We start from the raw sequence: 56086 nt of genomic DNA on the forward strand, positions 1-56086 counted from the left end.
GTCGTGATCAGCATCGCCGCCTGCAACACCGATCCCGCGATCCGCGCCGGACAATTCGCGGGCAATCGTGCCCACCTCGCGTTCGGCGGGGGTCCGCACGCGTGTCCGGCGAATTCCCTGGCCTATCTGATCGCCCAGGACGCGATCGATCAACTGCTCGACGCCTTGCCGGAGATCCGCCTCGCGGTAGAGCCCGGTGCACTGACCTGGCGGCCGGGCCCGTTCCACCGAGCGCTGACCGCTCTGCCGATTGTCTTCCCGGAGTCTCCGCCGTTGCCGCTGCTGTGAGCCGTGGGCAACCACCGGACGCGACGAGCGCGAGGTGTTTCATTCACTCGAACTTGTAAGTTAGGCTTGCCGAACTTATCATCTCTGTGCATGAAGGTTCGGCTCCGCCGCGTGCTCGCTCGGTCTCCGCGTCGATGGGTGGCGGCAATGGCGGTGGGCGCCATGGCATGCGCCCTCACCGCCTGCGCCGCGACGGAGGCGGGCGCCGACGACCGGCCGGTGGTGCTCACCACGTTCACGGTGCTCGCGGACATCGCCAGGAACGTGGCGGGTGAGCACTTGACCGTGGAATCGATCACCAAGCCGGGTGCGGAGATCCACGGCTACGAGCCGACACCGGGCGACATCAAGAAGGCGTCCAAAGCGGATCTCATCCTGGACAACGGGCTGAATCTGGAGGCGTGGTTCGCCCAGTTCGTCTCCGACCTGCGGGTGAAGCACGTCGTGGTGAGCGAGGGCGTCGCCGCGCTGCCGATCCGCGAGGACGCCTACCAGGGCAAACCGAACCCGCACGCGTGGATGTCGCCGCACAACGCCCAGATCTACGTCGACAACATGGTGCGCGCGTTCGGTGAACTCGCACCGGCCCACGCGGCCGATTTCCGCGCCAACGCGGAGCGGTACAAGTCCGAGCTGCGCAAGGTGCACGACGAATTGACCGGCACCTTGAACGCCCTACCGCCGAACGAGCGCGCTCTGGTCACGTGCGAGGGCGCCTTCTCCTACCTGGCCCGCGACGCCGGACTCACCGAGAAGTACATCTGGGCGGTCAATGCCGAGCAGCAGGCCACGCCCCAGCAGATCGCGTCGGCCATCGACTTCGTCCGAGGGCAGCGGGTGCCTGCGGTGTTCTGTGAGTCCACGGTGTCGGACGCGCCGATGCGCCGGGTGGTCGAAGCCACCGGCGCGGCGTTCGGGGGCGTGCTGTACGTCGATTCCCTGTCGGAGGCAGACGGGCCCGTGCCGACCTATCTGGCGCTGCTCAGGCACGACGCGCAGACGATCGGTTCCGCGCTGACGGGTCACCGCCCATGAGCACGCCCGCGATCGAGGTGCGCGGCGTCACCGTCCGCTACGGCGAGGTCCCCGCGCTCGAGAATGTGGACTTGACCGTCCACGCGGGGCGGGTGTGCGGTCTCATCGGGATGAACGGTTCCGGCAAATCCACCTTGTTCAAGACGATCATGGGTCTCGCCCGGCCCGACCGGGGGACGGTGCGGATCGACGGCGGCGCCCCCGTGACGGCGCGCCGGGCGGGGATCCTCGGTTATGTCCCGCAGAGCGAGGACGTCGATTGGACTTTCCCGCTTTCGGTGCGGGATGTGGTGATGACCGGGCGATACGGGCGCCTCGGCATCACCCGTCGAGCGCGCAAGGCCGATCGGGAGGCCGTCGCGCGGGCGCTGGAGCGGGTGGAACTGACCGATCTCGCCGACCGGCAGATCGGCCGGTTGTCCGGCGGGCAGCGCAAGCGCGCCTTCGTCGCGCGCGGGCTGGCGCAGGGCGCGACCGTTCTGCTGCTCGACGAGCCGTTCGCGGGCGTCGACAAGCGTTCGGAGGCCACGATCACCGCGCTGCTGCGCGAGCTCGCCGCCGACGGCGCCACCATCCTGGTGTCGACGCACGATCTGCACGCCCTGCCCGGCCTCGCCGACGAGGCGGTGCTGCTGATGCGGACGGTGCTCGCCCAGGGCAGCCCTGACGCGGTGCTGCGCCCGGAGAACCTGGCCAGGGCGTTCGGCCTGGATGTGATGAACCGGGTGTGAGCCCGGCCGAGTGTGGGACGGACGCATGAGCTTCACCGAAATCTTCACCGACCCCTTGCGTTACGAGTTCATGGTGCGCGCGCTGGCCACCACCGTGACCGCGGCGCTGGTGTGCGCGGTGCTGTCCTGCTGGCTGGTGCTGATCGGGTGGTCGCTGATGGGGGACGCCGTCTCGCACGCCGTGCTGCCCGGCGTGGTGCTGGCCTACATCCTCGGGCTGCCGTTCGCGGTGGGCGCGATCGTGTTCGGGTTCCTGGCGGTGGCGTTGATCGGCGTGGTGCGCGACACCAGCCGGATCAAGGAGGACGCCGCCATCGGCATCGTCTTCACGACGCTGTTCGCGTTCGGCCTGGTGCTCGTCTCGGTGACGCCGAGCCAGACCGACCTGAACCACATCGTGTTCGGCAATCTGCTGGGTGTGAGCCGCGCCGAGCTGATCCAGGTGGTGATCCTGGCCGCGATCACCCTCGCCGCGCTCGTCCTCAAACGTCGGGACTTCACCCTGTACGCCTTCGACCCCACGCACGCGCACGCCATCGGCCTCAGCCCCCGGTTGCTCGGCACGGCACTGCTCGGCCTGCTGGCCCTCACCGCCGTGGTCGCCCTGCAAGCGGTCGGCGTCGTTCTCGTGGTCGCCATGCTCATCATCCCGGGCGCGACGGCCTACCTGCTCACCGATCGATTCGGCCGGATGCTGGTCATCGCCCCCACTGTCTCGGTGACCTGTGCGGTGGCGGGTCTGTACCTGAGCTATCACCTGGATACGGCTCCCGGCGGCATGGTCGTGGTGGTCCAGGGATTGTTCTTCACGGCCGTGTACCTGTTCGCACCCCGGCAAGGCGTGCTCGGACGGCGGATCTTCGCGGCACGTCGCGCGGATTCGATGAGCGCTCGAGCATAAGCCGCACCGCTGCGACGATCGAGCTACCCGATCGGAGCCGGGATCGACTGTCCAGCCCGTCCGCGCCTTCGCCCAGCGCCGATCCGGCACCGGACGGACATATGGGCCCGCACCGTGGTGGTGGGCCGCGCTCCGCATGCGCGAAGATGATGTCTCGTGGTGGATTACACGACGATCTTCGATCGGGTTCGCGGCTCCCTGCTGGGCGGAGCGGTGGGGGACGCGCTGGGGTGGCCCATCGAATTCCTGCGGCTGGAGCAGATTCGGCAGCGCTACGGCGACGACGGGGTGACGGGCTTCCTGCCGCAGCACGCCGTGGACGCACCGCAGCAGATCACCGACGACACCCAGATGACGCTGTTCACCGCGGAGGGATTGCTGCGTTCGCAGCCGGGCGCCGATCCGGTGCCCGCGCTGCGCCGAGCGTATCTGCGCTGGTTGCAGACCCAGCGTCAAGAGGAGCCCGCGCCGCACGTCGACGGGTGGCTGGCGAGTCTGCCCTTCCTGTACGCGACGCGCGCACCGGGGAACGCGTGTATGTCCGGCCTGAACCAGCAAGCGCGGGGATACCTCGCGCCGGCGCCGCTGGGCGAACCCGGTCCGGTGAACGCGCATTCGAAAGGTTGCGGCACGGTGATGCGGTCCGCGCCGTTCGGGCTGGCCGGTGTGGGGCCGGACCAGGCGTTCACCACAGCGGCACGGGCCGCGCAGCTGACCCACGGACATCCCACCGGATATCTGGCCGCGGGCGCGTTCGCCGCGCTGATCGATCGCGTGGTGACCGGTATCGAGTTGCCGATCGCGGTGCGCGAGACGGTCGACCAGGTTCGGGCCCATCCCGCGAGCGCGGAAACCGTGGAGGCACTGACCCGGGCGGTCGAGTTGTCCGAGGGGGCGGTCTCCGCCGAACGGGTGGAGCAGGTCGGCGAGGGCTGGATCGCGGAGGAGTGCCTGGCCATCGCGGTGTATTGCGCTCTGCACGCGGCCAGGACCGGCGATGTGCGCGCGGCACTGCTGCTGTCGGTGAACCACTCCGGCGACTCCGATTCCACCGGTGCCGTGGCGGGCAATCTGATCGGCGCGGTGCACGGCGTCTCGGGACTGCCGATGGAGTGGGCGGCCGCGGTCGAGGGGCGCGATGTGCTGGTCCGGGTCGCCGACGATCTCGTGATGAACTTCGGTCTCGGCGACCGGGCCGCGCTCGCCCCGCGATACCCCCGCGACGAAGGTCTGTGACGTCGATCAGGACGAGGATTCCTCGCGCACCGCGTTCTCCGCTCCGGTGCCGTCCGGTCGCCTGCACACCTCGAGCACACGGCCGCGCAGCCAGCGGTGCGCCGCGTCCGCCTCGAACCGGACGTGCCACAGCAGCGACACCGTCACCTCGGGAGCGCGGAAGGGCAGGGCGAACGAGTGCATCCCGCGCCGCAGGACCGTGGTGTGGCGCTCCGGAACCGTCGCGACCAGATCCGAGGATCTCGCCAGCGCCAAGGCGGCGCCGAAACCGTCCACGACCGTCACGACCTCCCGCCGGTGGCCGGTGGGGTGCAGAGCCTCGTCGACCAAGCCCTCGTCCAGGCCGCGCCGTGAGACGTGCACGTGCCGCGCGGAGGCATAGCGGGCCGTCGTGATCATCCCGGTGCGCAGCGGATGCTCGCTGCGCACCACCCCGATGAACCGGTCGGCGAACAGGGACGTGCTCGCGATATCCGGAGGCAGCGCGCGCTCGATCACTCCGACCTCCAGGTCGACGCTGCCGTCGCGCAAGGGACCGGTGTCCTTCTTCGTCTTCTGCACGAAGCGCAGCCGAACGCCCGGGGCGGCGTGGCCTACCGCGGCCACCAATTCGGGGCCGAACCGCTCCACGAAGCCGTCGCTGCTGCGCACCGTGAAGGTCCTGGCCAGCCCGGCCAGGTCCAGCGTGCCGGCCGGTCGCAGCACCTCTTCGGCCTCCCGGACCAGGTCGCGTACGCGGTCGCGCAGTTCCACCGCGCGCGGTGTGGGCGTGAGCCCGCGGCCCGACCGCACGAGCAGCGGGTCACCGGTGGCCCGGCGCAACCGCGCGAGCTGGCGGCTCATCGCCGACGGGCTGAGCGCGAGCCGTTCGCCGGCCCGGGTAACGCTGCCCTCTTCGAGCAGGACATCCAGAGTGATCAGCAAGTTCAGATCGGGCCGGGCCATGCGCACACGATCGCACATGCTCGTTCGTGACATGGCGTTCGGTGCACAATCGACTTTCCATTTGTGCGCCTTCCGCCAGGTGAGGGCGGGATCTAGCGTCCATCGGGACACCCCCGATCGAAGAGGTCATCGTCGTGAAACCAGCGCAACCACCCGCGCGGACATCGCCCGTTCACCCTGCGCCCTCGGCCCGGCCGCTGCTCGCGCTTTCGCTGTCGATGCTGCTGCCGTCGCTGAGCATCAGCATCGCCAATGTCGCGCTGCCCGCCATGGCGGTGGCGTTCGGCGCTTCCTTCCACCAGGTGCAGTGGGTGGTGATCGCCTATCTGCTGGCCACCACGTCGCTGATCGTCGGCGCGGGCAGGCTCGGTGACGTCACAGGTAGACGACGGCTGCTGCTCGTCGGCATCGGCGTGTTCACCGGCGCGACGCTGCTGTGTGGTCTCGCCCCGAACCTGGCCGTGCTGGTCGCCGCTCGGGCGCTGCAAGGAGCCGGCGCCGCGTGCATGATGGCGCTGACGATGGCCCTCGTCGGCGAAACCGTCCCGAAGGACCGCACCGGCAGCGCCATGGGTCTGCTCGGGACGATGTCGGCGGTGGGCACCGCGCTGGGGCCCTCGCTCGGCGGAGTCCTCGTCGCCGCCTTCGGCTGGCGCGCCATCTTCCTGGTCATCGTGCCGATCGGGCTGCTCACGATCACCCTGTCGAACCGCGCGCTGCCCGTGTCCGCGCCGGAGCGGAAACCCGGGCGGTCGCGTTTCGACATCGTGGGCACGTTGTTGCTGGCTTTCACCCTGGGCGCCTACGCCACGGCCATGACGATCGAGGGGAGGTTCGGCCCGCTCGGTATCGGGCTGCTCGGTGCGTGCGCGGTGTGCCTCGGTCTGTTCGTCGTGGCCGACCACCGGGTCGACGCCCCGCTGCTCACCTTCGGCATGTTCCGCGACCCCGTCCTCGCCGCCGGTCTGGCGACGAGCGCCTTGGTCTCGACCGTCGTCATGACCACCCTTGTCGTCGGCCCCTTCCATCTCGCCCGTGCCCTGCATCTCGCTCCCGCCGTTGTCGGGTTGGTGATGTCGGCCGGTCCGGCGGTGTCCGCCCTCACCGGTGTGCCCGCGGGGCGCGCCACCGATCGCTTCGGCGCCGGGCCGATGATGGTGGTCGGGCTCGGCGCCGTGATCGGCGGCACGACCTCGCTCGCGATGCTGCCCACCACCGCCGGGGTCATCGGATACGTGCTGCCGCTGATGATCACGACCTGCGGCTACGCGCTGTTCCAGGCGGCCAACAACACGATGGTCATGAACGACGTCGCACCACACCAGCGCGGGCTGGTGTCGGGCATGCTGAACCTATCCCGCAACCTGGGCCTCATCACCGGAGCCTCGGTCATGGGAGCGGTCTTCGCCTTCGCGGTCGGCGCGAGCGATGTCACCGTCGCCGCGCCGGAGCAGGTGGCGCGTGGTACGCAGTGGACCTTCGCCGTCGCAGCGCTTCTCGTCACCTGCGGTCTGGCGCTGGTTCTGGCGGTCCGGACGCGCGGCTCTCGTCCGCGTCGGCCCTCGGACGCCGGAAAGCTCGACGGCGGGCCGACGGCTTGAAAGAAACCCTATGCGCCCAGTGCGGGGGCCAGGTGCGGCCAGGAGTCGTGCAGGTCGGTCTCGAATTGCCCCCACGTGTGCGAGCCCTCCGAGCGATTGACGTGAATCGCCGGTAGCCCGAGTTCCTCGAGACGGTCGGCGAAGGCCGCCGTGCAGGAACTCGCGATCGCCTCGATCGGCGGGAAGGGCAGGCCGCGATCTATCGCGCCCGGAGTGCCCGAAGCGGCAGACAAGAAGATGGTTTTTCCGGCCAGCGCACTCGCATTGGCGAAAGCGTCGTGTGCCCGCCAGAGCGCGTCACCCGGCGATCCCCACATGTTGCCCGGGTTGCCCCCGCCACGGATGACCTGCGCGGTGACCATCGCCGCGCCTGCGGCGTCCGCGGCCCACGGGCACCCGCTGTAGGCCGCCACGGCGTCGTACACCTCGGGCGCCTGGATCGCGAGGTCGATCGCGGAGCCCGCGCTCATCGACACCCCCGCGATCGCGTGGCGTCCGGTCGTCCCGAGTTCGGCGTCGAGGGTCGGCGGAAGTTCCCGTGTCAGATAGGTCTGCCACCGGTTTCGTCCGACCGCCGGATCGTCGGCGCGCCAGTCGGTGTACATGCTGAACGCGCCACCGACCGGCATCACCACGTTGACTCGCTTGTCGGCGAAGAACTCACGCACGTCCGTGTCGTCCCACCACGAGATCCCGTCCACCCCACCGCCGATACCGGTGAGCAGATACAGCGTGGGCGCCGGACCGCCCCCCGCCGCACGGATCACCCGATTGGTGACCACCCGATCCATGGACGGCGAATAGACATCGATCTGCGATACCGACCCGCCGAGCGGAACCTGCCCGACCACGTGCGCGCGCGCCGCCTCCGCTGCGGCGGGTTGTACGGCGAAGACGGACACTGCGACAGCGGTCGCCAGCGCGCTGACGAGCACGCCCAAATACCTAGAAGCACTCACTGTTCCGGTGTACCCATCCGCCGCCACGGCACTCATTGCGCCGTAACGTCTCTCGGCGATCGGCGAGTCGAAATACCACGAAGGCAACCCTTTTCGATGACGCGTCAATCGATTGCGGATTCGGTATGGCACTGTGCCGTCAGGCCACCGTGTTCTCCGGAGCGCTCTCTGCTGAAAGGCCGTGGTCGCGGTCACCTCGCCGGGTGGACCGCAGGACACCGGCCGCCCACAGCGCCGCGCCGATGTACAGCGCCTGCTCCGGAACACGTGCCCACAGCGGTGTCGCGGGCGCGCCGTTGAACGGGATGTCGGAGACGGCCGCGTAGATGTTGGCGGGCAGCATCACGATGAACAGGGCGGTGAGCCCGAGCCCCGCGGCCCGGCGGGTGCGGGTGCGGAACAGGCCCGCCGCGCCGAGCAGTTCCAGGACGCCGGTCAGGTACACCATCGCGCCGGGGAACGGGACGAACGGCGGCACCATCGGGAGCAGGTCGCTGTGGGTGGGAACGGGGGAGTCGGCGAACGCCTCCGGCAGGAAATGCGTTGTGCCGGTCATGATCAGCATTACGCCGAGGGCGTAGGCGGCGCAGGTGGGCCAGGCGGCGAACCGGCGAGCGCCGAGGGCCCCCGCCGTGCGCAGCGCGAGCAGGGTGGTCAGCAGAACGATGAGGGTTTCCATCATGCCTCCGTGGGGACGGTCCGGGCGGGCGCCGGGGTCGTGGTGAATCGGATGAGCAGGTAGAGCAGGACGCCGAGCGGCGCGAAGAGGATGGTGAGCACGAGCAGCGGGCTGATCAGCAGCGATGGCAGGCCGCGGGCGCGGCTGTCGGAGAAGATCCAGCGCCCGAGGAACAGGTCGAAGGCCACGAAGTGCGCCCATGCCGCCGCTGCCCCGGAACTTTCCCCGAGTACCGCCCGCAGGCCGGACAACTCGGGACGGATCAGCGCCGCTGCGAACGCGCCGAACTCGGGTGCGACCAGGGCCGCGTAGATGATCAGGGGCGGGAGGCAGATGAGCGGTGAGGCGACGAGCGCGGCGGTCCTCCGCCATGCCGGCGCGAGGATCATCAGTGCCCAGAACGGTGCCGCGAACCAGAAGGTAACGTCGAAGAGTAGTTCCGTCATCGGTTCGCGCCTGCCGGGAAGCGCTGCGCCGCAATGTGTTTCGGTCGCAGCGCGGTGGCCGTGCACGCCGTCGCACCGAGAGCGGTCGCGGCGAAAGCCGCCAGGGTGGCCGCGTCGGGATGGACCACCGACTGCCCGCGCAGCGCCTGCCAGGTCAGCACCGTGAGCACCGCCGCGTAGGTCGCCGCGGCGGTCACGACGAGTGTTCGCCTGGTCTGCGCCGGGCGCAAGGCCGGGATCCGCCGCGAACCGTACTCGAGAGCGAGCAGCGCCAGCGGAATCACCTGCAAGGCGTGCATTCCGAGAAAATGGGGGACGCGCAGATCGCCGCCCGCTGTGCTCCAGCCGAGCAGGGGCAGTCCGGGGCCGCCGTCGGCAAGCCCGACGGTGTGGGCGCCGCTGATCGAACCGCCCGCCGCTCGCTGCTCGGGCGTTGCCCGCACCATCAGCATCCCCAGTGCGGCGCCCACGAGCGAGAGCGCGGCGCCGTACCGGATCGCCGCATTGCGGGCCGGATCGGCCGACGGGTCGGCGAACAAGGCCGCCGACGCGATGAGGGTGGCGGTCCAGACCACCACGATGGACGAACCCATGACGTTCCACAGCGCCGCGTTCAACGGCGTCGTGAAATTGAAGTGGCTGGTCGTCCCCCGCACGATCTGGGTGGTGATGACGATCAGTTCCACGGCCAGGCCGAGCGCCGCCACCGTGCCCGCCCACCAGGCGATGCGCCGCCATCGAGTGAGCTGGGCGAACAACCAGGCCCAGGTCACGGCGTAGATCAGCACCGAAAGAGCGAACTTGGCGGATTTGGCCCAGATCGGCAACCCGGTCAGGATGCGGTCGTCGATGATCATCCCCCCGATCGACCAGACGACCAACAGCGCCATCGCCACGGCGAGCAGCATCAGCGGCCGATGCCAGGAGAGTGCGGGGAAACGCTGGAAGAGGGCGGTCACGACACGTAGACCTTTCGGGAACTCGAACTATCGATAGTGTCACTATCAGTGTCGATTATGGATAGCTGTACTATCGGCTGTCAAGAAGCCGACCCAGCCCGAGGAGTCCGATGCGGATCGCCGAGCTCAGCCGCGCCAGCGGCGTCCCCTCCGCGACGATCAAGTACTACGTGCGCGAGGGACTGTTGCCCTCCGGTGTGCGAACCCATCGCAATCAGGCCGAATACAGCGATGCCCACGTCAGCAGGCTGCGGCTGATCCGGGCGCTGGTGGACGTCGGCGGGGTGTCCATCGAAGCGGCGAAGGAACTGCTCGCGGCGCTCGACAGCGGCAGCCTGTCGGCGCGGGAGTCGCTCGGCCATGTGCAGTACGCGCTGGGCGGGCGGAGGTCGCAGGTCGGTGACGAGCAGCGGGAGGCCGCCGCGGAGGACGTCGCGGCACTGCTGGACCGGCGCGGTTGGCGGATCCACGACGACAGCCCGGCGCGCGGCACGCTCGTGGACGTCTGCGCCGCCCTGCGCATGCTCGGCCACGACGACGTGGTCGCCGCGATGGACGACTACGCGGGCGCGGGCGAAGCCATCGCCGCCACCGACATCGCCCTGGTCCGCAACCAACCCGGCCTGGAACGGATGACCGAAACCGCCATCGTCGGAACGATTCTGGGCGACACCCTGCTCGCCGCGCTGCGCAGGCTGGCGCAGGAGCATCTCTCCAGCACGCTGTTGCCGCCGGAAGACGACGCGCACCGCGCCGCAGGCGAGGTTTAGCCCGGCCTTCGCGCGGCATGCCGGAAAGAGGGCCAACCCGAGGCGAAAGGAGAGTCGCAATGACCGATCAGTTGGATGGAACGCGCGTGCTGATCATCACCTCGAACACGGGGGTGGAGCGGGACGAGCTGTTGGTGCCGCGCGACGAACTGCGCAAGCGCGGCGCGCGGGTCACCCATGCCGCGCCGAAGCGGGAAGAGGTGCAGACGTATCAGCACGACACGGAGAAAGACGCCGTCGTGCGACCGGATACGTCGTTGCACGAAGTGTCGGTGGACGATTTCGACGTCCTCGTCGTGCCCGGCGGCACGGTGAACGCGGACAAGTTGCGGGTCACCGACCGGGCGATCGAATTGGCCAAGGAGTTCGCGGGCGCGGGCAAGCCGATCGCCGCGATCTGTCACGGCCCGTGGCTGCTGGTGAACGCCGAGCTGGTGGCGGGTAAGACGCTGACCTCGTACTTCTCGCTTCGTGCCGACATCGTCAACGCGGGCGGCGACTGGGTCGACGAAGCGGCGGTGCGCTCCACCGAGGGCGGGTGGACGCTGCTCACCTCGCGCAACCCCGGTGATCTCCCCGATTTCGTGCACGCCATCACGCGCGAAGTGGTCCCTGCCGCCCGGTGACCGGGCGATCTCGCGCGACGTGCCGGTTCAGTTGCCCGGCAGTGGTTTTCGCGGGTCGATCGCGATGCCGAGGTCGCGCAGGCGGTTGTCGATGAGCAACCAGCACTCTGTGGTCAGACGGTCGACGAGGGCGGTCTCGGTGGTGTCGTGGTGCTCCAGCCACCAGCGCACCGAGGCGTCGACCAAGCCGAGCAGTGCGACCACCACCCGGTCCGCGGCCAGTGGGTCGGCCCCGAAATCCGGCAGGTAGCGTGCCGCCGCCGCGGAGATCTCGGCGGCGAAAGCGCTTCCGCCGACGCGCGGCTCGTTGCGGCCGCGCCGGTAGTCGCGTCCGACCAGGAAGCGATAGAGATTGGGATGCTCGGCGGCCCAGCGCACGTGCTGGGCCAAAGGCGCGCGGATGATGTCCAGCGGTGTGCCGTCCACGGCCAGCTGCGCGCGAATCCGTTCGGTGAGATCCCGGTGCGCGTGCCGGGCGACCGCGAGGTCGAGTTCCTCTTTGCTGGCGAAGTGCCGGTAGACGTGCGTGCGGGCCAGTCCGGCCCGATCGGCGATCCGGCCTGTGAGCGCGTGCGGGCCGTCCTCCTCGATCGCCGCGATCGCGGCTTGCACGATGGCGCGGCGACGCTCGTCCCGGCCCGGCCGGTTGCTGGTGGACCGTCGCGCGTCGGCGGTGTCCACCCAGGGTTGTCGTGCCACGCGGCTCAGCGTATCCGTCGGCCGATCGAGTGGTACACCTTGTACCCGGCAGGCGATTGGTACACACTGTACCCGTAACTGTCGGTATCAGACTTTCGCGAGGACACACCCGATGACGACCTACCGGTCCGCCTGGCTCGACGACGACCTGGACGCCCTGCGCGAGCTCGCCCGCTCGTTCTTCGCGAAGGAGTTGACGCCGAACATCGACAAGTTCATCGAGCAGCACCACGTCGACCGTGACTTCTGGACCAAGGCGGGCGCGCTCGGCCTGCTGTGCGCGTCGATCCCGGAGGAGTACGGCGGGGGCGGCGGCACCTTCGCGCACGAGGCGGTGCTCATCGAAGAGCAGGCCAAGGCGTTCGACACCTCGTGGGGCGCCACGTTGCACAGCGGCATCGTCGCGCACTACCTGCTGCACTACGGCACCGAAGAGCAGAAGCGGCAGTGGCTGCCGAAGATGGCCGGCGGTGAGGTCGTCGGCGCGATCGCCATGACCGAGCCCGGCACCGGGTCGGACCTGCAGAACGTGAAGACCAAGGCGATCCGCGATGGCGACGAGTACGTGGTGAACGGCTCCAAGACCTTCATCACCAACGGCAGCCAGGCCGACCTCATCATCGTGGTCGCCAAGACCGACACCAGCGAGGGCGCGGGCGGCATCTCGCTGGTTCTGGTCGAGGCCGACCGGCCGGGCTTCCGGCGCGGCCGGGTGCTGGACAAGGTCGGTCAGAAGGGGCAGGACACCTCCGAGCTGTTCTTCGAGGACGTCCGGGTCCCGGTGTCGAACCTGCTCGGCACGCAGGAAGGCCAGGGCTTCGTCCAGCTGATGCAGCAGCTCCCGCAGGAGCGGCTGATCATCGCCGTCGGGTCGGTGGCCGGGATGGAGGCCGCGCTGGAGGTGACGCTGCGCTACACGAAGGAGCGGCACGCCTTCGGCAAGCCGCTGTTCGCGTTCCAGAACACCAAGTTCACCCTCGCCGAGGCGGCCACAGAGACCCGGGTGGCCCGCGTCTTCCTGGACGACTGCATCGCGCGGCATCTGCGCGGGGAACTGGACATCCCGACCGTCGCGATGGCCAAGTGGTGGACCACCGACCGCGCCATGTCGGTGGCCGACGACTGCCTCCAGCTGCACGGCGGCTACGGCTACATGACCGAATATCCGATCTCCCGGATGTGGACCGACAGCCGGGTGCAGAAGATCTACGGTGGCACCAACGAGATCATGAAGGAGATCATCGCCCGCAGCCTCTGATCGGAGGTGGCCGTGGCAGAGACAACGAGGTGCTGGCCACCTCCGGCGTGAAGGGACGATTGCGATGAGCGACGTCGAAACTCCTCCGTTCAAGGACATCGTCAACGGGGCATTGGAATTCACCATCCCGATCGCGCACAAGATGGGCGTGCAAGCGGTGGAGGTGCGCCGCGGTTTCGCGGCGACCTCGGTGCCCGCCGAGGGCAACGGCAACCACTTCGGCGTGATGTACGCCGGTGTGCTGTTCACCGTCGCCGAGATCCTCGGCGGCGCGATCGCGATCGCGACCTTCGACAACTCGGCGTTCTATCCGCTGGTGAAGGACCTGCGCATCTTCTTCCGCAAGCCGGCCAAGACCGACGTGCGCGCGGAGGCGACGCTGTCGGAGGAGGAGATCGCGCGCATCGGCGAAGAGGCGGCCGCGAACGGCAAGTCCGACTTCATATTGCGTGCGGTGGTGACCGACGCCGACGGTGTGGTCGTCGCGGAGACCGAGGGGCTCTACCAGTTGCGGACGCACGGGAAGTAGTCCGAGTCGTTACCTACGGCAGTGGTTCCGGCCGCTGTCGTGCCCGCGGTGGCGAGCCGCCGGTGTGTCGTTGGGCGGGGGCCGAGGAGGCGAGACGCGCTCGTCTCCGCGGCCCACGGCTATAACGCCTGGTACGCGCCGTTTCAGCTAGGTCGGCGTGAGCGCGCCTGGGATCGTGCGACGCATGCGCGGAGGTCTCGTATCCAGGTCACGGATCGCTTCCGCGCCGCGCCGTCGTCGCATCGGCGCGAGGCGGGGAAAGTGGTCGATATTGAGATAACGAGTCGGTCGCTGGAGCCGCCCGAGCGGCCCGCGGGACGGTTGCCGACCTACTACCGCAAGTCGTGGACCTGGGAAAATGCGACTCGTTTCACGATCTAATCGTGATCTCGAACACATAACGTAAGCATTACGCACGTTCGATATAGCGGATTTTCCGCCGATCGACCTGCGGGAATGACGGGGAGTCTCGACCAGGGGTCAAACGTCGCGGCACGTTATTCGAACGTGATCTGCCGCGACATCTCCGCTAACGTCGGTGACGGCTCGGGGCAACACCGAGATCGAGCTCGAATCGCAGAACGCCGGAAACCCTGTCCCGCGGTTCGAGTGTCCACAACCTTTCCTGGGGACAGGGGCGCGGCGATATTCGCCGAGCCGGTGGGCGCAGGCGGGAAATCTCATGTCGCATAACCGTAAATTCACCACTCGTGTTCTCGGCTTCACCGCGGCCATCGGCGCTTTCGTCGCCGTGCCGTTCGGTCTCTCGACCGCCACCGCGTCGGCCCACAACTGGGACGCCGTCGCGCAGTGCGAGAGCAGTGGCAACTGGTCGACCAACACCGGTAACGGCTTCGCAGGCGGCCTGCAGTTCACCCAGAGCACCTGGGAGGCCAACGGCGGCTCCGGCAGCCCCTCCGGCGCCAGCCGCGAAGAGCAGATCCGCGTCGCCGAGAACGTGCTCGCGACCCAGGGGCCGGGCGCCTGGCCCGTGTGCGGCGCCTACCTCTGATGCGCCACCGGCGCCTACCGCTGGGTTTCGGTAGGCGCCGGGCTAATTCTCGGCGGTAAATGCCGAGCGGCGATTACGCGTAATCGCCACAATCGCGCCGGGCAATTCAGTGTCGAATTGTCCGGCCCGATTCGGAATTCACCGAACGCGGATTCGCGCGCTACTTCCGGCGCCGGACCCGCCCTTCGGTCGCTGTCCGGTAACAGTGCTCAAGCGCGCCACAGCTGGTCACCGGCGCGGGACAGCACGATGTTCGGCACCACCGCGTTGCGGGACAACCGGGTGATCGCCAGCACCATCTCGGCGATGTCACCGGTGGTGAGCATGGCGGACCGGTCGAGCACCTCCCGCTTCCACGCGGTCATATCGGTGTCGACGTAACCGGGAGACACCGCCGTCGCACTGACGCCGTTCCCGGACTCCTCCAGCGAAACCGTCTCGCACAGCGAGATGAGCGCCGACTTTGTCGCGCCGTACGCGGCGAGGCCCGCTTCCCCGGCGACGCCGGTGATCGACGCGAGCGCGACGATCTTCGCGCCGCGCTCGCGGTCGATGCTCGCGCTCTTGCGCAGCAGCGGGAGCGCCGCCTGGATCAGGGTCAGCGGCGCGCGGAAATTCACGTCTAGCATGCGCTCGTACGCCTTCGCAGGCAGGTCGGCCACGGCGCCCGCCGTGCCGGTGCCCGCGCTCAGGACCAGCGCATTCATCCCACCGAAGCGTTCCTCGTGTGCCTGCGCCAGAGCGCGCACCTGATCGAGGTCGGTCATCTGCGCGACCACGGTGTGCACCTCGGCGCCCGTCTCCTCGCGCAGGCGGGCCGCGGTCTGCTCCAGGGTTTCGGGCGTGCGCGCGGCCAGCGTCAGGTGATAACCCTCGCCCGCCAGGCGGCGCGCCACCTCCGCGCCGATACCGCGCGACCCGCCGGTGACCAGTGCCGTGCGGGCGCTCATCCGAGGCGTTCGATGATCGTCGCGTTGGCCAGACCACCCGCCTCGCACATCGTCTGCAGGCCGAAGCGACCACCGGTCTGCTCCAGGTGGTTGACCAGCGTCGACAGGATGCGGGTGCCGGAGGCGCCGAGCGGGTGGCCGAGGGCGATCGCGCCGCCACGGGGGTTCAGCTTGTCCGGATCGGCGTTCACCTCTTGCCGCCAGACCAGCGGCACGGGCGCGAACGCTTCGTTCACCTCGTAGGCGTCGATGTCATCGATGCTCAGTCCGGCGCGATCCAGCACCTTGTGCGTGGCCGGGATGACGGCCGTGAGCATGAGCAGCGGATCGTCGCCCACCACGGCGAACGAGTGGAAGCGGGCGCGCGGGCGCAAACCGAGCTTCGCCGCCGCCTCCTCGCTCATGATCAGCGCGGCGGAGGCGCCGTCGGTCAGCGGCGAGGAGTTGCCCGGTGTGATCGACCACTCGATCTCGGGGAAGCGCGCCGTGTACTGATCGTCGACGAAGGCGGGTCGCAGCTTCGCGAGACTTTCGCCGGTGGTGGCGGGCCGGATGGTCTCGTCGGCCGTCAGCGTGCCCGCGGCGACCAATTCGTTGTCGAAACCGCCCGCCGCCGCGGTCTCGGCCGCCAGCCGATGTGAGCGGGCCGCGAACTCGTCGAGCGCGGCGCGATCGAACTTCCACCGGGCGCTGATCACCTCGGCCGCGATGCCCTGCTGAATCAGGCCCTCCGGGTACCGGTGCGCGAGCGGACCGCGGTTGGCGTCCTTGCCCTGGCCGTTGGAGAACATCGGCGCGCGGCTCATCGACTCCACACCGCAGGCGATCGCGATGTCGTAGGCGCCCGCGATGACACCCTGCGCCGCGAAGTGCGCCGCCTGCTGGCTGGACCCGCACTGCCGGTCCACCGTGGTGGCGGGCACCGACTCCGGGAACCCGGCGGCCAGCGCGGCGGTCCTGCTGATGTTGAACGCCTGCTCCCCGCTCTGCGTGACGCATCCGCCGACCACGTCGTCCACCAGCGCGGGATCGAGGTCGTTGCGGGCGACGAGTTCGGCGAGCACGCCCGCCAGCAGGGTCGCCGGATGCACTTCCGACAGGCCGCCGCCTGCCTTGCCCTTACCGGACGGTGTACGGACGACATCGACGATGACGGCGGACCTCATAGCCCTCTCCGATCAGTTAAGTTAACTGCCATTCACAGTGAAGTTAACACAGGTTCGCTCTCTCGGGCCAGGTCGGGTGGTGCTCGGGTGGGATCGTGAACACGGCGACGACGCGGCCACGCGGATTGAGCCCGGCGCGGGTGAGGACTGCGACGGCGGCGCCGCGGCCGACGCCCGCGAGTGCGTCGGGGACCCTGGTGTGCTCGGGCCCTGTCAGGTCGCGGTCAATCGCAGCATCGAGCGCGCCCCGCGCTGGAACTCGTAGTCCACTTCGGTGATATCCGTTCGAATTCCACCGGCGTGCAACGCCTTTCGCAGGCGATCGAGCAGGTCGTCCAGCGGCCCGCCCGCGTGGTCGACGAGTGGGAACACCCGGACCTCGCCACGGCTCGATCGCGCCAGTTCCCGCAGCGCCGCCAAGTGGAAGTCGAAATCGAGGCGGTCGGCGTAGGTGAACAGCAGATGCGAACTCAGCACCAGGTCGAAGGCGCGATCGGGAAGATCGAGCGCGGGCAGGAGGCCGAAGCGGTAGCGCCCCGGGTTGACGCGCAGATCCTCGGCGAACCGGGCCGCGGCGGCTTCCCGCACGAGCCGATGGCCGTCCGGATCCCCGTAGAAATCCCAGACGTAGCGGTCGGCGGCGGCTGCCGTGTGGGACGTGCTGTGCTCGAGTTCCTCGGCCGCCAGCGCGGTCAGCTCCGCGGCGGGCAGCCGGTAGACCGGATCCACCGCGACCACCCGCGCGCCGAGCGCGGCCGCCTCCACGGCGAAGCTCGCGGCGCCCCCCGGACAGTCGAGGATCTCGCCACGCAGGTCGTCGCCGGTGAGCGCGAACATGGCCCGGTATTCGCTCAGCGATCGACCGGTCAGCAGATAGCCGCCCCCCTCGATCGACCCCTGCTCGTCTCCCATGGGTCGGACGGTAGCCACGACCGGCGCGCGGCGCGAGCGAGTTTCCGGCTAGGACCTGCCCTCACCGGCCGGCCGGACGGGATACAGGCGCTGAATCGTCAGCGCGGCCGCCAGTAACCGCGAGTCGTGCGGATCGGTGGGATCGACGCCGGTGAGTTCGGCGACGCGGCGCAAGCGATAGCTGAAGGTGTTGGGGTGCACGTGGATCTCGGCCGCCGCGGCTTTGCGGTCGGAGCCGTGGCGCAGGTGCGCGTCGAGCGCCTCGAGCAGGTGCGGACTGTCCAGAATGGGGGAGATGCGCTCGGCCAGCCGTGCGCGCGCGGTACCCGGTCTGGTGAGCTGGTATTCCAGCAGCAGGTCGTCGAGCCGGTAGACGCCCGCGGGCTTGCCGAGCAGCCGTGCGAGTTCGGCGAGGTCGGTGGCTTCCTTCGCGGTCCGGGCGATGGCGTCCCGCGGCACGGACGCGTATTCGGCGAGGAACACCGGCGCCCCGAAGTGTTCGGTCAGTTCCTCGGCCAGCCGGTGGTAGCGGGTGTCGTCGAGCTCGGCGTCGGAAGCGCTGGGCAGCAACGCGATTCCGGTCCAGCCGTCGAAAGTGGCCAGTGTGGTGGTGCCCGCGAGAGCGTCCAAGGCGCGGTGCAGCAGCCGGATGCGCCGCCGCCCGACGAGCGTGGCGACCGTGCTCGGCTGGTCGTGGTGGCGGATGTGGATCGCGAGCACCGTGTATTGCTCGGCGAGTGCGGTGTCCGCCCGCGCCGCCAGCTCGGCGGCGGGCAACCCGTGCAGCAGCGCCGAGCACAGCGCGCGACGCGCCTCTCGTTCGGCGTTGTAGATGGACTGCTCGACCTCGGTGTAGGCCTCGACGACGGTGATGTTGATCCGCATGAGCAGTTCGAGCAGCCTGCTGACGACCAGGACGAGTTCGTCGAGTTCTTCGCTGGAGGCCAGCGCGGCCGCCTCGTGGAGCACCGACTGCGCGGACCCGTGCATGGCCTCGATCAGCACGGGCAACGGGAGCCGGTCCTCGGCGTGCCGCTCGGCCACCGGAGCGACGAACGTCGCGACCTCGGCCTGGGTGAAGCCGCGCTGTTCGCCGATCGCCTGGAGCACCGCACGGCCGCAGGCGTAGATCGCCGGAAGCACCTCGGCGGTGAAGTGACCCTCCGGCAGGTCGGCGGCCGGAGGGGTGGTGCCGAGACCTGCGGCGAGCATGCGCTCGGCGATCTGGGGCCAGCGAGCCAGCAACCGGGCGACGAGCGGGGCGTCTCCGGCCACCGGGGACAACACGACGGACATGGGCCGATTGTTTCCGACCACACAAACGGCGGCAAGGCTACGGGCGCGGTCGCCCGAATTTTGGCTCCCGCGCCAATATTCCGGATGGAATGTTCTCCTCGAGGTGCAGTGACACCGGCCCGGAGAGCGCCCTACATTCGAAAAGCGGCTCATGAATATGGCCCCGATCACATCTCCCTCCGAATGTGGCGCGGGATACATTCGGAGGCGGTGCTCGACGCACCGCCGAGTCGCGTTCGTTCGGTGCGAATGGAAGTGAACTCGATGTTGGCAATGATGCACAACGCTCGGCAGGCAATCCTCGGGGCCGCGGTGATCGCGGGGGTGACAATGGCGACCGCGCTCGGCGGCGGGATCGCGCACGCACAAGGGGAGATCGAACCGACCCAGCAGGCCCTCGCCGATTACATCAGCGCGGGCCTGAACCCGGCCCCGGACGGCAGGCAGCCGCGCGCGATCGTGGACGCGGGCAGTTCGTCGGGATGGGCGACCAGCGTCGCATCCGACGCGTCCGGCGAAGGCCCCGAGCTGTCGGCGTATCTGGCCGCTTTCGGCTACGGGCTGACTCATCCCGACGCGGCTCCGCCCGGCGCCAACCGCTGGAACTGCGCGCCGTCCGCCGAACACCCGAGGCCGGTGGTGTTGCTGCACGGCACCTGGCTGAACGCCTACGACACCTTCGCCTCCCTGTCGCCGCGGCTGGCGCGCGCCGGATTCTGTGTGTTCGCCTTCAACTTCGGACGATCCGGCCTGATGCAGGGTGGCGGGCTCGGACCGGTCCTGCCCGGGCGCTTCGGTGTGGGGCGGATGGAGGATTCGGCCGTGCAATTGCGGGACTTCATCGATCGTGTGCTCGGCGCGACCGGCGCGCAGGCCGTCGACATCATCGGGCATTCCCAGGGTGGCACGGTCGCCAACCATTATCTGAAATTCGAAGGCGGTCAGGGCAAAGTGGGCAAGCTGGTGAGCTTGGGCGCCACCCACCACGGCACCTCCCTCATGGGCATGGCGACGCTGGGCCGGATCATCAACAACCTGGGCGTCGATATCCTCGGGTTCTACGAGCCGCTGGTCGGCATCGCCAATATCCAGCAGGCGGTGGGCTCGTCGTTCTACGCCGGCCTGAACGCGCAGGGCGACACCGTGCCCGGCGTCGCGTACACGGCGATCGGCTCCCGGCACGACGAGGTCACCAACCCTTATCAATGGACATTCCTGCAGGCCGGTCCGGACGCGACGGTGGACAACGTCACACTGCAAGACGGGTGCGAGCAGGATATGTCCGACCACCTGACGATGATGTATTCCCCGCGGGCGGCCTCGATCGTGCTGCACGCGCTGGATCCGGTCGCGCACCCGTCTTTGGAATGCACCTTCAACCCGTGGATGATCGGCGGCAACGGCAGCTTGTGAGCCACGCTGTCACTGCACCCGCGCGAGAATTCGCGAGCGCTTGATTGGCGTGCGAGCCAATTCTTTTCCGGCCGCCGCATTGGTTGGGTGGAATACGGGCCACCCCGCTGTCGTCGGCACGGCGGCGCCCGCGATCACGGCCGTGCCGTCGGAAAGGAAAACCGGATGAGTGTGGAGCTCGAATGGGACGGCGGCCCGGTGCCGCCGGAGCCTGCGGCGTTCTCGGAGCGGCCGATGTTGCCCGAAGACGATCCGTTCTACGTCCCACCGCCCGCGGTCGGGCGCCTGCGCCCCGGCGCGATCGTCCGCACGCGCGTGGTGGAGATCGGATTCTTCGGTCTTGTGCCGCAGCGTATCTCGGCATGGCAGTTGCTCTATCGCACCTGTGATCTGCATGGTGTCCCGGAGGTCGCGGTGACCACCGTGCTGCTGCCGTGGGGCGCGGATCCGGCCGAGCCGCGCCCGCTGGTCTCCTTCCAGTGCGCGATCGACGCGGTCGCCTCGAAATGCCTACCCTCGTATTCGCTTCGGCGCGGAGCGCGGGCGGCCGGTTCGATTCCGCAGCTCGAGCTGCCGCTGATCGTCAGCGCGCTGGCGCGGGGCTGGGCGGTGTCGGTTCCGGATCACGGCGGAACGGCAGGCCGGTTCGGGGTGGCCAGGGAGCCGGGATATCGCGCGCTGGACGCGGTCCGCGCCGCCCTCGCCTTCCTGCCGTTGGGTCTGGATCCGGCTACACCCATTGCGCTGTGGGGATATTCGGGCGGGGGATTGGCCACCGCCTGGGCCGCGGAGTCGGCCGCCGAGTACGCGCCCGAGTTGAATGTCGTCGGCGCGGTGGCCGGGTCGCCGGTGGGTGATCCGGCGGCCGCGTTCGTCCGGCTCAACGGCACGCTCTTCGCGGGATTCGCGGCCGTCTTCACCGCCGGACTGCGCCGCGGGTACCCCGAATTGGACCGCATGCTGCGCGCCCACCTGGACGCGCGGTATCTGGGCTGGCTGGCCGAGACCGAGACCATCGCGACGTTCCCGCTGCTGTATCGCTTCGCCCGGCGCGACATCGACAAACACAGTGACGCGGGGCTGGCCGCCATGATCGAGCAGGACGGGTTGCGGCGGATCCTCGACGACATCCACCCCGGCCGCCGGGCGCCCGCCATGCCCATGCTCGTGCTGCAAGGTGTGTACGACGAGGTGATCGCGGCCGCCGACGTCGACGGCCACGTCGCGCGCTACGTCGAAGCGGGCGTCCACGTGCGCTACCTGCGCGATCGGCTCAGTACCCATCTGTTGTTGCAGTTCCTTGCGCTGCCGGTGATGGTCGACTGGCTCGCCGGTCGCTTCACCGGCCGCGAGCTGCCCGCGGCCGGTACGTGGACCCGGTGGTCGCTTGCCTTCGCCGGTCCGGCGCTGAGCGGTCACCTGAGTTTCGCGGCCCTGCTCGCCCGCATGTGGCTGGGACGGCCGATCCGTGGAGCGCGCCCGCCGGTGATGGCGCGCCCCCGATCGCGCCGCCCGTCCCTCCTCTCCGCCGCCCTCCGCAATCCGTTGTCCTGACCTCTGCTCGCGCCGGCGAGTGCCGCTGAGCTGGCCTGATCCCGCACCGGCACGCCGTGCGGACGAGATTCGGGTGTCGCCTCACAAAGGTGTCCGTTTTGCTCTAGCGTGAGCACGGTTGGTGCCGAGAGGGGTCGTGGATGCGTAGCGGGATGCTGAGTGTGGCGCAATTGCGGGACCGGGTCGACACCGGCGAGATCGACACGGTGCTGGTCGCCATGACCGATATGCAGGGGCGACTGCAAGGAAAGCGCTGCGCGGCACGTTATTTCCTGGACGAGGTGGTCGAGCACGCCACCGAGGCGTGCGGGTACCTGCTCGCGGTGGACGTCGACATGACGACCGTCGACGGGTACGCGCTGTCGTCCTGGGAGACCGGGTACGGGGACGTCGTGCTGCGACCGGATCTGCGGACGCTGCGGACGACGCCGTGGTGGCCGGGCACGGCGCTGGTGCTGTGCGACGTCGAGCACGTGGTGCCGCAGGGACGGCCCGTGCCCGCCTCGCCGCGTCAGGTGCTGCGCAAGCAGCTGGACCGGCTGGCCGAGCGCGGCCTGCACGCGTTCGTCGGGACCGAACTCGAGTTCCTGGTGTTCGACGACAGCTACGAGGCGGCCTGGAACGCCGGGTATCGCGGGCTGACGCCGGCCAACCAGTACAACGTGGACTACTCGATGCTGGGCACCGGGCGGATCGAACCGTTGCTGCGCCGCATCCGCAAGGAGATGGACGGCGCCGGAATGTATGTCGAGTCGGCCAAGGGCGAATGCAACCCCGGCCAGCACGAGATCGCCTTCCGATTCGACGAAGCCCTGGTCACCTGCGACAACCACAGCATCTACAAGACCGGCGCGAAGGAGATCGCGGCCCAGGAGCGGCGCAGCTTGACGTTCATGGCGAAATACAATGAGCGCGAGGGCAATTCCTGTCACATCCACCTCAGCCTGCGCGACGACGCGAGCAAGCCGGTGTTCGCGGGTGACGGGGCGGAGGGCATGTCGCCGCTGATGCGGAATTTCATCGCGGGCCAGCTGGACTGCCTGCGCGAGTTCACCTACCTGCTGGCGCCGAACATCAACTCCTACAAGCGGTTCGCCGCCGGTAGCTTCGCGCCCACCGCGATCGCGTGGGGGCGGGACAATCGCACCTGTGCGATCCGCGTGGTGGGCGAGGACCATTCGCTGCGGTTCGAGAACCGGGTGCCCGGCGGCGACGTGAACCCGTACCTGGCCGTGGCCGCCCTGATCGCGGCGGGACTGCACGGCATCGATCGCCGGCTGCCGCTGGAGCCGGAGTTCCGCGGCAACGCCTACCACTCCGAACGCCCCCGGGTGCCGCGGACGCTGCGCGAAGCGGCCCAGCTGTTCTCCGGCAGTACGGTGGCCCGCGCGGCCTTCGGTGATGATGTAGTGGAGCACTACCGCAACGCGGCGCGGGTCGAGCTGGACGCCTACGACGCCGCGGTCACCGACTGGGAGCGTATCCGTGGTTTCGAACGACTCTGAGGTCGCGGGAGCCCGTCCCGTGATCGGCCTGCCCACCTATGTGGAGCGGACCCGGTTCAACGCGTGGGATCTGCCGGGCGCGGTCCTGCCGCACGCCTACGTCGAGATGGTGGCGGCCGCGGGCGGTATCCCGGTGTTGCTGCCGCCCGCGGGCGTCGCGCGTCCCGAGCTGGTGCGGCGGCTCGACGGATTGGTGCTGACCGGCGGCGCGGACGTGGATCCCGCTCGCTACGGTGTCTCTTCGGCGGGGATACCCGGCTACACCAGGCCCGACCGCGACGAGTCGGAGTTCGGCCTGTTCGAGCTGGCCAGGGCCGCCGGCCTGCCGATTCTCGCGGTGTGCCGCGGCCTGCAACTGGCGAATGTCGCGCTCGGCGGCACGTTGATCCCGCATCTGCCCGATGTCGTCGGTCACGAGGAGCACTCCGGCGTCGAGGGCGGGTTCACCGCCACCCGGGTGCTGACGATCGCGGGCAGCCGCGTCGCCCGCCTGGCCGGTCCGGAGCTGAAGGTGCACTGCCACCATCACCAGGCCGTCGACCGGCTGGCCGAGGGCCTGACCGCCACCGCGTACGCCGCCGACGGCACGATCGAGGCCGTGGAATCCACCGACGGGGCGTTCCTGGTCGGTGTGCAGTGGCACCCGGAGGCCGACGTCACCGATCGCCGGTTGGTCCGGGCACTGGTGGCAGCGGCGGAGACCTATGGAAGGGAGCGCGACCGGTGACGACAGCGCAGGTGGTCAACCCGGCGACCGAGCAGGTGGTCACCACCGTGGAACTCGCAGGGGAAGCGGAGACCGACGCCGCCATCGCCCGCGCCCAGCACGCCGCGACCGCGTGGCGGGAGGTGTCGCCGGGGGACCGGGCGCGATTGCTGCGCCGGTTCGCCGAGGTGGTCGAGTCGGATCTGGAGCACCTCGCCGGGCTCGAGGTGGTCAATTCCGGGCACACCATCGGCAACGCGCGATGGGAGGCGGGCAACGTCCGCGATGTCCTGCACTACGCGGCCGGGATGCCGGAACGCCTGCTGGGAAACCAGATTCCGGTGGCGGGCGGGGTCGACATCACCTTCCACGAACCGCTCGGCGTCGTCGGGGTGATCGTGCCGTGGAACTTCCCGATGCCGATCGCGGCGTGGGGCTTCGCGCCCGCGCTCGCCGCGGGCAACACCGTCGTGCTGAAACCCGCCGAGGTCACGCCGCTGACCGCCCTGCGGCTCGGCGAACTCGCGCTCGAGGCGGGCCTGCCCGATGGCGTGTTCCAGGTGCTGCCCGGCAAGGGGGCGGTGGTGGGGCAGCGCTTCGTCACCCACCCGGCCGTCCGCAAGGTGGTGTTCACCGGCTCCACCGAGGTCGGCACGCAGATCATGGCGGGCTGCGCGCGGCAGGTGAAGCGGGTGACGCTGGAATTGGGCGGCAAGAGCGCGAACATCGTCTTCGCCGACGCCGATCTCGAGCAGGCGGCGGCGACCGCGCCCTACGGCGTCTTCGACAACGCGGGGCAGGACTGTTGTGCCCGATCCCGCATCCTGGTGCAGCGCAGCGTATTCGACCGCTTCCTCGAACTGCTGGAACCCGCGGTGCGCGGTGTGCGGGTCGGTGACCCGTCCGACGAGTCCACCGAGATGGGCCCGCTCATCTCGGCCGCGCACCGCGAGCGCGTCGCCGCGTTCGTGCAACCGTCCACCGAAGTCGCGTTCACCGGCAGCGCGCCCGACGGACCGGGATTCTGGTATCCACCGACCGTGGTGCTGCCCGGGGCTGCGACCGACCGGGTGCTCACCGAGGAGGTGTTCGGCCCGGTGGTCGCGGTGCTCCCGTTCGAGGACGAGGCCGACGCGCTGCGCATCGCCAACGACACGAATTACGGCTTGTCCGGCTCGATCTGGACCCGGGACGTCGGCCGGGCGCTGCGCGTGGCCCGCGGTGTGGAGGCGGGCAACCTGTCGGTGAATTCGCATTCGTCCGTGCGGTATTGGACGCCGTTCGGCGGTTTCAAGCAGTCCGGGCTCGGGCGCGAACTCGGCCCGGACGCGGCGCTGGCCTTCACCGAGACCAAGAACGTCTTCCTCGCCACGCAGTGACACCCGCCCATCCGACAGGAGATACGTTGCAGCGCTTACAGGATCGAGTCGCCGTCGTCACCGGCGGCGGGAGCGGTATCGGTCTGGCCACGGTCCGTCGCTTCGCGGCGGAGGGGGCGAAGGTCGTGGTCGCGGATATCGACGCCGGGAGCGGCGAAGCGGCCGCCGCGGAGGTCGGCGGGCGGTACGTCCAGGTTGACGTCACCGAGGAAGCGCAGGTCGAGGCGCTGTTCCAGACCGCGGTCGACACCTACGGCGGGTTGGACATCGCGTTCAACAACGCGGGCATCTCACCGCCGGAGGACGATTCGATCCTGACCACCGGCATCGACGCGTGGCGGCGCGTCCAAGAGGTCAACCTGACCTCCGTGTACCTGTGCAGCAAGTACGCCATCGGGCACATGCTCGAGCGCGGCAAGGGCTCGGTGATCAACACCGCCTCCTTCGTCGCGGTGATGGGCGCGGCGACTTCGCAGATCTCCTACACCGCCTCCAAGGGCGGCGTGCTGGCGATGAGCCGGGAACTGGGAGTGCAGTTCGCCCGCAACGGCATCCGGGTGAACGCGCTGTGCCCGGGACCGGTGAACACCCCTCTTCTCCAGGAGTTGTTCGCCAAGGACCCCGAGCGCGCCGCACGGCGTCTGGTACACGTTCCGCTCGGCCGGTTCGCCGAACCGGAGGAGATCGCCGCCGCCGTCGCCTTCCTCGCCAGCGACGATTCCTCCTTCATCACCGCATCGCAGTTCCTGGTCGACGGCGGCATCGCGGGCGCGTACGTGACGCCGCTGTAGGACCGGGACCTATTTCGGCGCACCCGAGCGCGCGCCGCCGTCGACGCGCAGCACGATCGCCTGTGCCACGTCGTCGGCGGTGCCGACGCGCCCGACCGGTGTGGCCGCGGCCAGCGCCGCTGTGGTCGGCATCGAGCAGCCCGCCGATGCCGCCGACACCAGCGTGATCGAACCGCGCTGCGCCAGATGGGGCAGCGCCGCATGCACCACGGCGATGCGCGCGAGGAGTTTGCCCTCGACGTGCCCGCGCAGATGTGCGGGCGGCCGGTGAGTCGGCCACGACACCGGGCCGATAGCCGCGGGCGCTGCGACTTGCTGTGACTGACATCACAATTGACGACTCAGTCGCAGGTCAGCGCAACCGCTTCGGTGGGTTTCCTGGGTCCGGGACTGTTTGCCGGGGGTTGATCCTGGGTAACGGTCTGTTTCGTGCCACACCTTCGGTTCTCGTAGCCCGAGGTGGAACGAACCGAGGTCCGTGGACGGACTGGAGAGGACGTGCACGTGACCGACCGGACAACGGAGAGTTTCCCGCTGCGGCGTTCCGTGGCGGCCTCCGCCATGGGCAACGCGACGGAATGGTTCGACTACGGCGTCTACGCCGCCACCGCGACCTACCTGACCGACGCCTTCTTCCCCGGGGAATTGGGCACGCTCGGCACCATGCTCGGCTTCGCCATCTCGTTCGTCCTGCGGCCGCTCGGGGGCATGGTGTGGGGACCGCTCGGTGACCGGATCGGCCGCAAAGCCGTGCTGGCCACCACGATCCTGCTCATGGCCGCCGCTACCGGAGCCATCGGCGTACTGCCCACCCACGCGTCCGTCGGTGTGCTGGCCCCGATCCTGCTCATCCTGCTGCGCGTGGTGCAGGGCTTCTCGACCGGTGGCGAATACGGCGGCGCCGCCACGTATCTCGCCGAATGCGCGTCCGATCGCAAACGCGGTTTCCTCGGCAGTTTCCTGGAGTTCGGCACGCTCGCGGGCTTCGTCGGAGGTTCCGCGACCGTGCTGGCCTTCCAGCTCGCGCTCGGTTCGGACACCATGCACGAATGGGGTTGGCGCATCCCGTTCCTGATCGCCATCCCGCTCGGCCTGACCGGCTGGTACCTGCGGGCCAAGCTGGCGGAGAGCCCGGTGTTCACCGAAGTCGCCGAGCACAAGCGTCCGGCCGGTGGCCTGCGTGAAGTGCTGACCACCTATCGGCGCGAGACGCTTACGCTGGCCGGCCTGGTGGTCGCGCTGAACGTGGTGAACTACACGCTGCTCACCTACCAGCCCACCTATCTGCAGAACACCATCGGGATGGGGGAGTCGGCCACCACCGCGATGATGCTGCTCGGGCAGCTGGTGATGATGGTGGTGCTGCCGTTCTTCGGCAGGCTGTCCGACAGTGTCGGCCGCCGCCCGATGTGGTTGTTCTCCCTGATGGGTCTGGCCGTGCTCGCGGTGCCGATGTACTGGCTGATGGGGCAGGGCACCGCGTGGGCCATCATCGGCTTCATCGTGCTCGGACTGCTGTACGTGCCGCAGCTGTCCACCATCAGCTCCACCTTCCCCGCGATCTTCCCGACCCATGTCCGGTACGCGGGTTTCGCGCTGGCCTACAACGTCTCCACCGCGGTCTTCGGCGGCACCGCCCCACTGATCAACGAGGCCGTCATCGAGGCGACCGGCTGGACGCTGTTCCCCGCCCTCTACATGGTCGGCGCCTCCCTGATCGGCCTGGTCGCCTGGAACTACCTGCGCGAGACCGCGGGCACCTCACTACGCGGCACCGAGGTCCCCGACGCGGGCGAACCCACCCCGGACCCGGACCTCCCTGCCCAGCCCGCGTTCTGAACCACGCCGGACGCGCCACCGCGCGGCCAGCTACACGCTGCCGAGATCGGTGCGGCACCCGGCGGTGAATTCCAGCGGACCTCGCCGGAAGCCACCCGCGGTCGGGACCATTCGGTCAGGCCGAGGGCGACTCGTCGTCCGCGGGCCAGTCGTCCTCGATGACCAGGCGACCGTCTCGCAGCGCGGTCGCGTACTGGTCGGCCACCAGGTCGGCCGGGTAGGTCGGCCAGTAGGAGACCGCGCCGGTGGGCTTGTCGATGACGCAGACCGAACCGCCGACGATGACCGGCGGACTGGCCGGATCGGCCTGCGGCGGGCGTGGGAAGGTGGCGACGGCGACGAAGCAGGTGTCGAACTCGGTCAGGTGGTAGCTGATTCCGCGATCGGCATAGTCGCCGTTGGCCAAGTGGTGGTCGGCGATCCGGTGTGCTTCGGTCAGGTCCACCGGTGTGGCCGCCTCGGTCGGGTAGGCGTGGATGTCCATGTGTCGATGGCAGCTGGGAGTGGCCGCCCGCTCCTTCCGGGTCTCTGGATAGCACGGTGGCGGCTCGGCGCAAGCCGGTTTCCGGTCAGTCGAACCGGATGGTCGACAACATCTTGCGGGCCAGGGCCTCCGGATCGGAATCGGCGGCCAGTGATGAATTATGCAGTGCCCCTTCGCGCCACAGCGAAGCGAAGCCGTGCACCAGCGACCATGCGGCGAGTTGGGTCGCCTGCTGCCGGTCGTGAACGTGGCCCGGTTGGAGGTCCGCGACGCCGGAGCGCAGCGCCAGCGCGGACCGTTCGCGCGCGGCGCGCAAAGCCGCGTCCTCCGCGTGTAAGAGGCTGTGCCGGAACATCACGTCGAAGTGCCCGGGGTGCTCGCGCGCGAAGCGGATGTATGCCACCGCGACCTCGCGGAAGTCCTCGCCGGCTCGCGCGAGCTGTTCGGCCAGCAAGTCGAAACCCTCGGTGGCCAACGCGGTGAGCAGACCGGCCCGATCGCCGAAGTGGTGGGCGGGCGCGGCGTGTGAGACGCCCGCGTGCCGGGCCAGGTTGCGCAGTGAGAGCGCGTCCACGCCGTCGGCGGCGATCCGCTCGGCGGCCGCGGTCAGCAGCGCCGCGCGCAGATCTCCGTGGTGGTAGCCGTCCTTCGCCATCCCTCGATGGTGACCGATCATCTAGACATTGACAAGTTTGCGGCGGCGAGCCTAATCTTTCCACTGTCAAGATTTGCTCTCGATGCACAGGAGATCCGATGGCCCCGCTGGTTGTCCTCGTCGCCGTTACCGCACTCGCCCGGCTCATCGGCCGGCTGACCGGCAACGGCTGGCTCGATTCGTGGGCGCACGCGACCGCACTCGGCCTGGCCGCGATGCTCGTCCTCACGGCGAGCGCGCACTTCCTCCAGCCGCGCCGCGACGCCCTGATCGCCATGGTGCCGCCGCGGCTGCCGAACGCGCCCGCGCTGGTGACGCTGACCGGCGTCCTCGAATCGGCCGGCGCGATCGGCGTGCTGATCCCGGCGACCGCCGACCTGGCCGCGGCCTGCCTGATCGCCCTGCTGCTGGCCCTGTTCCCCGCGAACATCCGCGCCGCTCGCGCGGAACTGGGCATCAAGACCATGCCGCTGCCGCTGCGGGGTCTGGTTCAGGTGCTCTTCATCGCGGCCTGCGTGGTCGTCATCATCGGGTGAACATGGCGAAAGACCCGCTCACACATCCGAATTAGATGTGCGAGCGGGTCTTTCGCGTGGCCGGATTCAGTTGCCGCGCAGCGCCTTCGCGATGGTGCGGCGCATGAACGGCCGCGCCAGATCCTCGGGCAGGTTCGCCCAGGCCAGGAAGAACCGCGTCAAAGGGTCGAGGGCGATGTGGTGATGCCCGCGTTCCATTCCCCGCACCGCGGCCTCGGCGACCCGTCGGGCCGACATCGGCTCGATCGAACCGGTGATCGCCTTGGTCTCCACCGGCTTTCGCTGATTCTCCATCGCCAGCCCCGGGGTGTCGGTGTCGGCCGGATAGATCACCGTGACGTCCACGCCCTTCGGCTCGACCTCGTAGCGCAGGCACAACGCCAGCTGCCGGATACTCGCCTTGGTGGGTCCATAACCGGTGTAGCCGGTGATCCCGAGAAACGCCGAAGTCGAGCTGACCAGCAGGATCTTCCCGCCGCCCCGCCGCACCATCCCCGGAAGCACCCGGCGCACCGCGTGCACCGCGCCGAGATAGTTCGCCGACATCTGCACCTCGAACTCGCCGGCGTCCACTTCGAGGAACCGTCCGGGCAGCGTGAGTCCCGCGCAGCAGGCGATGACGTCGCACGGCCCGTTGCGCTGCTCCAATTCCGTGATGGCCGAATCGAGTTGGTCCGGACGGGTCACGTCCGCGGCGGCCCGGTCCGCACCCAATCGTTTCGCGGTGTCGCGCAGCGGAAGCTTCCGGCGCGCGATGATCGAGACCTGCGCGCCACGCCGCGCGAAGACCTCCGCCACCGCGGCGCCGATCCCTTCCGATCCACCGGTGACGATGACGTGCTTGCCGACCCAGTCCCTGACCCGTGCCATCTCGTGACCCTCAGGCTCGGCTCGCGGTGACGATATCGGCGATCCGATCCCGCCACAGCAGGTAGGTGCCGGAGGTGCCGTCGTCGGGCAGGTCGTCGAGCGAACTCTCGATCAGCGCGTCGGTCTTCGCGACGCTGGTCCCGCAGAAAACCTGCGCCGCCGCCTCGCTGTGCTCGTTGACGCTGTTGGTCTGCTGCCGGATGCGCGCGACCATGGCCGAGCCCAGCGACAGCTGCGGCCGGAACTCACCGGCCACATCCCAGAGTTCCTCCATGGCAGCCGGTTGCACGCCGCCCGCGAACGTGACGGCGATGCCGACGCCGCTCCACAGATCGGCGTGCCGCTTCGGGTCGAACTCGCCGATCAGGCGCACGACACCGGCCGGATTGCCGCCGCCGATGAACCACAGCGCGCGGCCCATGCCCTGATCGGCGATGCGCTTCAAGTTCTCCCGGTCACCGAGCCAGCCGGGGTAGCGGGTCTCGACGTGCTTGTCCCGCACATAGCGCTGCATCTGGAAGAACGCCTTGTAGAAGCCGTACCCGTCGATGGCCAGCCAGCGGAACAGCGGATGCTGCGGAAACAGCTTCTTCCAGCGGAGCTTCGGGATCTTCGCCATCGCGAGGCCGACACCCACGTACATGGTCAGGGCGTAATCACCGGCTGGGCCGTCGATCAGATCGGCGGCGCGCCGGCCGGGCGACAGCGAGTCGATCGCGGTGAGGCCGACCGCCGCGCCTTCATAGGCGAACCCGCGGTACTTCGGCGGCACCTGGAGCAGCGCGGCGATCAGTTCGTCGTTGTCCGAGCTGCGGACCGCGGAGTCGATGCCGCCGACCAGGTGCATGGTCACCTGCTCGAGTTCCAGCGCGGTGTGCTGGTCGGGCTGTTCGAATCCGCTGAGCACCGTGCGGACACCGGCCGGACTGGGGACGAAGAGGGCCGCGCGCAGCGGACCCAACGGCGAGGGCATGGAGTTCTCCAATCGTCGGGGAGGAGTCTTGGGCCGGGCGCGGCTCGGCGCTGCCGGTCATGAACGGGCCGCCTCTTTCGCGGGCTCGGGTTCGCGTGCGATGTCGGCATCCAGGTCGTCGGCCACCACGGGCTGCTCCACGGCCGGCGCCGCGCCGCGCTGCCCCCACCACTCGGCGATGCCGCGCACCCACCAGTAGACGCCGCGAGCGCCGCAGACGACGACCAGCGCGATGAACAGGCCGTAGGAGATGTGCAGCGCCGTGACCACGCCGTACATGATGCCGACCGAGGCGCCGAACACGATCTGCTGCTTCTTGCCCGACGGCGTGGTACCCGGGTCGGTGACCATGTAATTGGTGAACAGCACGAACGCCAGGCCGGTCATCACGCTCAGACCGCCCAGGATCGAGATGTTCGGTTCGATGAGCCCGCGCACGATGGCCTGCAGCGCGAACGCGCCCACCCACGCCATGATCAGCGGCATCTTCAGCGTCAGCTTGGCGTTGAGCATGGTGCCGGTCATCAGCAGGCCGAGCACGATGAGCGCGTCCGCCGGGCCGGTGATGTATTCGGTGAAGTGGTACGGCGGCGCCACCGCGATCATCGGGAACACCAGGAAGCACACCACGACACCGAAGTTCGACGGGTTCATGAAGTGGCGCATCTTGCCGTTGATCTTGGCGCGCAACACCCACTTGGTACCGACCGCGACGACGATGCCGAAGATCACCGGCCACAGCTTGTCGTGCGCGAAGGTCAGGAAGTTGAACGCCAGACCGGTGATGTGCGCGGGCAGCAGGAACTCGAACAGCCCACGCGGCCCACGGCCCCGGAAGGCGGGCGGCCGCTTGTACGCCCACGCCGCGAGGACTTCCAGTCCGATCTCGGTGGAGTACGCGGTGGCCAGCGCGATGAACGGCCAGAGGAACGGTTGCTCGAAGCCGAGCAGCGGGAATCCGATCAGGTTGAAGATCGTGATCGAGATGGCGAAGTTGCGCAGTGCCAGGTAGCGGGGATCTTTGGTGGCCGCGGGCTTCTCCACCCATTCCTTGGCGAACTCGGTGCCCGAGCGCTGTACGGCCGAGATGCGCTCGGCTGCCGTAACACTGGTCCCGTTGCCGTTACCCGCCGTGGCGGCCGGATTGTTCTCCGTGGCCACGCCGTTGCCCTCGGGACCGCCGTGGGCGGCGCTGCCGTTGCCCTCGGCCGCCGGGGTTTCGTGATGACCGTTCGACGCGGCTTTCGCCTCGCCCGGATCCTTCTTGTCGTTGTCGCTCATCGCTGCTTGACCTCCTGCGCGTCCGAGGCGAGGTTCACGGTGTGCCAGCCCGGCGCGAGCTGGAGGGTTTGGTCGTGCGGGGTGCCGTTGGTCTCCCGCCAGCGGAGCACGACGTTCAGCGGGGCGGCGGGGTCGACGTCGCCGAGGCCGATGTGCACCTCGGTGGCCCGCTTGCCGGTGTGCCCGCTGCCGCCGTCGAGGTGGCTGGTGAGCAACCGGCCGTCCGCCGTGCGGACCTCGACCTGGGCGTCCACCGCGGGAACGCCCTGCGTGGGAAGCCCGGCGATGGTGTTCGTGGTCGCGGTGCCGTCCCAGGCCTGCTTGAACAGCTTCAGGCCGAGGAACCGGCCGTTGCCCGCCTTGTTGTTGTGGTAGAAGGTCGGATCACCCCATTGGCGCGCGACGGCGAAGCTCAGTGCGCCGTTGCCCGAGGTGTCGCCCACGGCGATGCCGCGGGAGGGGACGGGGGTGTCCATGCCGAGGGCATGGGTGAGGTTGGCGAACTTGCCGTCGTCGCCGCGGCTGAAGAAGCCGACCGGATTGCTGCCCGCCAGATCGGCGTCCGCGCCGATGATCGGCCAGGACCACGGATACTTGGTCAGGTTGTCGTTCATGGTGCCGAGTTCCTGGATCTGCGGCCACCGGTTGGTGTCGCCCTTGATCATGCCGGTGGCCTGGACCACCTCGTTGCGACCGTCGTTGTCGAAGTCGTCGATCTTGGCGTCCCAGCCCCAGGTCTCCCAGGCCAGTCCGACGTCGGTGGCGCGGTTCTTGAACGGGGCGACGCCCTCGGCGAGCTGACGCGCCGCGTCGGCGGTGTCCTTGGCGGTGTTGTAGAAGGCGAAGTGGCCCTCCATCAGCGCGAAGCGCACGGCGATGTTGCTGACGAACAGGTCCGGCATGCCGTCGCCGTTGAGGTCGCCGAAGTCCGCGGCCATGCCCTTGTCCGAATCATGGCCCATCACATACGACTTCGGCTCGGTGATGCCCCGCTCGCCCTCGGCGTAACCGAAGCGGATCCGGCCCGGTGTCGACTGGTTGACGAACAGGCGGTCGCGCCCGAAGTCGTTGGCCACGTACAGCTCCGGCAGCTGATCGCCGTTCAGGTCGGAGGCGGCGGCGGCCAGCGCCCATCCGGTGTCCATGCCGATCGGGAACGGGTTGGCCACCTCACGGTAGTCGGCGGTCGGTTCGTTGCCCGACGCGGCGGAGGTCAGCGTGAAGATCCGATCCTTGCCGCCGTTGCGCGCGTTGGACAGCGAGTCGGTCATCCACAGCGCGAGCTGGCCCTCTTTGGAGAGCACGTCCATGTCGTTGAAGTACTGACCCAGGTAGATGTCCGGCTTGCCGTCGCCGTCGAAGTCGGAGACCGACACCGCCGCGGTGATCCAGCGCTCGCCCTCGTAGTGCCCGTCCGGGGTGTTCGGGGAGGGGACGATGTCGATCGGGCGGAATGCTTTGGCGTCCAGTCGGGTCGCGTTGGCGCGTTGCAGGTACAGGATCGGCGTGCGGCCGTAGTACGACACCAGCGCGTCCATCCGGCCGTCACCGTTGAAGTCGCCCGGGATGCAGCCCGACGGGACGGTGGAGGAGTCGACGGGCAGCGGCGCGGGGTCGAGGACGAACGGTTCGTACCGGCCGGTGTTGCTGTCCGGCGTCGGGGTGAGGAAGGCCGTGTCCGAACGGGGATCGACCACGCACAGGTCGTCGGCCAGCCGGTTGCCGTCGAAGTCGTTCATCGCGATCGCCGCCCCGACCGAGGAGATCCAGGCCGACAGGTGCTTGTACGGCTCCCGCAGCTCGCGGATCTTGCGGTCGGTCGGCAGGCCCTTGGGCAGCGCGATCGGCATCGCGGTGAAGTCGAACTTGCTCGCGATCGGCCCGCCCGCCTCGTCGTAGGTGGGCAGCAGCGCCGACCGCGCGGGAATGAACAGCGAGCCCATCAGCAGCAGGGCCACCCCGGGGACCACCGCTTTTCGGAGGAGGGATCGGTTGATGGGAATTTTCACGAGTGCTGCTCCTCATGGGCGAGAGTGAATTGCTGTCCCGCGGTGTCCGCGAGTCCGTCGAGCACCTCGCGCAGCGTGGCCAGCGCTTGGTCCATGTGCTGCTCGGTGTGCCTGCAGTTGATGAAGAACCGCAGCCTTGCCTCCCCGGCCGGGACGACCGGGTGGGTGATGGCGTTCACGCTGAAGCCGCGTTGCAGCATGGCGAGTGCCGCCAGCACGGCCGGTTCGTCGGCGCCGGTCATCACGGGGATGATCGCGGAATCCTCCGACATGCCGATGTCGAACCCGTATTCCTTCGCGCGGCGGTGGAAGTACTCGCTGTTGTGCCGCAACCGCGCCACCCGTTCCGGCTCGTCACGCAGTACCTCGAGCCCGGCCAGCGCGGCGCCGATGGCCGAGGGGGCGGGTGCGGCGGTGTACATGCTCAATCCACCAGCGACGTATTTGAATCCGTCGACCAGTTCCCGGTTGCCCGCGAGGTAACCGCCGACGCTGCCGAGCGCTTTGGACAGGGTGCCCATCCACACGTCCACGGCGTCGCCGGGCAGATCGAACAGCTCGCGCACGCCGTGCCCGGTGGCGCCGAGCGTGCCGAACGAGTGCGCCTCGTCGATCATGATCGAGCAGTCGTAGCGCCGGGCCACCTCGATGATCTCGGGCAGCCGGACCACGTCGCCGTCCATGCTGTAGAGACCCTCGATGATCACCATGGCCCGGTCGAAGCTGCGCCGGGACATCTTGAGGATCGTCTCGAGCGACTCGGGATCGTTGTGCCGGAACGAGACCCGCTTGCAGCGCGACCACTCCGTGCCGGAGACCACGCTGTGGTGGATCAGCGCGTCGCAGACCGCGAGATCGCGCTTGCCGAGCAGGAATCCGACCGCGGCGGCATTGGTGAGGTAGCCGCTGGCGGTCACCAGCGCTGCCTCGGTGTCGTAGACACGGGCGATCTCGGCTTCCAGCGAACGATAGATCGGCAGTTCGCCCGCCACGATCCGGACCGCGGCGGCGGAGGTGCCGTACTGATCGATCGCGTCCTTGGCGGCCTGCCGCACCCGCGGGTCGGCGGCCAGGTCCAGGTAACCGAAGCTGCTGAAGTTCACCACATCCCGGTCGGCCATCCTGGTCACCGCACCGCTGACACCCTCGTGCGGCAAGTAGTACGGGTTGACCAGACCGACCTGTTCGACCCAGGCGTCGAACCGCCCGAACCGCTGCCCGGCCTCGAGCACGCCGGGGTGGTCACGGAAGGACGTGTGGGCGACCCCGCGCGGTGCGGTGTGGCCGTTGGCGGTGGTCGCGGTCGCGGATCCGTTCGTGGTCCGCGCGCCGTCGGTCGCGGGCGCGGCGGCGCCGGTCTCGCCGCTCGCGTGCCTGGCCAGCAATGCGCGGGCCAGCTCCCTCGGATTGTTGTCGGTCATTCGTCCTCGCTCCTCGCCGCGCGCTCTTCTTCCTGGGCAATCTGCTCGGCAATCCGCGCGCCGAGCCCGCGCAACGTCAGTCCGATCACGGCGAGCACCGACAGCTGGGTGCCGAGCACCTGCACCACGCGGGCGCCGAACTCCATGCCCATCAGCGAGTCCATGCCGAGTTCGGGCAGCGGAGTGTTGAGGTCCACCGTCTCGGCGTCGACGCCCAGCACCGCGGCGAGCTGTTCGGCGAGCAGGTAGGCCACCACCTCGCCGCGTTGCTCCAGACCCAGCTGGAGGATTTCCGCCCGCAGCGCGCCCGCGCCCGACGCGCCGCCGCCCGCGGCCGCCACCTGGTCGGCGAAACGCGGCGTGCGGGTGGACGGACGATGCGCCAGCGCCCACTGACTCCAGTCCACGTCGAACAGCACGATCTGCGGCAGGTCCAGCCGCAGGCACTCGCCGAGCAGATCGGTGGCCACGTCCATGTCCACCGAGCGGTAGCCGGTCATCTCCGCATACCGGCTGACCGCCTCGTAGTCGGCCATGCCACCCTCACCGCTCATGAAGCCCCAGTTCACCGCCAGCGCGGCGGCGCCACGGGCGCGGCGGGCCGCGGCGATCATGTCGAGCACGGAATTGGCTGCCGCGTAACCGAATTGGGGCGAGATGCCGACGATGCTGCTCGCCGAGGAGAACAACACGAACATGTCGAGTTCGATGTCGGCGGCGGTGACGGCGGTGTCCAGGTTGACCGCGCCCGCGACCTTGGGTCCGAAGATCTCCGCCAGCGACTCGGCGGTGATCTGCGGGACCTCGAGGTTGTTCACCACACCGGCCGCGTGGAACACCCCGCGCAGCGGACGCCCGCTCGCCTGGATGCGCTCGACCAGCGCCGCGACGGCGTCGTAGTCGGACATGTCGAGGCGTTCCTCGACGACTTCCGCACCGGCGGCGGCGAATTCGGCGATCGCGGCGCGGGCCGCCTCCGTGGTGGCGCCGCTGCGTCCGGCCAGCACCAGCCGGCGCGCGCCGTTGCGGACCAGCCAGCGCGCGGTGGCAAGGCCGAACGCGCCGAAACCGCCGGTGACCAGGTAGCTGGCCTGCGCGTCGATCGGCAGAGTCGGTCGTTTGGCCAGCACGGTCGGTTCCGGTTCGCGCAGATCCAGCACGACCCGGCCGATCTGCTTGGACCGCACCACGGTTTCGAACGCCTCGGCGGTCGATGCGAGCGGGAACGCGGTGTAGGGCAGGTAGTCGTAGGTGCCGTCGTTCAGGGCGTCCATCGCCCGGCGTGCCGCGCGGCGGACCAACTCGGGCCGCACGGCCAGGGCGCGGTCCATGTCCACGGCGAAGAACGACAGGTTCCGGTCGAACGGGCGCAGGTCGATCGCGCCGCCGCCGTAGATGTCGGCCTTGCCGATCTCGACGACCCGGCCGAACTCGGCGGCCACCCGCAGGTTCTGCTGGAGGATCTCACCGGGGGAGGAGTTGTAGACCACGTCGACGCCGCGTCCGCCGGTCAGCGCGAGCACGTCGTCGACGAAGCTGATCGACCGCGAGTTGACCACCTCGTGCGCACCCGCCGCCGTGGCCACCGCGCGGCGCTCGTCCGATCCCGCCGTCGCGATCACCCGCGCGCCCAGGCGCACCGCCACCTGGACCGCGGCCATGCCCATGCCGCCCGCCGCACCGTGGACCAGCACCGTCTCACCCGATCGCAGGTGCGCGAGGTCGCCGAAGGCGAATTCGGCGGTGAGGAAGGGCAACACCGAGCTGGAGTGGCACGGGTCGAGCACCGTGCCCGGGTAGTCGAGGGGCATCGTGGCGCCCTCGTCCGGCCGGAGGGTGACGTGCCGCCGGACCAAATCCCGAGCGCACACCGACATCTGGTCACCGACGGCGACCTCGGTGACCCCCGGGCCGACCCGCTCGACCACGCCGAACCCGTCCATGCCCAGTTCGGTGCCGAAGTATGTTCCGGCCAGCTCCTTTTCGGTGAGCACCCCGAGCGCTTTGAGCGCGTCCTTGTAGTTGAGGCCCACCGCGTCCATCCGGATCTCGACCTCGCCGAGGCCCGGCGCCACGCGGTCGACCGCGCGCCACGCCAGATCCGACAGCAGCCGCGAGCGCGAAATCTCCAAGCGGAACGAGCTTTCCGGGTCGGTCAGCGGCGCAGCCTCGTCCCAGGCCGACACGTGCTCGCGCAGGGATTTGCGCAGGTGCAGCGCCCAGCACGCGCCCGCGCGCAACGCGACCTCGTCGGCGCGTCCGTCGCCGAACACCTGCTCGACGATGTCCGCGGCGCGCGTGGCCGGTTCGGTGTCGACCAACCGCCAGTGCACCGCGGGTTGCTCGTTGCGCAGTGTGCGCCGGGCGCCGGTGAGCGCGGCCTGCGCTGGGTGCGCGAATGTGTCGATCGGCAGGCAGAACGCCTGTTCGGTGACCACCACCGCGCGCACTTCGGCCGCCGTGGCGTCGTCCTCCTCGCCGACCACCAGTTCACCGACCGCCTTCGCGACGAGGGCGAGCCCGTAGGCGTTGGGCACCGCGTCCAGCTCGGCGCCGGACACCACGACGAGCCGGCCGCGCGTCACGCCGGGCCGCTCGTGAGCGGCGCGCAGGGCGGCCAGGACACGGTCCGAGGCGCCGGCCTCCTCCGGTTCCAGCGTGAGGATCTCCGAGGAGGCGCGGGCGCTGGCGATTTCCTTCGCGCGCTGGGAGACGGTGCCGCCCAGGCTGACCACGAGCAGGAACTCCTCGCCGCCCGCGGGTTCGTCGGCGGTCGCGGTGTCGTCGACGATGGACCACACCGGCTCGTAGAACAGGCCGTCGAGCTGCTCGTGCAGATCCGGCTCGGCCGCGAGACTGGCGAACCGCACCCCGGAAAGCGTCAGCGCGACAGCGCCTTCCGGTGCGGCGACGGTGATATCGGCGCACAGCGGATCACCGTCCACCCGGCGGACCAGCACCACGGCCTGCTCGGGCAGCGGCCCGGTCCAGCGGACCCCGGCGACCGAGGACGGCACCACCACGCTCGCGCCGCGCGCGGTCTGGGCGTACAGGGCGGCGAAGCACTGCAGCGCGGCGTCGACCGCGGCGGGATGGGCCAGGTGCGGCAGGCTCGGCGCGCTACCGGTCAGCGGCGTGAGATCGAGCCGGGCCAGCACGGAGTCGGCGCCGACGCGGGCGTCGGTGATCAGCCGGAAGCTCGGCCCGTAGGCCAGGCCGTGCGCGGCGAGGCCGTCGTAGAGCGTCGCCGCGCTCACCTCCACCGCGTCCGCCGCCGGCGTGAGGTCGATGCCGCGCGCGTCGACGTCCGCTTCGATCAGCCTGCCGTGCGCGTTGACCGTCCAGGTGGTCGCGGTGGCGGCGCGCGAGCGCAGGGTGAACCGATGGGTGGTCTCCTCGACGGTGAGGCGCAATACCGGCACGTCGTGCTGCCCGATCACCAAGGGCGCGACGAATTGGACCGACTCCAGCCCGAAGGAGGTGCGACCGGTCCGCACCGCGACGGCGCTGAGCGCGGCGTCCAGATAGGCCGCGCCGGGCAGCACGACCGATCCGTCCACGACGTGATCGGGCAGCCACGGCAACGCGGCCACCGACAGCTCGACCTCCCACTCCGGAGCGGACGCCGCGGTGCGCAGGCCGAGCATGACGTAGCCGTCGACGGCGCCGACGCGGTCCGCCTCGATCGCCGGGTCCTCGGTCCACAGCGTGCGGCGCTGCCACGGATAGCGGGGCAGGTCCAGCTGCGCGGCAGGCGTTTCCGCAGCACCGGGCGCGTGCGTGGTGTCCAGGCCGCCCACCTGGTACAGCTCGCCCACCGCGCGCAGCAGGTTGTCGTGGTCGTCGGCGTTACGCGAGAGGGTGCTGATCGCCGCGCCGTCGAGACCGCGGCGCACGAACGCCTCCTTGATATTGCCGCTGAGCACCGGGTGCGGCCCCACCTCCAGGAAGACCCGGTGGCCCGCGTCGAGCAGGCTGTCCACGGCCGCGCCGAACCGCACGGGCTCGCGCACGTTGCGGCACCAGTACTCGGCGTCCCACTCGGGCCCGGACAGTTCACCGCCGGTGACGGTGGACCAGACCGGCACCTGTGCGGGTCGTGGCGCGAGGCCGGCCAGCACCGTGGTGAGGTCGCCGAGAATGGGGTCCATCAGATGGCTGTGGTAGGGCACCTCGACGCGCAGCGCCTTCGCGAAGACGCCCTCGTCGGTGAGTTCGGCTCGGATACGGTCCAATTCGGCCGGGTCACCGGACAGCGTCACCGCGGAGTGGCTGTTGATCGCCGCGACGCAGACGCCCGGCATGCCCGCGAGGCGCTCGCCCAGTTGCTCTTCGGACAGGCCGACGGCCAGCATGCCGCCGGTGCCCGCGGTGGTGGCCTGCAACCGAGCGCGGTGATGGCTCACCAGCAGCGCGTCGCGCAGTGACAGCGAGCCGGAGGCGTAGGCCGAGGCGACTTCGCCGACGCTGTGGCCGACCACCGCGGCGGGGTGGATGCCGAGTTCGGCGAGTTCGGCCACGAGGGCGGCTTGGACCAGGAAGTTCGCCGGTTGCGCGTACGCCGTCCCGGTGATCCGCGACTCCGCTTCCGGGCGCAGGAGTTCTTCGACGATCGACCATCCCGCGATCTCGTGGAAGATCTCGTCGATCGCCCGCGCCGCGGCGGCGAAATGCCCGTCGGCCTGGAGCAGGCCACGAGCCATACCCCACCACTGCGGGCCCATGCCGCTGAACACGAACACCGGCTGGGTGGATCCATCGGTCAGCGCGCGGGCGGGCGGCTTGCCCGCCCCCACGGCGAAATCGACCAGCTGGGAACGCAGATCGTCGGTGTCGCGGTAGGCGAACGCGGCGCGCAGCGGGTGGTGCGCGCGCCGCACCCACGCCGCCTCGGTCACCGCGTCGACGGGGGCGGTCTCGGTCAGCTCGTGCAGCTGGGTGGCCATCGTGCGCAGTGCGGTCTCGTTGCGGGCCGACAGCGGCAGCACGGTGATCGCCCCGCGCGCGGGCTGCTCGGCGGGCACTTCGGGTGCGCGGGTGAGGATCGCATGGGCGTTGGTGCCGCCGTAGCCGAAGCTGTTGACCGCCACCGCGGCCCGGCCGTCGTCGTTCGGCAGCGGCTCGGTCTCCAGCGGAATGCGTACCCGCAGTTCGTCGAACGCGATCTCGGGGTTCGGGTTGTCCAGCCGCAGTTGCGGAGCGATGACGCCGTGATGCAGGGTCAGCGCGGCCTTGATGACGCCCGCGACGCCCGCGGCGGCCTCGGTGTGCCCGATGTTGTTCTTCACCGAACCGACCGGCAACGGTTCGTCGCGGCCGTCGACCGCGCCGTACACCGCGCCCAAGGCGGCCAATTCGAGCGGGTCGCCGACCGGTGTGCCGGTGCCGTGCGCCTCCACATAGCGGATGTCATTGGCGTCGATGCCCGCCAGCCGGCGCACCCGCCGGGCCAAGGCCTCCTGCGCGACCGGGTTGGGCACCGGGATCGCCAGCGTGCGGCCGTCCTGGTTGACGCCGCTGCCGCGCACCACCGCGTAGATCCGGTCGCGATCGCGCACCGCCGCCTCCAGCGGCTTCAGCACCACGGCCCCCGCGCCCTCGCCGCGGCCGTAGCCGTCGGCCGCCGCGTCGAAGGACTTGCAGCGGCCGTCGACCGCGAGGAACCGGCCTTTGCACATGGAGATGAACGCCTCGGGCCGCAGCATCGCGTTGGCGCCGCCGACGATCGCCGTCTCGCACTCACCCGACTCCAGCGCCAGCATCGCCTGGTGCAGTGCGACCAGGGAGGAGGAGCAGGCGGTGTCGATGGTCATAGTCGGTCCGAGCAGATCCAGCAGGAACGCGATGCGGGCCGACAGCAGCGTGTGCGAGGAACTGGTCGGGCTGTGGCTGTTGATCGAGGCCCGCGACAGCGAACCGCTGCGCACCAGCGCGTTGTCGTTCATGAAGCCGCCGACGAACACGCCGACCTCGCGACCGCCGACCCGGCCCGCCATCCCCGCGTCGTCGAGCGCCTCCCAGGCGACCTCGAGCAGCAGCCGCTGCTGCGGATCCATGATCGACGCCTCGCGCTGGGAGATGCCGAAGAACTCGGCGTCGAACTCCCACAGCGACTGGGTCAGGAATCCACCGTGCCTGGTGTACATCCGGCCCGGCGCGTCCGGGTCCGGATCGTAGAATTTCGCGAGATTCCAGCGATCCGCCGGTACCTCCACGATGCCGTCGCCCCTGCGCACGACGAGATCCCAGAACGAGTCCGGCCCGTCGATGCCGCCCGGAAAACGGCAGCCGATACCGACAATTGCTACATTGGGCATGCAAAATCCCCTGGTGCTCAGGTATTCGAAATCGCAGGCGTTTTCACGTCGGCGTCGTCGAATCAGCGTGGAGACAACCGGAATCGCGACGCCGGTATACCTGTTCGGCCGCGACGTCGTCCGGAGGTGAAGTGGTTCCGCGGTAGGAGGTCAGTGTCCACCCATGGTAGGAGGCCCGATTCGCGAAGGTCAATAACTAATCGTGCGGGTGCAGATCGAAAAGCATTGCGCGGTAGGTAATGCCAGACCCGTCGTCAATGCAGTTCAGGGCGGGTATGACGATATTATTCTGCTGTTATTACACAGTTATGACCTGGCTGGACTCGCCGGATTACAGCGTTATTCCGATGTTATTCCTCAAAATTCGGCGCCGGATTGCCGGAAGTGTTGAGCACGTGCTCCATTCGTGGCTACGATGGCTCGTCGAATACGCACCGGCGAAAGGCGATGGGCGTGGATCCTTACAACACCGGGCAGTTCCGTATCGAAGCGGAGGCCGAACCCATCGAGAGCTCGGCCTGGCTGCTCGAGTTCACCGAGCGATACATCGCCGGGTGGAACAGCGGAGACGGTGCGGCGGTCGCGAAGTGCGTCACCGAGGACACGATCTGGCACGACCCCTCGCTGGACGCGCCGGCGCACGGGCGGGCGGGTGTGCAGAAATTCGTCACCGACACGGTGCGCTCGTTCCCGGATGTCGCCTACACCAACCCGTTCCCGCCGACGCTCGCCGCGGACAACCGGATCGCCTTGGTGCCGTGGCGGATGACCGGCACTCATCTGGGCCCGATCGACCCGCCCGGTTTCGGCCCGACCGGCAAGCGAATCGACCTGCTGGTCATCGACGCGTGGCAGTTCCGCTCCGGGCTCATCTGGCGCAGCCAGGCCACCTGGGACCTGACCGAGATGCTGCTGCAACTGGGTCTGATGCCGCCGCGCGGAAGCGCCGCCGAGCGCGCGATGGCACGCGCCCAGCGGTTCCGGTCCCGGCTGCCGTTCTGACCGGTACCCGGTTCACGCGGGGTTCAGTCGCCGAACTTTTCGGCGAAGCGCTCCACCGCGAGTAGGACCGAGGAGCCGACGGTCTCCAGTTCGGCGCCCATGCCGACGAGAAGATTCACGATCGCGGGCACCAGTACTTCGAGTAGGCCGTCGTCGCCCAGGTGGCCTGCCATCTCCAGCTGGACGAAGCCGAACAGTCCCATCCACAGCTGTGCCGCGGCCGAACGGACGTCGGGAGTGTTGATCAGTCCCGCGTCCTGTGCGCGCTGCACCGCGCCGACCACGTGGTCGAAGGTCTCCGCGTAGTGCTCGAACTCCGAATCGTGCCCGGCCACCAGCACATTGCCGCGGTTGATCTTCAAGTCGATGCGCGTGCCGGTGCCGAACATCAGCTGGAACAGCTCCGGCCTGCGCTGGGCCTCGTCCCGGAACACCAGGCCGAGCACGAGCAGATCGGTGATCGGCTCCTCGCTCACCCCGGCCGCGTTCATCCGCTCGGCCAGCTGGGCGAATCCGGCGGAGCCCGCCGCCCGGATCAGCCCGGGCATGCCGCCGAAGTTGGAATACACCGCCATCGTGGAGACTCCGCACATGCGCGACACGCGGCGGACGGTGAGTGCGTGCAAACCCTCGGTCGACACCACCTCGACGGTCGCGTCGATCAGGCGATCGCGCAGCGCGGTGTTCATCGTGTCCGTCCCGGCCGGGCGCACGGCTAGTTCAGTTGTTCCGGCAGTTTGCTTGCTCATCGCTTCCGTTTCCCCAGCACGGTCACGCCGTGACGCATAGATCCGCTGGTGCGCTGTCTTCGGGAAGGCGGTACCGCCGCTCGACCGAGGGCGCCCCGGTCGCGGTCACCGCGCGGGCCCCCGGTCTCGGGGCGGTGGATCGCGGCCGGAATGGTCGGCCGTGCCTCGGCAGTGCCGCGGCGGCGATGTCTATTTCGATCGATGCACCATCGATTCGCTCGGTCCGGAAAGCTGATCGTGGTTCATCGCGCACAGAAATCTCCGTTCTTGCCGCACGAACGGGCGGGCAGAGCATGAGGGGGAGCCGCGTTCGCGGGCTACGAAGAGCGGGCGCACTCGCCGGGAGGTGCGTGTCGGAGGTGGGTGTCGTCACCGAAACTCTATGTGATACAGCGTAACATCCACAGGCGAACGGCCAAATGTTCTGCGTTGTTTCCTATTCGCTGCGTTGCGCTCGACCGTGGCACCCGGCGACCGGAGTGGCAAACTTCTGGACACGGCGATAATCTCGCAAAGCGGACAAATGGGGCTGCTGTCGATTCTCGATCCACACGGTCGTGAACACGCGGCAACGGTATCGTTCAGCGGGGATAGTTTCGTGGGTGGGAGGCCGGCCGATGTCGTCATCGATCTCGGGAATCGTCGCGTGGCCGGTCATCGGTTTCGTCGCCGCCGTGCTCGCCGGCCGGTGGTTGCTGGTACGCGACACAATTGTCGACAAACTGCTGAATCAGCTGTTCTTGTGGGGCTTGCTGAGTCTGCTGCTGTATCGCTGCACCATGACACCCGGCATCGCGAGCCTCGCCCATCAGCTTTCGCTCGGCTGCACGGTGATGGCGTCGATGTGCCTGCAAGGGATCGTCCGCATCTGGGCCTTCGACGTGGACCCGGCGGCGGTACGGCGCAGGCACCGCGTCTGCTGCGTGCTCGCGGCCGCGGCCACCGGCGCGATCCTGCTGGCGGGCACGGCGGCCCGGCAGGAAGGCAGACTCGTCGACTTGACCCTGGATGCCGAGGGATTGGTGGTGTGGACCGCTTTCGGTCTCCCGCTGCTGGTGAACGTCTCGCTGCTGGCCCGCATGTGCCTGCGTGAGCTGCGGGCGGGCGGCATCGGCCTGGCGGAGAAGCTGGTGTGCGCACTGATGATCTGGGCGGCAACACTTTTCGGTGTGAACCTGGTGCTGTCGACGGTGCGGGCGGTCACCGGATGGCAGCGCTGGGGTACGCATCTGATCCGGATCGAGGCGACGGTCACCATCTGTCTGGCGATCGACGCGACGGTGATCGCCATTCCGCTGATCCGGTCGCTGCTGGCCACGGCGGAACTCGATCGAGCAGGACGATCGTGCCGCAGGTTGCGCCCGCTGTGGCGGGATCTCACCACCGCCGTCCCGGAGATCGTGCTGCGGCCGGCCGCGGGCGAGCATGCCGATCCGGGGACCCAGCTGTTGCGGATGACGGTGGAGATCCAGGACGCGCTGCTGCATCTGGGCCGCTACGCCCCGGCGCACGGGGCATCGGACGAGTCGGGATGTCCGATGACCGACTACGCGCAGCAATTGGCGTGCGCGGCGGTCGCGCGACAGGGGGGCTCGGCGCCGATCGGATCGACCGCGGCCCGGCTGCCGGTGCCCGCGGCGGATTTCGACGCCGAGCTGCGACAACTGCTCGAACTGGCCCGCGTGTGGCCCGCGGCCCGCGCGGCGGCGGGCGAGCGGGTCCCGGTGGCCGTCGGCTAGAGCACCGCTTGGGTCTGGGTGACCTTCGCGACCAGCTTGTCCGCGTCGTCCCGGATCACCGTCTCCACCACGATGAACGAGCGTCCGGCATGCAACGGCGTCGCCGACGCGATGGCGTGCCCGGAGCGAACCGCGCGCAGGAAATTCGTCTTCGATTCCACCGTGGTGGTGCCCTGCTTGCCGTCCGGCAGGTTCAGGAACGCGCAGACCGCGCCGGTGGCGTCGGCGAGCGACATCAGCACCCCGCCGTGCAGCATGCCGCCCAGCGTGCACAGCGATTCGTCCCAGGCCAGGCGGCTGCGGACCAGCTCGGGGCCGTGGGCGAGCACCTCGATGCCGAGGCGTTCGGTGAACGGCATGGACTGGTGGAAAAGCTTGGTGCCGGTCTCATCGATCATGGCCGTGATCTTGCCCGCCGCCGGTCGCGGAGTCGATTACCTCGCGGGTAGTCGGGAGCGACCACTGGCGTTGCCGGATGGAGACCTGCACATCGGTTGCGTATCGGTCCGCGTTCGGTGAAACGGGGCGACGTCTGGCGGGTATCAGCTCATGAACCCGATGAACAGGAGAAACGCGATGACCGGACTCCAGCCGTTCTATCGGCAAGTGCAAGCCCACTACGACCTCTCCGACGAGTTCTACGCGCTGTTCCTCGACCCGACCATGACCTACAGCTGCGCCTACTTCGCGCGACCGGACATGACGCTCGAGCAAGCGCAGCGCGCGAAGATCGATCTGGCGCTAGGCAAGCTCGACCTGCGGCCGGGGATGACCCTGCTGGACGTCGGATGCGGGTGGGGCTCGACCATGCTGCGTGCCGCCACCGCCTACGGCGCGCAGGTCGTGGGGCTGACGCTCAGCCGCAACCAGTACGAGTACGTCGCGGACAAGATCGAACGCGAGCGCATCGCGGGCGCGCAGGTGCGGTTGCAGGGCTGGGAGGAATACGACGGCGAAGTCGACCGCATCGTCAGTATCGGCGCCTTCGAGCACTTCCGGCGTTCCCGCTACGAGACATTCTTCGAACGATGTCACCGGATGCTGCCGCCGGACGGCAGGATGTTACTGCACACCATCGTCGCGTACACGCTGAAAGACCTGCGGCGCATGGGAATTCCCGCAACCCGGGAAGACGCGCGGTTCCACATCTTCATCAAGCGGGAGATCTTCCCCGGCGGACAGCTGCCGCACCCCGCCGAGGTGACGCGCCTGGCCGGCCGCGCCGGCCTGGGCACGGAGAAGATCCAGGAGCTGCGGCCGCACTACGCGCGCACTCTCGACTGCTGGGCCGAGGCGTTGCGGGCGCACCGGGACCGGGCGATCGCCCTCGCGTCCGAAGAGGTCTATCAGCGGTACCTGAGGTATCTGACCGGGTGCGCGCGGCAGTTCCGCGAGGGCCGCATCGACGTCATGCAGTTCACGCTGGTCAAGTGAGCGGCGGCCGGGTCAGCTCAGCCGTGCCACCAGGGCGTCGGGCAGGTGGGGGAGCGCGAGATCGATCAGCCGCCAAGGCCACCCGGGCACGCACGCTCGTCGCTGCTCCTTCTCGATGGCGGCCACCATCGATGCGACGCCTTTGTCCAGGGGCGCGACCATCCGCGCGTCACCCGCCTTGGCCGCCATGTCGGTGGCTATGAAACCCGGCAACAGGGTGGTCACGGCGATCGGCGACCGCGCCAATTCGGTGGCCAGTGCGGCACCGAGAGCGGCGAGGCCCGCCTTGCTCGCCGAGTAGGCCGCCTTCTTGCCGGGAAGCCCGCGCACCGCGCTCATGGAGGCGACGAGCACCAGGTGGCCGGCCTGCTGCGCGCGGAAGATCTCCAGCGCCGCCTCCGCCTGCGCCAGCGCGCTGACGAAATTCGTCGTCGCCGTCGCGAGGTTCGCGTCGGCCCGCCCGCTGCCGATCGGCGCTCCCTTGCCGATACCGGCGTTGACGATCACGCGATCCAGGCCGCCGAGTTCGTCGCGCAGCTCGCCGAAGACGATCGGCACCGCGGCGTGGTCGTCCACGTCGAGGGCGCGTACCGCGACGGTGACTTCCGGGTGCGCGGCCACCAGCTCGTCGCGCAGCGCCGTGAGCGCGTCCAGCCTGCGGGCGCACAGCGCGAGATCGCGGCCCTTGCCCGCGAAGTCGCGCGCCATGGCGGCCCCGAGGCCCGCGCTCGCGCCGGTGATCAGAATCCTCTTCCGCGTCATGCGGCTGACCCTAGCCTCTATTGAACACAAGTCAATACGCCGCCCGGTGGGAGCGGCCGCTCGGTCAGCCGCCGAACGAGCCGGTCGGCGGCGGTGTCGGCAGCAACCGCCACGGCCCGCAGTTCTCGGTCTTGAACCCCACGTCGGTCGGCTTGATCTGCACCCGGACCGGACCGAGCCGGGTGTAGTTGTTCGCGAGGATGTACTGCATGTTCGTGTTGTCCCCCTCGACCTTCCACAGCCTGCGCCAATCGCAGGCGTAGGCCGGGTCGGGGGTGCCGGGCGCCTCCCAGATTCCGGGCACGATGTCGACGCCGACCAAGTAGACGCCGTCGTGCGTCATGGTGTTCGCGGGCTCGGCCGCCGCCGTCCCCGCGGCGAGCAGAGTCGCCGCGCAGCTCATGGCTCCCGCGACGAGGAGTGCGCGTGCACGCATACCGGTTCTCCTTGACTTGTACTACCGCCGCGCCCACGGTCGTCGTGCTCCCCGCGGCCGCGGCCGACTCGGGAGATCCCCGCATCTCCGCGGCAAGGAATACCAGAACCGACCGAGCGGTGTGCCCGGAATTCCGTAATTGGCGCGGAATGTCGTCTCGGACATCACCCGGTCGCCGCGCAGTAGGGGCGATGGTGCGAACGGGTCGAGTCCCGTCTCGCTTCGCCGCCGGGCTGGCCGTCGATCTCCCGAGGGCGCAGTTACTTGCTGTCCACCTCCGTCCTGCCGTGCGGGGATTACCGAGCAGATCGAGCGTGACCATGGCACTCGGCAAGTCGCCGACGATTTCCGCGTGCCGTTCGGTGTGGCGTGGAGCCGGATGCATTACGCTCTGCTACCTCTGCGCAAACTACCGAGCGAGCCGGACGGCCGGGCATCGCGCATGCTGTAACACTTCGATCACGCAACTTGCTTTGCTGATACACGCGTTGCCAGAGTTGACTACTGGGTTTGGTGTTACAAGTGGGAAGGGAGGGGTGCTCCGTCCCGGAGCACCGACCGCACTATGAAGCCAAGCATCATCAAGGCAGGGATCTGTACCGCCGTCACGGCCGCGGTGACGGTGACGCTGTCCGGGTTGCTCCCGGTCACCGCACAGGCGGCGCCGTCGGCGCTGGACATGTCGCAAAAGCTCGCCGGCAAGACCGTTTTCCTCGACCCAGGACATCAGGGGTCGAACCATTCCCAAGATTTGGCAAGACAGGTCAGCGATGGCCGCGGCGGCACCAAGGACTGCCAGACCACCGGCATGACCACGATGAACGGCGTTCCCGAGCACACCATCACCTGGAACGTCGCCCAGGTCGTCAAGACGTCGCTGGAGACACTCGGCGCGCACGTCGTGCTGAGCCGCCAGGACGACATGAACTGGGGCGGCTGCGTCGACGACCGGGCCCGCGCGGCGAGCCAGTCCGGCGCGGACGTCGCCGTGAGCATCCACGCCGACAGCGCGCCCGCACAGGATCGCGGGTTCCACCTGATCATCCCGGAGCTGCCGATCCCGAATCTGATCGTCGATCAGGCCCAATCGGGAGCGGGCCTCGCCGCGTCGAAGTCGGTGCGCGACGCGTACCGCGACGCGGGCTTCCCGCCCGCCAACTACGGCGGCGTCGTGGACGGTCTGCAGACCCGCAGCGACATCGCCGGGCCCGCGCTGACCACCGTTCCGCTCGTCTTCCTCGAGATGGGCAACGGCGCCAATCCCGAGGACGCGGCGCTGCTGGAAACACCCGACGGGCAGCTCAAGCACGCCATCGCGCTGACCACCGGAGTGGTCGGTTACCTGCTCGGCGCACCGCAGCCGGGTATCTCGCCGGATCAGCAGGCAAGCCAGACCACTCCGCAGGGCACGTCGCTCGACCGTCCCGCGGTGGCGCCGGGAACGCCGCAGGGCCAGACGAATCCGGGCACTCCCCAGGCGCAGGCGAACCCGGTGGTGCCGCAGGCGCAGACGAACCCGGTGGTGCCGCAGGCGCAGACGATTCCGGCGTTGCCGCAGAGTTGGACAACTCCCGGTGTGCCGCAGAGTCCGGCGGCTCCCGCGGTGCCGCAGGCGCAGTCCGTTCCGAGCACCTCGACGCCGAAGCCCGCGCCCGGCACCGCGACACCGCAGTCATCGGGCACGCCCGCGACGCCGAATGCACCGGGCACCTCCGGAACCCAGTCGCCGGGCACGCCGAACGCGCAGCAGTCACCCGGGACCGCCGGGGGCAACGCTTCGATCATGGAGTTGCTGATGCCGTTGGCGAAGATGCTGGGCCTGGACGACAACGCGATCACCACGGAGCTGATCAACCTCGGCTACAGCCTGGCGGGCATGCTGCTGGGCTCCTCGAAATAGTCCGCACACCGAACCCGCCGGACGCCATCCTCACCACCTCGAGGGTGGCGTCCGGTCTTTCCCGCGGCGCACTAGGGTGAGCGGAATGGCTGACCGGATTCCTGTTGTGCTCGTCGCGGGGTTTCTCGGTTCCGGAAAGACCACGCTGCTCAATCACTTGCTGCGGGACAACCAGGGAACGCGGATCGGGGTGGTGGTCAACGACTTCGGGGCGATCAACATCGATTCGATGCTGGTCGCCGGGCAGGTGGACGCCATGGTCTCGCTCGGCAACGGGTGCGTGTGCTGCGCGGTCGACGTCACCGAGCTGGACGAGCTGTTCACCCGGCTCACCCAGCCGAAGGCCGGAATCGACGTGATCGTCCTGGAAGCCAGCGGCTTGGCCGAGCCGCGCAGCCTCATCCGGATGGTGGTCGGCAGCGACAATCCTCGCCTGCGCTACGGCGGCCTGGTCGAGGTGGTCGACGCCGAAGAGTTCCCGCGCAGCAGTGCCCGCCACCCGGAGCTGCGCACGCATCTGCGGCTGGCCGATCTGGTCGTGATCAACAAGGCCGACCGGGTCGCGTCCGAGCGACTCGAACGGCTGCGCGAGGACGTCGCGGCGCTGGCCGGTTCGGTGCCGGTGTACGCGACCACCTACGGCCGGATCGATCCCGGGCTGCTGTTCGACCAACCGCACCGCACCCGCCCGCTGGTGGCCGAGCAGCTGAGCTTCGACGAACTGCTCGTCGAGCACGACCACGACGATCACGCCGGGCACCGTCACCTGCACGACGACTACGCCAGCGTCTCGTTCACCAGTGAACGAGCGCTGGACCCGCGCAAGTTGATCGGCTTCCTGGAGGACCCGCCGCCGGGATTGTTCCGGGCCAAAGGGTTCGCCGCCTTCGGGGTGGCCGACGAACGCAGGAAGTTCGTGTTGCATATGGTCGGCCGCCACATCGTCTTCGAGCCGGGCGGCTGGTCGCGCGGCGAAGCGCGGGGCGCGCAACTGGTGCTCATCGGGGCAGGCCTGCGCACCGATACGGCCCTGGCGCGGCTGCACGACACCGTGCACGACGCCGCCGAACCACTCGACGCGCAGAGCATGCTCGGCGTGTGGCGCTATACACCGCACTGAACGCGCGTCAGATTGGCGCGTTTGTTCGCGACATGTCGCGTTCGGTGCTGGTGACAGGGCAGTCTTTTCATGAGACTGAATGCGTGTCCGCCGGTCCGCGGGCACCGGGAGCGTACTGCCGCCCGCGGCGCCGCTCGGCAGCCCATCCGTGACCGACCGAATCGTTCTGCGACCGATGGGAGTTTCCCGTGTCAGATTCCATGGAGAGCGCCACCGCGTACGTCATCGAGGCGCTGGAGGCCAAGGGCACCGCCACCCGCGAGGACTTCGACGTTCCCGCGATCGTCGCCGAGACCCACGCCATCGCCAACAGCTGGGATTTCCGTGCGATCGAGGACGCGACGTTCTGGTCGATCGCCGCGCGTTTCATCAGGCCGTGAACGTCCGCTCCACCCACTCGGCGCGATACGCGGGGGTGGTCAGCGACCACCGCCGGGCCGCTCGCCGCATCGATCCCGGGTCGGAGTAGCCGAGGATCTCGGCCTGGCGCGACGGGCTCAACGGGCCGGTGGCCGTCGCGGCGACCAGCCGCGCGCCGCGTGCGCGATCCAGTTCCGCGCGCCAAGTGGTGCCCGCCTCTCGCAACCGCCGCTGGAGCGTGCGGGGGCTTGTCGCCAGCCTGCGCGCCACCCGCTCGAGGGACGCGTCGCCCTCGTCCAGACAGTTCGCCAGCGCGGCCGCGACACGCTCCGGCCAGGCGGTGGCCAGCGGCGGCGGTGGCGGAAGGGCCGCGGCCAACGGCCGCAGGATGCCGGCCAGCACCGGATCACTGGTGGTCAGCGGCAGATCCATATCCGAGGCGCGGAAGATCATGGCGTCCACCGGCGCGTCGAACTCGATCGCGGTGGTGCCGAATACCTCGACGAAGGTGTCGGTCTTGGCGGGCGCGCGCTGGCGCAGCGAGACCCGCAACGGAGCCAGCGGTTCGCGCACCACGCGCCGCGCGCGGCTGAGCACCGCGCACAGCCCCCACAGCTGAGTGAGATCCCGGCCCCGGCCCTCACCGTCGATCATGTCGAGATACAGGGTGACTTCGTCGTCGTTCTCCGCGACCAGATCGAACCGATGGTTGGTGGTCACCGCCGTGACGTACGGCCCACAGGTCGCCAATCCGGCGCCCAGCGTCGGGGCCGAGGAGAACAGGTAGTCGTAGAGGCCCAGGCAGGTGAGTTCGTAGCGGCTCGCCACGTTCAGGGCGACGTCCGGATCGCCGAGTTCGTGCTCCCCGATCTCCCACAGCCGGGAGAACGTCTGGCTGGGCAGGTGCACGTCGTCGCCCGCCATGGTCCACTCCGGCAACCCGGATTCCCGGAGCAGCCGGTCGCGATCGACGCCGGCCGCGGTGAGCTGCGAGATGACGAACCGGTGGAGCAAGACCTGGTCGGTTCCCACGCCGACACGCTATCCCGGTCGTGTTGATTCGTCATGAGATTCATGTCACGGTCAGGTCACCCGCAGGCGTTCACCCATTCGGACAGGCCGTCGGCGAACAACTGGCGTTTCCAGATCGGGACTTCGTGCTTGATCCGATCCACCAGTTCCGAGCACGCCGCGAACGCCGCGCCCCGATGCGCCGCCGCCACCGCGACGACGATCGCGCGGTCACCGATGCCGAGCGAGCCGATGCGATGCACGGCCGCGACCGGCAAACCGTGCGCGGCGGCCAGTTCCGCGCAGACGGTGCGCAGGAAGCGTTCCGCCTGCGGGTGCGCGGAGTATTCCAGGGCCGAAACGGCCTGCCCGCCATCATGGTCGCGGACCTTCCCGGTGAACACCACGACCGCGCCGTAGTGCGGTCCGCAGACCGCCTCCTCGACCTCCGCCGGGTCGAGCGGCTGGTCGCTGATCCGGGCGAGCCGGACCTCGGCCTCAGCCGTTGTCATGACTTCCACCTCCGGCGACTTGTGCGAGCAGATGATCCAGCAGCGGTTCCAGCACCGCGATGCCGTCGCGAACGCCTCCCGGCGATCCCGGCAGATTCACCACCACCGAGCGCCCGGCCAGCCCCGCCACGCCGCGACTCAGCGCCGCCAGCGGGAATTTCGCCGTGCCGCGCTGCCGGATCGCCTCCGCGACACCGGGGAGTTCGCGGTCGAGCAAGGCGAGGGTGGCCTCCGGGGTCCCGTCGGTGGGGGACGCACCGGTCCCGCCGGTGCTGATGACGAGCGCCGGTTCGAAGCGCAACGCGTCGGCCAGGCCGAATTCGATCTCGGCGTCGGCGTAGACCAGCGGGCCCCGCACCGAGAAGCCGAGTCCGTCCAGCCAGTCCGCGAGCACCGGACCGGTGGTGTCCTCGCGGGTCCCCGCCGCCACACCGGTCGACGCGACCAGCACCACGGCCGACCGCGGCTCCCCGTCGAGTTCCGGCTCGGCGTACTCCGCGATGTCCGGCTCGGTATCCGCGATGTCCGGCTCGGTATCCGCGTCCTCGGGGGACAGGTCTTCGTCGGCGGAAGGCGGGATCGGGCCTTCGTCGGCCGGGCGCTCCCAATGTCCGCGTTTGCCGCCTTCTTTGGTGAGCAGCCGCACGTCGGTGAGCGTCGCCGCGGGGTCGACCGCCTTCACCATGTCGTGCAGGGTGAGCCCGGCGACCGCGACCGCGGTGAGCGCCTCCATCTCCACCCCGGTAGGACCCTTGGTCTTCGCGGTGGCCTCGATCGTGATGGCGGTGTCGGTGAAACCGAACTCCACTCGCACCGACGACAGCGCCAGCTGATGGCACAGCGGGATCAGTTCGGAGGTCTTCTTCGCCCCCGAGATTCCCGCGATGCGTGCGGTGGACAGCACATCCGCCTTCGGCAGGTCGTCGGCCCGCACCAGCGCGACCACCTCGGCCGTGGTGCGCAACTCGCCTGCCGCGACGGCGATCCGGGTGGTATCGCTCTTCGCGCTCACATCCACCATGCGGGCGCGGCCTTCCTGGTCGACATGGGACAACTCGCTCATAAGGACCACACTCGCACAAGCGCTCCGGCGGGCAGCGCGGTGACCTCGGCGGGCACATCGATCAGCACCTCGGCCCACGCCATGGCCGCCACGAGATGCGACCCCGGACCGGAGACCACCTCGACCGCCCGGGGCTGCCGGTGCGCGGGCGATTCCCCCGGATGGGCGCGGATGAGTCTGCCCCGCAGGAATTGCCGTTTCCCTTCCGGCGAGCGCGGCACGGCGTCGGCCAGCGGAAGCTCGTAGGCGTCCACCTCGGGCAGACCGGCGAGACGCCGCAGGATCGGGCGGGCGAACACCTCGAACGACACCATCGTGCTGACCGGATTGCCGGGGAAGCTGAGCACCGGCACCCCGTCGACCACGGTCAGTCCCTGCGGGCCGCCCGGTTGCATCGCGACCGAGCCGAACCGCCCGCCCATCGGCTCCAGCACGTCCTTGACCACCTCGAAGTCGCCCTTGGACACGCCGCCGGAGGTGAACACCACATCGGCGTTCTCGGTCGCCGCCGACAGCAGCGCGCGGAAACGCGCCGGATCGTCGGTGCTGTGCGCCACCGAGACGACATCGACGCCGTTCGCCGCGAGCGCCGCGGCGAGGGCGACGCCGTTGGAGTTGTAGATCTGCCCCGGCCGCAGCGGCTTTCCGGCCGCGACCAACTCGTCGCCGGTGGTGATCACCGCGGCGCGCACCGACCGGAAGACCGCCACCGCGGGCAGGCCGACGGCGGCGAGGGCGGCGACATGCCGGGGGGCGAGCATGGTTCCCGCCCGCACGAGCAGATCCCCGGTCCGGACGTCCGTCCCCGGTTCCCGCACGAATTCGCCTGCGCTGCGTCCGCGTTCGATGGTCACCGTGCCGTCGCCCACGTGGGTGTCCTCCACCGGCACGACGCAGTCCGCGCCGGGTGGGATCGGCGCACCGGTCATCACCTTCATCGCAGCGCCCCTCGGTAGCGGCGTGCGGCCCGCCGCGCCCGCCGCGACCACGCCGGTCAAGGGCAGGGTGACCGGGGCGACCAGTACCGATTCGGCGCGCACCGCGTAGCCGTCCATCGCGGAGTTCCGGAACACCGGCAGCTCGATCGGCGAGCGGACGTCCTCGGCCGACTGCCTGCCCAGCGCCCGCGGCACCGGGACGGACTCGACCGTGCGCGCGGCCAATGGCCGCAGCAGCTGTTCGATGCTGTCGCGGTAGTCGTCGACGGGCCTGGCCGAGACGCCGGCGGGCCGAGGGTTCATGCGAGTCAGCCTAATGGGTGCGGTCG

52 protein-coding genes (1 of these 52 only partly in view) are annotated in these 56086 nt (G+C 69.3%); 25 read left to right on the plus strand and 27 right to left on the minus strand.

Translation table 11 applies throughout. From position 1 onward, the window contains the following. The 5 genes from ABZ803_RS05440 to ABZ803_RS05460 form a co-directional block, all read left to right on the plus strand. Positions 1-288 carry the final stretch of a cytochrome P450 gene (locus ABZ803_RS05440; RefSeq protein WP_357033276.1) on the plus strand. The gene continues 960 nt to the left of window position 1, outside the view, so only the last 288 of its 1248 coding nucleotides appear in the window; its start codon lies off the left edge, out of view; the stop codon is at positions 286-288. A gap of 162 nt (positions 289-450) precedes the next feature. Next, positions 451-1323: a metal ABC transporter substrate-binding protein gene (locus ABZ803_RS05445; RefSeq protein WP_357034294.1), complete on the plus strand. Its 873-nt coding sequence runs from the start codon at positions 451-453 to the stop codon at positions 1321-1323. After that, the gene (locus tag ABZ803_RS05450) at positions 1320-2054 is read left to right on the plus strand and encodes a metal ABC transporter ATP-binding protein (RefSeq protein ID WP_357033279.1); all 735 of its coding nucleotides are present in this window, start codon (positions 1320-1322) and stop codon (positions 2052-2054) included. Before ABZ803_RS05445 ends, ABZ803_RS05450 begins: the two co-directional genes overlap by 4 nt. Positions 2055-2079: 25 nt before the next feature. Continuing rightward, complete coding sequence (locus ABZ803_RS05455) at positions 2080-2955, plus strand: metal ABC transporter permease (RefSeq protein WP_357033282.1); 876 nt, start codon at positions 2080-2082, stop codon at positions 2953-2955. A 159-nt stretch (positions 2956-3114) separates the two neighbouring features. Beyond that, positions 3115-4191 (plus strand): ADP-ribosylglycohydrolase family protein, encoded by a 1077-nt coding sequence (locus ABZ803_RS05460; RefSeq protein ID WP_357033285.1) that lies wholly within the window; start codon positions 3115-3117, stop codon positions 4189-4191. 6 nt (positions 4192-4197) lie between these two features. On the opposite strand, the gene ABZ803_RS05465 is transcribed toward ABZ803_RS05460, so the two are convergent. Then, complete coding sequence (locus tag ABZ803_RS05465) at positions 4198-5136, minus strand: LysR family transcriptional regulator (RefSeq protein ID WP_357033288.1); 939 nt, start codon at positions 5134-5136, stop codon at positions 4198-4200. Positions 5137-5270: 134 nt separating this feature from the next. Here ABZ803_RS05465 and ABZ803_RS05470 point away from each other — a divergent pair, with 134 nt between their 5' ends. Then, entirely contained in the window at positions 5271-6737 is a 1467-nt protein-coding gene (locus tag ABZ803_RS05470) for an MFS transporter (protein ID WP_357033291.1), read from the plus strand. Positions 6738-6745: 8 nt separating this feature from the next. Here ABZ803_RS05470 and ABZ803_RS05475 read toward each other — a convergent pair whose 3' ends face one another. The 4 genes from ABZ803_RS05475 to ABZ803_RS05490 all read right to left on the minus strand — a co-directional run bounded on the left by ABZ803_RS05475 (position 6746) and on the right by ABZ803_RS05490 (position 9780). Further along, the gene (locus ABZ803_RS05475; protein WP_357033294.1) at positions 6746-7696 is read right to left on the minus strand and encodes an alpha/beta hydrolase family protein; all 951 of its coding nucleotides are present in this window, start codon (positions 7694-7696) and stop codon (positions 6746-6748) included. Between the two features lie 139 nt (positions 7697-7835). Continuing rightward, positions 7836-8375, minus strand: a complete 540-nt coding sequence (locus ABZ803_RS05480; protein WP_357033297.1) for a hypothetical protein — start codon at positions 8373-8375, stop codon at positions 7836-7838. Continuing rightward, positions 8375-8821 (minus strand): ABA4-like family protein, encoded by a 447-nt coding sequence (locus ABZ803_RS05485; RefSeq protein ID WP_357033300.1) that lies wholly within the window; start codon positions 8819-8821, stop codon positions 8375-8377. The genes ABZ803_RS05480 and ABZ803_RS05485 overlap by 1 nt, the downstream gene beginning before the upstream one ends. Then, entirely contained in the window at positions 8818-9780 is a 963-nt protein-coding gene (locus ABZ803_RS05490; RefSeq protein WP_357033303.1) for a hypothetical protein, read from the minus strand. The genes ABZ803_RS05485 and ABZ803_RS05490 overlap by 4 nt, the downstream gene beginning before the upstream one ends. Positions 9781-9890: 110 nt before the next feature. On the opposite strand from ABZ803_RS05490, the gene ABZ803_RS05495 reads away from it, so the two are divergent. Beyond that, positions 9891-10550, plus strand: coding sequence for a MerR family transcriptional regulator (locus ABZ803_RS05495; protein WP_357033306.1), 660 nt, complete (start codon positions 9891-9893; stop codon positions 10548-10550). Positions 10551-10609: 59 nt separating this feature from the next. Beyond that, positions 10610-11176 (plus strand): type 1 glutamine amidotransferase domain-containing protein, encoded by a 567-nt coding sequence (locus ABZ803_RS05500; RefSeq protein ID WP_357033309.1) that lies wholly within the window; start codon positions 10610-10612, stop codon positions 11174-11176. A gap of 27 nt (positions 11177-11203) precedes the next feature. On the opposite strand, the gene ABZ803_RS05505 is transcribed toward ABZ803_RS05500, so the two are convergent. Further along, a complete protein-coding gene (locus tag ABZ803_RS05505; RefSeq protein WP_062969500.1) occupies positions 11204-11875 on the minus strand; it encodes a TetR/AcrR family transcriptional regulator in 672 nt (223 codons plus the stop codon). A gap of 112 nt (positions 11876-11987) precedes the next feature. Here ABZ803_RS05505 and ABZ803_RS05510 point away from each other — a divergent pair, with 112 nt between their 5' ends. The 3 genes from ABZ803_RS05510 (at position 11988) to ABZ803_RS05520 (ending at position 14674) form a co-directional block, all read left to right on the plus strand. Next, the gene (locus ABZ803_RS05510) at positions 11988-13133 is read left to right on the plus strand and encodes an acyl-CoA dehydrogenase family protein (RefSeq protein WP_062969501.1); all 1146 of its coding nucleotides are present in this window, start codon (positions 11988-11990) and stop codon (positions 13131-13133) included. A gap of 64 nt (positions 13134-13197) precedes the next feature. After that, a complete protein-coding gene (locus ABZ803_RS05515) occupies positions 13198-13662 on the plus strand; it encodes a YiiD C-terminal domain-containing protein (RefSeq protein WP_357033313.1) in 465 nt (154 codons plus the stop codon). A 682-nt stretch (positions 13663-14344) separates the two neighbouring features. After that, positions 14345-14674 carry a transglycosylase family protein gene (locus tag ABZ803_RS05520; protein WP_040868784.1) on the plus strand — a complete coding sequence of 110 codons (330 nt, stop codon included), beginning with the start codon at positions 14345-14347 and terminating at the stop codon, positions 14672-14674. Between the two features lie 209 nt (positions 14675-14883). Here the strand turns inward: ABZ803_RS05520 and ABZ803_RS05525 are convergent, their stop codons facing one another. The 4 genes from ABZ803_RS05525 to ABZ803_RS05540 form a co-directional block, all read right to left on the minus strand. Then, a complete protein-coding gene (locus ABZ803_RS05525; protein WP_357033317.1) occupies positions 14884-15624 on the minus strand; it encodes an SDR family oxidoreductase in 741 nt (246 codons plus the stop codon). Further along, a complete protein-coding gene (locus ABZ803_RS05530) occupies positions 15621-16790 on the minus strand; it encodes a thiolase family protein (RefSeq protein ID WP_357033320.1) in 1170 nt (389 codons plus the stop codon). The genes ABZ803_RS05525 and ABZ803_RS05530 overlap by 4 nt, the downstream gene beginning before the upstream one ends. 213 nt (positions 16791-17003) lie before the next feature. Further along, on the minus strand, positions 17004-17702 hold the full coding sequence (locus ABZ803_RS05535; protein WP_357033323.1) for a hypothetical protein: 699 nt from the start codon (positions 17700-17702) through the stop codon (positions 17004-17006). Between the two features lie 48 nt (positions 17703-17750). Further along, positions 17751-18998: a helix-turn-helix domain-containing protein gene (locus tag ABZ803_RS05540; RefSeq protein ID WP_357033326.1), complete on the minus strand. Its 1248-nt coding sequence runs from the start codon at positions 18996-18998 to the stop codon at positions 17751-17753. Positions 18999-19271: 273 nt separating this feature from the next. Here ABZ803_RS05540 and ABZ803_RS05545 point away from each other — a divergent pair, with 273 nt between their 5' ends. The 6 genes from ABZ803_RS05545 (at position 19272) to ABZ803_RS05570 (ending at position 26346) form a co-directional block, all read left to right on the plus strand. Further along, positions 19272-20411 (plus strand): alpha/beta fold hydrolase, encoded by a 1140-nt coding sequence (locus tag ABZ803_RS05545; RefSeq protein WP_357034295.1) that lies wholly within the window; start codon positions 19272-19274, stop codon positions 20409-20411. 165 nt (positions 20412-20576) lie between these two features. Further along, positions 20577-21965 carry a lipase family protein gene (locus ABZ803_RS05550; protein WP_357033329.1) on the plus strand — a complete coding sequence of 463 codons (1389 nt, stop codon included), beginning with the start codon at positions 20577-20579 and terminating at the stop codon, positions 21963-21965. A 140-nt stretch (positions 21966-22105) separates the two neighbouring features. After that, positions 22106-23470, plus strand: a complete 1365-nt coding sequence (locus ABZ803_RS05555; protein WP_357033332.1) for a glutamine synthetase family protein — start codon at positions 22106-22108, stop codon at positions 23468-23470. Beyond that, entirely contained in the window at positions 23451-24197 is a 747-nt protein-coding gene (locus ABZ803_RS05560; RefSeq protein WP_357033335.1) for a gamma-glutamyl-gamma-aminobutyrate hydrolase family protein, read from the plus strand. Before ABZ803_RS05555 ends, ABZ803_RS05560 begins: the two co-directional genes overlap by 20 nt. Further along, the gene (locus tag ABZ803_RS05565; RefSeq protein WP_357033338.1) at positions 24194-25555 is read left to right on the plus strand and encodes an aldehyde dehydrogenase family protein; all 1362 of its coding nucleotides are present in this window, start codon (positions 24194-24196) and stop codon (positions 25553-25555) included. The genes ABZ803_RS05560 and ABZ803_RS05565 overlap by 4 nt, the downstream gene beginning before the upstream one ends. Positions 25556-25581: 26 nt before the next feature. Continuing rightward, the gene (locus tag ABZ803_RS05570) at positions 25582-26346 is read left to right on the plus strand and encodes a 3-oxoacyl-ACP reductase (RefSeq protein WP_357033341.1); all 765 of its coding nucleotides are present in this window, start codon (positions 25582-25584) and stop codon (positions 26344-26346) included. Positions 26347-26355: 9 nt separating this feature from the next. On the opposite strand, the gene ABZ803_RS05575 is transcribed toward ABZ803_RS05570, so the two are convergent. Continuing rightward, complete coding sequence (locus tag ABZ803_RS05575; protein ID WP_357033343.1) at positions 26356-26631, minus strand: hypothetical protein; 276 nt, start codon at positions 26629-26631, stop codon at positions 26356-26358. Positions 26632-26907: 276 nt separating this feature from the next. Between ABZ803_RS05575 and ABZ803_RS05580 the strand changes: the two genes are divergently transcribed. Beyond that, positions 26908-28185, plus strand: a complete 1278-nt coding sequence (locus ABZ803_RS05580) for an MFS transporter (RefSeq protein WP_357034297.1) — start codon at positions 26908-26910, stop codon at positions 28183-28185. Positions 28186-28300: 115 nt separating this feature from the next. Here the strand turns inward: ABZ803_RS05580 and ABZ803_RS05585 are convergent, their stop codons facing one another. Continuing rightward, on the minus strand, positions 28301-28669 hold the full coding sequence (locus tag ABZ803_RS05585) for a hypothetical protein (RefSeq protein ID WP_357033346.1): 369 nt from the start codon (positions 28667-28669) through the stop codon (positions 28301-28303). An 85-nt stretch (positions 28670-28754) separates the two neighbouring features. Beyond that, the gene (locus ABZ803_RS05590) at positions 28755-29324 is read right to left on the minus strand and encodes a WHG domain-containing protein (protein ID WP_357033349.1); all 570 of its coding nucleotides are present in this window, start codon (positions 29322-29324) and stop codon (positions 28755-28757) included. Between the two features lie 98 nt (positions 29325-29422). On the opposite strand from ABZ803_RS05590, the gene ABZ803_RS05595 reads away from it, so the two are divergent. Next, a complete protein-coding gene (locus ABZ803_RS05595) occupies positions 29423-29860 on the plus strand; it encodes a hypothetical protein (RefSeq protein WP_357033351.1) in 438 nt (145 codons plus the stop codon). A 66-nt stretch (positions 29861-29926) separates the two neighbouring features. On the opposite strand, the gene ABZ803_RS05600 is transcribed toward ABZ803_RS05595, so the two are convergent. The 6 genes from ABZ803_RS05600 to ABZ803_RS05625 are packed head-to-tail and all read right to left on the minus strand — an operon-like array spanning position 29927 to position 42731. Continuing rightward, entirely contained in the window at positions 29927-30730 is an 804-nt protein-coding gene (locus tag ABZ803_RS05600; protein WP_357033354.1) for an SDR family oxidoreductase, read from the minus strand. 10 nt (positions 30731-30740) lie between these two features. Continuing rightward, entirely contained in the window at positions 30741-31703 is a 963-nt protein-coding gene (locus ABZ803_RS05605) for a DUF1702 family protein (RefSeq protein ID WP_357033357.1), read from the minus strand. 57 nt (positions 31704-31760) lie between these two features. Further along, positions 31761-32984, minus strand: a complete 1224-nt coding sequence (locus ABZ803_RS05610; protein ID WP_357033360.1) for an enediyne biosynthesis protein — start codon at positions 32982-32984, stop codon at positions 31761-31763. Next, positions 32981-34993, minus strand: a complete 2013-nt coding sequence (locus ABZ803_RS05615) for a CRTAC1 family protein (RefSeq protein ID WP_357033363.1) — start codon at positions 34991-34993, stop codon at positions 32981-32983. Before ABZ803_RS05615 ends, ABZ803_RS05610 begins: the two co-directional genes overlap by 4 nt. Beyond that, positions 34990-36414 (minus strand): aminotransferase class I/II-fold pyridoxal phosphate-dependent enzyme, encoded by a 1425-nt coding sequence (locus tag ABZ803_RS05620; protein ID WP_357033366.1) that lies wholly within the window; start codon positions 36412-36414, stop codon positions 34990-34992. Before ABZ803_RS05620 ends, ABZ803_RS05615 begins: the two co-directional genes overlap by 4 nt. Then, the gene (locus ABZ803_RS05625) at positions 36411-42731 is read right to left on the minus strand and encodes an SDR family NAD(P)-dependent oxidoreductase (protein WP_357033369.1); all 6321 of its coding nucleotides are present in this window, start codon (positions 42729-42731) and stop codon (positions 36411-36413) included. The genes ABZ803_RS05620 and ABZ803_RS05625 overlap by 4 nt, the downstream gene beginning before the upstream one ends. A 453-nt stretch (positions 42732-43184) precedes the next feature. Here ABZ803_RS05625 and ABZ803_RS05630 point away from each other — a divergent pair, with 453 nt between their 5' ends. Continuing rightward, positions 43185-43733, plus strand: a complete 549-nt coding sequence (locus ABZ803_RS05630; RefSeq protein WP_357033372.1) for a nuclear transport factor 2 family protein — start codon at positions 43185-43187, stop codon at positions 43731-43733. A 23-nt stretch (positions 43734-43756) separates the two neighbouring features. On the opposite strand, the gene ABZ803_RS05635 is transcribed toward ABZ803_RS05630, so the two are convergent. After that, complete coding sequence (locus tag ABZ803_RS05635) at positions 43757-44482, minus strand: TetR/AcrR family transcriptional regulator (RefSeq protein WP_357033375.1); 726 nt, start codon at positions 44480-44482, stop codon at positions 43757-43759. Positions 44483-45099: 617 nt separating this feature from the next. On the opposite strand from ABZ803_RS05635, the gene ABZ803_RS05640 reads away from it, so the two are divergent. Then, positions 45100-46221, plus strand: coding sequence for an MAB_1171c family putative transporter (locus ABZ803_RS05640; protein ID WP_357033378.1), 1122 nt, complete (start codon positions 45100-45102; stop codon positions 46219-46221). Here the strand turns inward: ABZ803_RS05640 and ABZ803_RS05645 are convergent. Further along, a complete protein-coding gene (locus ABZ803_RS05645; protein WP_357033381.1) occupies positions 46218-46619 on the minus strand; it encodes a PaaI family thioesterase in 402 nt (133 codons plus the stop codon). The genes ABZ803_RS05640 and ABZ803_RS05645 overlap by 4 nt on opposite strands. 178 nt (positions 46620-46797) lie before the next feature. Between ABZ803_RS05645 and ABZ803_RS05650 the strand changes: the two genes are divergently transcribed. Continuing rightward, the gene (locus ABZ803_RS05650) at positions 46798-47655 is read left to right on the plus strand and encodes a cyclopropane mycolic acid synthase family methyltransferase (RefSeq protein ID WP_357033384.1); all 858 of its coding nucleotides are present in this window, start codon (positions 46798-46800) and stop codon (positions 47653-47655) included. 12 nt (positions 47656-47667) lie between these two features. On the opposite strand, the gene ABZ803_RS05655 is transcribed toward ABZ803_RS05650, so the two are convergent. Next, positions 47668-48417 carry an SDR family oxidoreductase gene (locus tag ABZ803_RS05655; protein ID WP_357033387.1) on the minus strand — a complete coding sequence of 250 codons (750 nt, stop codon included), beginning with the start codon at positions 48415-48417 and terminating at the stop codon, positions 47668-47670. A gap of 64 nt (positions 48418-48481) precedes the next feature. Beyond that, positions 48482-48853, minus strand: a complete 372-nt coding sequence (locus ABZ803_RS05660; RefSeq protein ID WP_357033390.1) for a hypothetical protein — start codon at positions 48851-48853, stop codon at positions 48482-48484. A gap of 565 nt (positions 48854-49418) precedes the next feature. Here ABZ803_RS05660 and ABZ803_RS05665 point away from each other — a divergent pair. The 3 genes from ABZ803_RS05665 to ABZ803_RS05675 all read left to right on the plus strand — a co-directional run bounded on the left by ABZ803_RS05665 (position 49419) and on the right by ABZ803_RS05675 (position 52253). Further along, positions 49419-50753, plus strand: coding sequence for an N-acetylmuramoyl-L-alanine amidase (locus tag ABZ803_RS05665; protein ID WP_357033393.1), 1335 nt, complete (start codon positions 49419-49421; stop codon positions 50751-50753). A gap of 85 nt (positions 50754-50838) precedes the next feature. Beyond that, complete coding sequence (locus tag ABZ803_RS05670; RefSeq protein WP_357033396.1) at positions 50839-51873, plus strand: CobW family GTP-binding protein; 1035 nt, start codon at positions 50839-50841, stop codon at positions 51871-51873. Positions 51874-52061: 188 nt separating this feature from the next. Beyond that, the gene (locus ABZ803_RS05675; RefSeq protein ID WP_040868744.1) at positions 52062-52253 is read left to right on the plus strand and encodes a hypothetical protein; all 192 of its coding nucleotides are present in this window, start codon (positions 52062-52064) and stop codon (positions 52251-52253) included. Here the strand turns inward: ABZ803_RS05675 and ABZ803_RS05680 are convergent. From ABZ803_RS05680 to glp, 4 genes are read right to left on the minus strand one after another with little or no spacing between them, the layout of a single operon-like run. Beyond that, positions 52243-53265 carry an AraC family transcriptional regulator gene (locus ABZ803_RS05680; protein WP_357033399.1) on the minus strand — a complete coding sequence of 341 codons (1023 nt, stop codon included), beginning with the start codon at positions 53263-53265 and terminating at the stop codon, positions 52243-52245. The genes ABZ803_RS05675 and ABZ803_RS05680 overlap by 11 nt on opposite strands. A 56-nt stretch (positions 53266-53321) precedes the next feature. Continuing rightward, a complete protein-coding gene (locus ABZ803_RS05685; protein ID WP_357033402.1) occupies positions 53322-53756 on the minus strand; it encodes a molybdenum cofactor biosynthesis protein MoaE in 435 nt (144 codons plus the stop codon). Continuing rightward, on the minus strand, positions 53743-54819 hold the full coding sequence (moaCB, locus tag ABZ803_RS05690; RefSeq protein ID WP_357033405.1) for a bifunctional molybdenum cofactor biosynthesis protein MoaC/MoaB: 1077 nt from the start codon (positions 54817-54819) through the stop codon (positions 53743-53745). The genes ABZ803_RS05685 and moaCB overlap by 14 nt, the downstream gene beginning before the upstream one ends. Continuing rightward, the gene (gene glp / locus ABZ803_RS05695) at positions 54816-56060 is read right to left on the minus strand and encodes a gephyrin-like molybdotransferase Glp (RefSeq protein ID WP_357033408.1); all 1245 of its coding nucleotides are present in this window, start codon (positions 56058-56060) and stop codon (positions 54816-54818) included. Before glp ends, moaCB begins: the two co-directional genes overlap by 4 nt. Positions 56061-56086 lie beyond the last annotated feature (26 nt).

The sequence above is a fragment of the Nocardia sp. NPDC047648 genome, from assembly GCF_040642815.1.
GTDB classification, from domain to species: Bacteria; Actinomycetota; Actinomycetes; order Mycobacteriales; family Mycobacteriaceae; genus Nocardia; species Nocardia gamkensis.

What these genes read in the sequence shown, in the direction of transcription:
- ABZ803_RS05510 (WP_062969501.1), top strand. Translation starts at nt 11,988, where the DNA reads ATGACGACCTACCGGTCCGCCTGGCTCGACGACGACCTGGACGCCCTG.
- ABZ803_RS05465 (WP_357033288.1), bottom strand. Translation starts at nt 5,136, where the DNA reads ATGGCCCGGCCCGATCTGAACTTGCTGATCACTCTGGATGTCCTGCTC.
- ABZ803_RS05685 (WP_357033402.1), bottom strand. Translation starts at nt 53,756, where the DNA reads ATGACAACGGCTGAGGCCGAGGTCCGGCTCGCCCGGATCAGCGACCAG.
- ABZ803_RS05495 (WP_357033306.1), top strand. Translation starts at nt 9,891, where the DNA reads ATGCGGATCGCCGAGCTCAGCCGCGCCAGCGGCGTCCCCTCCGCGACG.
- ABZ803_RS05585 (WP_357033346.1), bottom strand. Translation starts at nt 28,669, where the DNA reads ATGGACATCCACGCCTACCCGACCGAGGCGGCCACACCGGTGGACCTG.
- ABZ803_RS05665 (WP_357033393.1), top strand. Translation starts at nt 49,419, where the DNA reads ATGAAGCCAAGCATCATCAAGGCAGGGATCTGTACCGCCGTCACGGCC.
- ABZ803_RS05640 (WP_357033378.1), top strand. Translation starts at nt 45,100, where the DNA reads ATGTCGTCATCGATCTCGGGAATCGTCGCGTGGCCGGTCATCGGTTTC.
- ABZ803_RS05580 (WP_357034297.1), top strand. Translation starts at nt 26,908, where the DNA reads ATGGGCAACGCGACGGAATGGTTCGACTACGGCGTCTACGCCGCCACC.
- ABZ803_RS05540 (WP_357033326.1), bottom strand. Translation starts at nt 18,998, where the DNA reads ATGTCCGTCGTGTTGTCCCCGGTGGCCGGAGACGCCCCGCTCGTCGCC.
- ABZ803_RS05610 (WP_357033360.1), bottom strand. Translation starts at nt 32,984, where the DNA reads ATGAGCGACAACGACAAGAAGGATCCGGGCGAGGCGAAAGCCGCGTCG.
- ABZ803_RS05595 (WP_357033351.1), top strand. Translation starts at nt 29,423, where the DNA reads ATGGCCCCGCTGGTTGTCCTCGTCGCCGTTACCGCACTCGCCCGGCTC.
- ABZ803_RS05660 (WP_357033390.1), bottom strand. Translation starts at nt 48,853, where the DNA reads ATGCGTGCACGCGCACTCCTCGTCGCGGGAGCCATGAGCTGCGCGGCG.
- ABZ803_RS05600 (WP_357033354.1), bottom strand. Translation starts at nt 30,730, where the DNA reads ATGGCACGGGTCAGGGACTGGGTCGGCAAGCACGTCATCGTCACCGGT.
- ABZ803_RS05550 (WP_357033329.1), top strand. Translation starts at nt 20,577, where the DNA reads ATGAGTGTGGAGCTCGAATGGGACGGCGGCCCGGTGCCGCCGGAGCCT.
- ABZ803_RS05455 (WP_357033282.1), top strand. Translation starts at nt 2,080, where the DNA reads ATGAGCTTCACCGAAATCTTCACCGACCCCTTGCGTTACGAGTTCATG.
- ABZ803_RS05535 (WP_357033323.1), bottom strand. Translation starts at nt 17,702, where the DNA reads ATGGGAGACGAGCAGGGGTCGATCGAGGGGGGCGGCTATCTGCTGACC.
- ABZ803_RS05485 (WP_357033300.1), bottom strand. Translation starts at nt 8,821, where the DNA reads ATGACGGAACTACTCTTCGACGTTACCTTCTGGTTCGCGGCACCGTTC.
- ABZ803_RS05530 (WP_357033320.1), bottom strand. Translation starts at nt 16,790, where the DNA reads ATGAGGTCCGCCGTCATCGTCGATGTCGTCCGTACACCGTCCGGTAAG.
- moaCB (WP_357033405.1), bottom strand. Translation starts at nt 54,819, where the DNA reads ATGAGCGAGTTGTCCCATGTCGACCAGGAAGGCCGCGCCCGCATGGTG.
- ABZ803_RS05650 (WP_357033384.1), top strand. Translation starts at nt 46,798, where the DNA reads ATGACCGGACTCCAGCCGTTCTATCGGCAAGTGCAAGCCCACTACGAC.
- ABZ803_RS05655 (WP_357033387.1), bottom strand. Translation starts at nt 48,417, where the DNA reads ATGACGCGGAAGAGGATTCTGATCACCGGCGCGAGCGCGGGCCTCGGG.
- ABZ803_RS05545 (WP_357034295.1), top strand. Translation starts at nt 19,272, where the DNA reads ATGATGCACAACGCTCGGCAGGCAATCCTCGGGGCCGCGGTGATCGCG.
- ABZ803_RS05645 (WP_357033381.1), bottom strand. Translation starts at nt 46,619, where the DNA reads ATGATCGATGAGACCGGCACCAAGCTTTTCCACCAGTCCATGCCGTTC.
- ABZ803_RS05480 (WP_357033297.1), bottom strand. Translation starts at nt 8,375, where the DNA reads ATGGAAACCCTCATCGTTCTGCTGACCACCCTGCTCGCGCTGCGCACG.
- ABZ803_RS05620 (WP_357033366.1), bottom strand. Translation starts at nt 36,414, where the DNA reads ATGACCGACAACAATCCGAGGGAGCTGGCCCGCGCATTGCTGGCCAGG.
- ABZ803_RS05525 (WP_357033317.1), bottom strand. Translation starts at nt 15,624, where the DNA reads ATGAGCGCCCGCACGGCACTGGTCACCGGCGGGTCGCGCGGTATCGGC.
- ABZ803_RS05605 (WP_357033357.1), bottom strand. Translation starts at nt 31,703, where the DNA reads ATGCCCTCGCCGTTGGGTCCGCTGCGCGCGGCCCTCTTCGTCCCCAGT.
- ABZ803_RS05625 (WP_357033369.1), bottom strand. Translation starts at nt 42,731, where the DNA reads ATGCCCAATGTAGCAATTGTCGGTATCGGCTGCCGTTTTCCGGGCGGC.
- ABZ803_RS05500 (WP_357033309.1), top strand. Translation starts at nt 10,610, where the DNA reads ATGACCGATCAGTTGGATGGAACGCGCGTGCTGATCATCACCTCGAAC.
- ABZ803_RS05635 (WP_357033375.1), bottom strand. Translation starts at nt 44,482, where the DNA reads ATGAGCAAGCAAACTGCCGGAACAACTGAACTAGCCGTGCGCCCGGCC.
- ABZ803_RS05555 (WP_357033332.1), top strand. Translation starts at nt 22,106, where the DNA reads ATGCGTAGCGGGATGCTGAGTGTGGCGCAATTGCGGGACCGGGTCGAC.
- glp (WP_357033408.1), bottom strand. Translation starts at nt 56,060, where the DNA reads ATGAACCCTCGGCCCGCCGGCGTCTCGGCCAGGCCCGTCGACGACTAC.
- ABZ803_RS05445 (WP_357034294.1), top strand. Translation starts at nt 451, where the DNA reads ATGGCATGCGCCCTCACCGCCTGCGCCGCGACGGAGGCGGGCGCCGAC.
- ABZ803_RS05670 (WP_357033396.1), top strand. Translation starts at nt 50,839, where the DNA reads ATGGCTGACCGGATTCCTGTTGTGCTCGTCGCGGGGTTTCTCGGTTCC.
- ABZ803_RS05520 (WP_040868784.1), top strand. Translation starts at nt 14,345, where the DNA reads ATGTCGCATAACCGTAAATTCACCACTCGTGTTCTCGGCTTCACCGCG.
- ABZ803_RS05515 (WP_357033313.1), top strand. Translation starts at nt 13,198, where the DNA reads ATGAGCGACGTCGAAACTCCTCCGTTCAAGGACATCGTCAACGGGGCA.
- ABZ803_RS05590 (WP_357033349.1), bottom strand. Translation starts at nt 29,324, where the DNA reads ATGGCGAAGGACGGCTACCACCACGGAGATCTGCGCGCGGCGCTGCTG.
- ABZ803_RS05450 (WP_357033279.1), top strand. Translation starts at nt 1,320, where the DNA reads ATGAGCACGCCCGCGATCGAGGTGCGCGGCGTCACCGTCCGCTACGGC.